This window comes from Streptomyces sp. NPDC034103 (genome assembly GCF_055575395.1).
On record NZ_JBVISS010000013.1, the window covers coordinates 56464 to 113214 of the forward strand.

Sequence of the window (56751 nt, forward strand, 5' to 3'; positions counted from 1 at the left end):
GACCAGGGCTTTTGCGGCAGAGACGTCGGTCACAGCGCATAGGCCCCGGTTTCCCCGGGGCCTGTGCGCTCGGGGTGTGGCTCAGCGCACACCCACCGCCGCGAGCGCCTTGCACTGCCGTGCGGTCGGCCGCGCGGGGAAGTACAGGTAGCAGACGCCGCCGGTGCCGGAGACGACCTTGCCGCTGGCGTTGTACCGCTTGGTGCGCAGCCAGATGTTCTCCCACTCGCGCCGCTTGTAGACCCGTCGCACCGCCTCGTTGCTCGGCGAGGCCGGGTCGTTGGCGATCACGTCGCCGTCGGCGGTGAAGCCGATCACGGTCATCAGGTGCCCGGAGGTGCCGTAACCCGCCCCCGTCAGCTCCTCCTTGAGGAAGGACTGGGACGTTATGGCCGGGATGCCGGCCGCGATCAGCGTCTCCAGGTCGGTCAGCGAGCCGAGCCGGGTGACCACGCCCTGGAGGCCCTCGAACGTGGCCGCGTAGGCCGCGTTGAACGGCCAGTTGCCGCAGCCCGCGTACTGGTGGTCGAAGGTGTACCGGGCCGCGTGGCACACCTGCGGGTCGGCGTAGGTCGGATCGACCCAGGCCAGCTGCGCCGGGGTGAGCCGGCCGCCCCAGTACTCGATGATCATCTGCGAGGAGGTGGGGCTGCACCAGGCCTCGCCGCCGTTGTCGTACTCCGGGTACTGGCCGGCATGGATCTCCTGCGAGTACCGCGGGACGATCAGCTCCTGGGCGAGCCCCGGCGTGGAGGCCGGGACGGTGAAGCGGTCCGGGACGTCCGAGCCCATCGCGCCGAGCCGCCACACGGTCGGGGTCCTCTTGGTGCCGGGCTTGCGGTAGAGGGTCAGGCGCAGCCGGTACGAGGTGAGGCGCAGGCCCGTCGCCGGGTCGTCGATGGCGAAGGTGTCCGTCCAGATGCTGCTCTTGTCGTCCGTCTGGTCGTCGACCGAGGTCCGCCGGATGTCCTGGTCACTGGCCGCCCAGCGGCCCATCACGTACCAGGGGGTGTCCGTGCCGTCGGAGTAGGTGCCCTTCAGCTCGACCTGGAGCCAGGTGCCGTCCGGGGTGTGCGCGTTCCAGGACGCGATCGCCTCGGTGGCCGGGACGGCGAGCCGGTGGACGGGGGAGGTCCAGGTCGCGTACTCCCAGGCGGCCGTCTTCCCGGTGTGCGGGTCGGTGTAGTCGACACGGCCCGCCGCGGCGCCGATCACCACGCCCGGCCGGGCGCCGGCGACGGCCCGGGTGCCGTTCGCGCGGCCGCCGCGCCAGTCGGCGTACGTCGTCCAGAAGCGGTTGTCGACGAGGCCGGACCGGTCGGCCCGGCGGACGGCGGCCCCGGCGCCGGTCACGCCGCCGGCTGCGGCCGCCGGGCCTGCGCTGCCGGCCACCGCGGCGGCGACCGCGGCGGCCAGGACGGTTCTGCGGGACGGCTGTTCGGCTCTGCTCATGGGCGGAATGACCCCCAAGTTGGTCCGGTTCTGGGCAGGTCCACTGCACGGTTGTGCGCCAACTATGACCGCAGCCGCCCGCGCCTGCCAGCACTTCGGGCCATGCCACGCCCACGAATATTGGCCTCGACCACTGGCATGACCTGCGGCGGCCCCCGCCGGGGCCCCGGTTAGAGTGCTGACGCCCCCTGTCGGACTCGCGAAAGCTCCAGGAACCGGCCATGCGCTCCCTCGCCGACCACCTCCACGGCCTCGCCCCGTCGTGCGGCCCGGTCCGTCTGATCGGCGTCGACGGTCACGCCGGTTCCGGAAAGTCCACGTTCGCCGGGGAGTTGGCCGCCGCGCTGGGGGGTGCGCCGGTGCTGCACCTCGACGACATCGCGAGCCACGACGAACTGTTCGCCTGGACCGGTCGGCTGCTGACCCAGGTGATCGAGCCCTTCACCCGTGGCGAGCGCGCGCGCTTCTCCCCCTACGACTGGCGCACCCGCCGCTTCGGCCCGCCCCGCACCCTGCCCGCGGCGCCCGTGGTCCTCCTCGAGGGGGTCGGCGCGGGCCGTCGCGTACTGCGCCCGCATCTGGCGCGGCTGCTGTGGATGGAGCTGCCCCGCGAGGAGTCCTGGGCGCGCGGCCGGTCACGGGACGGGGAGGAGCAGCGGGAGTTCTGGGCCGGGTGGGTCCGGGCCGAGACCGCTCACTTCGCCGAGGACCCTTCTCGCCCGTACGCCGATCTTCTGGTGCGGCAGGGAGAGAAGGGGTACGAGGTGCTTCCGGGGCCTGCTGGGACGGTTGGATCGGACCAGTCCATCACGCTGGGTGACGGACCATCCGCAATGTGCTGAACTTGTGAAGGCCCTTGCGGCTGAACTTCCCGAAGTGCTTCAACTCGGCTTGACCGGGGGGCCGTACAGGACTTACGTTCTCAATGCGCGGCCTTCAGCAGCCGCCCGCAGTCGCGAAGCCCCCGGTTGTTCCCCCGTGATCGGGGGCTTCGTTCTGCCCGCACCTCCTTTTTCGGGCGCTCCGGGCCGTGATTCGCTCACCCTCGGTCACCATCGCGTATGCGCCCCGTCTGCTCCCACCTCGCCAAACGGCCTGTGCGGCACCCTTCGGCGGGCCGTACCCCCGCGGGTACGATGCCCTCGGTGCGACCTTAAGGACGGCAGCTCCGCGCACCGTTGCAACTCCGGTCCGCAGCAAGGCGGTTCGATCAAGGCGGTCGGCGGGCGACGGTTCGGTGACCAACCAACGGGGGCACGGTTTGTGGGGGACGTGATGGACTTCGGCACGCAGGGCTCGCAGGCCCCGGCCGACCTCGCCTGGCTGCGAGGTGTGGACGCCTACACGATGGGCGCCTATCCGCAGGCGGAGGAGGAGTTCCGCGCCGCGGTGCGGATGGATCCGGGGATGGCGGACGGCTGGCTCGGCCTGCACGCGCTGCGCGTCGACACGACGACCGCGCTGCTGCGGATGTTCCGCCACCGGGAACGCTTCGGCGAACAGCGCGCCCGTCACCGCCGCACCCTCAACTCCTGGTACTGGCTGGGCTGGTGGGTGCAGCCCGTGCTGGAGAGCCCCCGCGACCTGCTGCTCGCGCACGCCTCGCACTGGCTGGACGGACGCCATGTCCCGGAGCTGGACCGGGCCCTCGCGGGCCTGCCGCCCGTGGACACCGACCCCCAGGTGCGCTTCCTGCACGCCTGCCGCGCCTATCTGGTCAAGGACTGGGACCAACTCGTCCGGCACACCGACCCTTTGATCGACGATCCCCTGCTGGGCATCGAGGCCGGCCTGTTCGGCGGCATGGCCCGCGTGCGCCTGGAGATGTACGGCCAGGCCGAACCGCTGCTGTCGGCGGCGCTGATGCGCTGCCGCAGCGAACAGCCCCAGCGCAAGGAGCTGCGCTACTGGCTGGCCCGGGCGCACGAGGGCACGGGCCGCTCGGCCGCCGCCCTCCCCCTGTACCGCGCGGTCCACCGGGTCGACCCGGCCTTCATGGACACCGCGGCCCGGCTCGCGGCGATCGCCGAGGGCGACGGGTACGACGAGGCCGCCGACCTCGCCTCGATCGCGCTCTCCGGCGTGCAGGACGTCCTGGAAGGTCCGGACGGCCTCGATCCGCTCTTCGGCGGCGCCGACGGCCGTGACCTGAAGTTCTCCGAGCCGGACCTGCCCGCGCCCGGCCCGCTGCCGTCGGTGTCCGACCCGTCGGTGCGCGAGAAGACCCTCCCGTCGCAGACGCTGCCCGCCGGCCCCACCGACCCGGTGTTACTCGAGGAAGCCCTCGCCGAACTCGAGCGCATGGTGGGTCTGGAGCCGGTGAAACGCCAGGTCAAGGCGCTGTCCGCACAGCTGAACATGGCACGGCTGCGGGCCGGTCAGGGCCTGCCGGTCCAGCCGCCCAAGCGGCACTTCGTCTTCTCCGGCCCCTCGGGCACCGGCAAGACCACGGTCGCCCGCATCCTGGGCCGGGTCTTCTACGCCCTCGGGCTGCTCGGCGGCGACCATCTCGTGGAGGCCCAGCGCGCCGATCTCGTGGGCGAGTACCTCGGGCAGACGGCCGTGAAGGCCAACGAGCTCATCGACTCCGCGATCGGCGGGGTCCTCTTCGTCGACGAGGCGTACTCGCTGTCCAACTCCGGTTACGGCAAGGGTGACGCGTACGGCGACGAGGCCCTCCAGGTGCTGCTGAAGCGGGCCGAGGACAACCGCGACCACCTGGTCGTCATCCTGGCCGGCTACCCCGAGGGCATGGACCGGCTGCTGGCCGCCAACCCCGGACTGTCCTCCCGCTTCACCACCCGGGTGGACTTCCCCTCCTACCGGCCCCTCGAACTCACCTCCATCGGCGAGGTGCTGGCCGCGGAGAACGGTGACGTGTGGGACGAGGAGGCCCTCGACGAGCTGCGGTCGATCGCCGGGCACGTGGTGGACCAGGGATGGATCGACGAGCTGGGCAACGGGCGGTTCCTGCGCACCCTGTACGAGAAGAGCTGCGCGTACCGGGATCTGCGGCTGTCGACGTATCCGGGGATGCTGACGCGGGACGACTTGTCGACACTGCGGCTGCCGGATCTCATGCAGGCGTACGGGGAAGTGCTGTCGGGGCGTGGGCCCCAGGATCCGTCGGCGATGTAGGGGACGCGTACGAACCCGGGAGCTCGTGGTTCGTCGGCGGGTGCGGGTGATTCGTGGTTGCTCGCGCCCACGCGGCGGAGCCGCACATCGACACAGCCCCGCGCCCCTGGGGGCGCGGGGTGCGGCCTGCGTCAGCTCGGTACCGTTTCCTTCTGCTCCGCCATCCTCGGCTCCGGCGGTGTCTCGCGGTGGGCCGGGTCGGTGACCTCGCCCACCAGGAGTTCCAGGACGTCCTCCAGCGCCGCCAGGCCCAGTACCCTGCCCGACGCGTCCGTCACCTGGGCCAGGTGCGTCGCCGCTCGGCGCATGACCGTCAGGGCGTCGTCCAGGGGGAGCTCGGACCGCAGAGTCGTCATCTTGCGCCAGAGGTGCTGGGGCACCGCCCGCTCCGACTCCTCCAGGTCCAGTACGTCCTTCACATGCAGGTAGCCCATGAAGGCGCCGTTGTCGGCCACGACCGGGAAGCGGGAGTAGCCGGTGCGGGCGGTGAGCGCGACGACCTGGCCGGGCGTCACCGAGGGGCCGACCGTCACCAGGGACTCGCGCCTCAGCAGCACGTCCGTGACCGGGCGGGACCCCAGCTCCAGCGCGTCCTCCAGCCGTTCCTGCTCCTCGGGGTCGAGCAGGCCCGCCTGCCCGGCGTCCTCCACGAGCCGGTTGAGCTGCTCGCTGGTGAACACCGCCTCGACCTCGTCCTTGGGCTCGACCCGGAAGAGGCGCAGGATGCCCTGGGCGCAGGCGCCGAGGGCGAGGGTGATCGGCCTGCAGAAGCGGGCGAAGACGACCAGGCCCGGGCTCAGCCACAGGGCGGCCTTCTCCGGGGCGGCCATCGCCAGGTTCTTCGGGACCATCTCACCGATGACGAGGTGGAAGAAGACCACCGCCGCCAGGGCGATCACATAGCCCAGCGGATGGATCACGCCGTGCGGCAGGTGGATCCACTCGAAGACCGGCTCGAGCAGCGCGGCGACGGTGGGCTCGGCGACCGCGCCCAGCGTCAACGAGCAGACGGTGATGCCGAACTGGGCCGCGGCCATCATCTGCGGCAGCCGCTCCAGACCGTAGATCACCTGGCGGGCCCGGGCGGTGCCCAGCGGCTCGATCTGGCTGCGGCGGACGGAGACCAGCGCGAACTCGGCGCCGACGAAGAAGCCGTTGGCGAGCACGAGCAGCGCGGCGAACAGGAGTTGGAGCACGCTCATCGGGCCGCCTCCATCACGGGGGCCGTACGGACCAGGCGTACCCGCTCGGCCCGGTAGTGCCCGACCTGGCGCACCGAGAGCCGCCAGCCGGGGAGCTCGGCCCGGTCCCCTACGGCCGGGATGCGGCCCAGCAGGTCGGCGACGAGACCGGCGACCGTCTCGTACGGTCCCTCGGGCACGTCCAGGCCTATGCGCTGGAGGATGTCGACGCGGCAGCTGCCGTCGGCGTCCCAGGCGGGCCGGCCGTCCTCCGGCGGGACGGCGGCGAGTTCGGGCACGTCGAGACCGTCGTGCTCGTCGCGGACCTCGCCGACGATCTCCTCGACGATGTCCTCCAGGGTGACCACGCCTGCCGTGCCGCCGTACTCGTCGACGACGACCGCGATGGGCTGCTCGCTGCGCAGCCGGGCCAGGAGCGGCTGGACCGGGAGGGTCTCCGGGACCAGCAGGGCGGGTCGGGCGATCCGGCCGGCCGGGGTGCGCAGCCGGTCGTGGGCCGGGACGGCGAGGGCGTCCTTGAGATGGACCATGCCGACGATCTCGTCGATCTTCTCGCGGTAGACCGGGAACCGGGACAGGCCGGTGGCACGGGTCAGGTTGACCACGTCCTCGGCGGTCGCGGACGCCTGGAGCGAGCTGACCTTCACGCGCGGGGTCATCACGTGCTGCGCGGTCAGCTCGGCGAGCGACAGGGTCCGCACGAACAGGTCGGCGGTGTCCTGTTCCAGGGTGCCGGCCCGGGCCGAGTGCCGGGCCAGGGAGACGAGCTCGCCGGGGGTGCGGGCGGACGCCAGCTCGTCGGTGGGCTCGACACCCAGAGCGCGGACGAGGCGGTTGGCGACGGCGTTCAGCGCGGCGATGACCGGGCGGAACAGCCGGGCGAAGGCGTGCTGCGGCCCGGCGACGAAGCGGGCGACCTGGAGCGGCTTGGAGACCGCCCAGTTCTTCGGCACGAGCTCACCGATCACCATCTGCACCGCGGAGGCCAGGAGCATGCCGACGACCACGGTGACGCCGGAGACGGCGCCCTCGGGTATGCCGACCGCGGTGAAGGGGCCGTGCAGCAGCTCCGCGAGGGCCGGTTCGGCGAGCATGCCGACGACCAGGGAGGTGATGGTGATGCCGAGCTGGGTGCCGGAGAGCTGGAAGGAGAGCTCCTTGAGCGACTCCACGACCGTAGCGGCTCGTTTGTCGCCCTCGGCGGCGGCCCTCTCGGCCTCCGGACGCTCGACCGTGACGAGGCCGAACTCGGCGGCCACGAAGAAGCCGTTGGCCAGAATCAGCAGGAACGCGGCTGCCAGGAGCAGCAGGGGGATGGTCATGCCGCCGCCTCGGTGGGTCGGAAGAGGGCGGCGCAGGTACTACAGGACGATCCGTCCATCGCTGGAGGGAATCACTCCTCGGATAGCAGGGGGGCCTCTGAGGACCGGGGGGAACATCAGCGGCGGAGGCGCCATGAGAACGCCTCCGCCACCAGATTAATCAAGACAGGGCCCGCTACGGCAGATCCCCCGGGCCGTGGGCCTCGACGAGCGCCCGCAGCGCGCGGGCGTCGGCGATGGCCTGCTGCTTGGCGATACCGGGCTGGATGCCCAGGGCGGGCAGGCTGGTGCCGTCGCTGAGGTTGAGGAACACCCAGGGGTCGCCGGGGCGGAGGTTCACCTGGACGATCTCGGCCCAGGCCAGCCGCCGCCTGCCGGCGATGTTCACCACGGTGACCCCGGACTCGTCGGCGACGACCTTCACCCGGGCCAGCAGCGCCAGCACACCGGCCAGCAGAGCGGCGGTGAGGACGAAGCTGAGGCGCTCGCCGGGGCCGAGCTTCTCCAGCAGCAGCGCGATCGCCGTGATGACCACGAAGAGCGCGACGGCCGCGGTGAGCAGGACGGCCCGGGTGCGGCCCGGTCGGAAGGTGACGGGAAGGGCGGGGAGTTCGGACATGGCGTACGGCCCTCAGAGACGGCAGGCGTGGATGGCCGTCGTCAGGATGGCCCGGGCGCCGATGTCGTAGAGGTCGTCCATGATCCGCTGGGCCTCCTTGGCGGGGACCATCGCGCGGACGGCGACCCAGCCCTCGTTGTGCAGCGGGGAGACGGTGGGGGACTCCAGGCCCGGGGTGAGGGCGACGGCCTTCTCCAGCTGCTCGACGCGGCAGTCGTAGTCCATCATCACGTAGGTCCGGGCCACCAGGACGCCCTGGAGGCGGCGCAGGAACTGCTGGACCTTGGGCTCGTTCTCCGAGGTGGTGTCGGCGCCTACGCGGCGGATCACGACGGCCTCGGACTTCATGATCGGCTCGCCGAAGACCTCGAGGCCCGCGTTGCGCAGCGAGGTGCCGGTCTCCACGACGTCCGCGATGACCTCGGCGACACCGAGCTCGATGGCGGTCTCGACGGCGCCGTCGAGGTGGACGACGGAGGCGTCGACGCCGCTGTCGGCGAGGTGGCCCTCGACGATGCCCTCGTAGGAGGTGGCGACGGTCTTGCCCTTGAGGTCCTGGACGCCGCTCGCGGTGCCGGGCTTGGCGGCGAAGCGGAAGGTGGAGCGGGCGAAGCCGAGCGGGAGGATCTCCTCGGCCTTGGCGCCGGAGTCGATCAGCAGGTCGCGGCCGGTGATGCCGATGTCGAGGCGGCCGGAGGAGACGTAGATCGCGATGTCGCGGGGGCGGAGGTAGAAGAACTCGACCTCGTTCTCCGGGTCGACGATCCGCAGCTCCTTGGACTCCCGGCGCTGCTGGTAGCCGGCCTCATGCAGCATCTCCGCCGCAGGGCCTGACAGGGAACCCTTGTTGGGGACGGCGATGCGCAGCATGAGGTCGGCTTCCTTCGCGTGAAATGGGGTGAACTGTCTCGAAAAGGTTTTACAGATGGGCGTAGACGTCGTCCAGCGAGATTCCGCGGGCGACCATCATCACCTGGACGTGGTACAGCAGCTGCGAGATCTCCTCGGCGGCCGCTTCCTTGCCCTCGTACTCGGCGGCCATCCACACCTCGGCGGCCTCTTCGACGACCTTCTTGCCGATGGCATGGACGCCCTTGCCGACCAGCTCTGCGGTGCGGGAAGTGGCGGGGTCGCCGGTGGCGGCCTTCTGCTGGAGCTCGGCGAAGAGCTCCTCGAACGTCTTATTGGACATGGTGCTGCCCACCCTAGCCGCTGTGCCGGCCGGCCTAATGCCACGGTTCAGATACTGAGCGGAGGGTGGCCGCCGTCGCCACCGCCGCCGTCACCGCCTCGTGCCCCTTGTCCTCGTTGGAGCCCTCGATCCCCGCCCGGTCCAGGGCCTGCTCCTCGGTGTCGCAGGTCAGCACGCCGAAGCCGATCGGGACGCCGGTGTCGACGGAGACCTGGGTGAGGCCCTGGGTGACGCCCTGGCACACGTACTCGAAGTGGGGGGTGCCGCCGCGGATCACGACGCCGAGCGCGACGATCGCGTCGTAGCCCCGGCCCGCGAGGACCTTGGCGACGACCGGGAGTTCCCAGCTGCCGGGGACCCTCAGCAGGGTCGGCTCGTCGATGCCCAGATCGTGCAGGGCGCGCAGAGCGCCGTCCACCAGACCGTCCATCACCTTCTCGTGCCACTGCGCCGCGATGACGGCGACCCGGAGGTCACCCACATTGCGTACGGACAGTTCGGGTGCGCCCTTGCCGCTCACGTTCTCTCGTCTCCTAGAGGTGCGATTACTGGTTCTTGCAGGTGGACACCGGTGCGGTGTCCAGCCAGGGCAGGTCGTGGCCCATCCGGTCCCGCTTGGTGCGCAGGTAGTGGAGGTTGTGCTCGCCCGCCTGTACCGGCATCGGCTCCCGGCCGGTGACCTTGAGCCCGTGCCGCAGCAGGGCCTCGGACTTGTCCGGGTTGTTGGTCATCAGGCGCACGCTGCGCACGCCGAGGTTCTCGAGGATCTGGGCGCCGGCGCCGTAGTCCCGGGCGTCGGCGGGCAGGCCGAGTTCCAGGTTGGCGTCGAGGGTGTCGCGGCCGCGCTCCTGGAGCTCGTAGGCGCGCAGCTTGGAGACCAGTCCGATGCCGCGCCCCTCGTGGCCGCGCAGATAGACCACCACTCCCCTGCCCGCGGCCTGGATGCGCTCCAGGGAGGCTTCCAGCTGGGGTCCGCAGTCGCAGCGGGCGGAGCCGAAGATGTCGCCGGTCAGGCACTCGGAGTGGACGCGCACCAGGACGTCCTCGCCGTCGCCGATCTCGCCGTGCACCAGGGCGACGTGCTCGACGCCGTCGACGGTGGAGCGATAGCCGTACGCCATGAACTCGCCGTGGGAGGTGGGCAGGTGGACCTCGGCCTCGCGGCGGACGGTGGGCTCGGCGTTGCGGCGGTAGGCGATCAGGTCCTCGATGGAGATGATCGTCAGGCCGTGCTTGCGGGCGAACGGGATCAGCTCGGGCAGCCGCAGCATCCGGCCGTCCTCACCGGCGATCTCGACGATCGCGCCGGCCGGGCGCAGGCCCGCGAGGCGGGCGAGGTCGACGGCGGCCTCGGTGTGACCGTTGCGGGTCAGGACGCCGCCGGGCTTTGCGCGCAGCGGGAAGACGTGGCCGGGGCGGACGAAGTCGGTGGGCTCGGCGTCGCCGCCCGCCAGCAGCCGGAGCGTGGTGGCGCGGTCGGCGGCGGAGATGCCGGTGCTGACGCCGTGGGCGGCGGAGGCGTCCACGGAGACCGTGAACGCGGTCTTCATCGACTCGGTGTTGTCCTCGACCATCTGCGGCAGTTCGAGGCGCTCCAGCTCCTCGCCCTCCATGGGCGCGCAGATCAGACCACGGCACTCGCTCATCATGAAGGCGACGATCTCGGGGGTCGCCTTCTCGGCGGCGATGACGAGGTCGCCCTCGTTCTCCCGGTCCTCGTCGTCGACCACGACGATCGGACGGCCGGCGGCGATGTCGGCGATGGCCTGCTCGATCGGGTCGAGCGAGAGGTCTTCCAGGCCGTCGGTGCTGTACAGGATCGGTGCCGTACTCATGCCGGCGCTCCTTCCAGAGCGGGCCGCGTGCCCTGGCGGGAGCGCAGCCACCAGTCGCGCATGCCCCACAGGACGAGCGCGCCGTAGATGACGTAGACGAAGCCGGAGAAGGCGTAGCCGTTGGCGAAGTTCAGGGGGACGCCCACCAGGTCGACGAGGAGCCAGGCGAACCAGAACTCGACCATGCCGCGCGCCTGGGCGTACATGGCGACGACGGTGCCGACGAATATGTAGGCGTCCGGCCAAGGGTCCCAGGACAGGCTCGGGTACGCCTTGAACAGCAGCGCCACCGCGACGGTGCCGGCGGCGGCCGCGCCGACCATGGCCGCGCGCTCGGTCCAGGTGGCGAACCGCGGGGCGATGTGGCCGTCGCCGGTCTCGCCCTTCTTGCGGTTCCACTGCCACCAGCCGTACAGCGCGACGACCATGACGATGGCCTGCTTGCCCGCGCTGCCGGTCAGGTGGCCGTAGAAGGCGCCGAAGAGGATGAGGCCGGCCAGGAACTGCACGGGCCAGCTCCAGATGGAGCGCCGCCAGCCGAGGGCCAGGGCGACCAGGCCGGTGATGTTGCCGATCATGTCGGACCAGAGGATGTGCTGGTCGAAGGCGGTGAACGCCTCGGTGTTCAGCCAGTTCACTGTGCCGCCCCCTGAGCGCTCGCGAGCAGCCGCTCCACGTACTTGGCGACGACGTCGACCTCGAGGTTGACCGGGTCGCCGGGCTGCTTGTGGCCGAGCGTGGTCAGGTCGAGGGTGGTGGGGATGAGGCTGACGGTGAAGTAGTCGGGGCCGGCGTCGACGACGGTGAGGCTGATGCCGTCGACGGTGATGGAGCCCTTCTCCACGACGTAGCGCGAGAGGTCCGCGGGGAGGGAGATCTTGACGATCTCCCAGTGCTCGGAGGGCTTGCGCTCCAGGACCCGGCCGGTGCCGTCGACATGGCCCTGCACGATGTGGCCGCCGAGACGGGCGCCGACGGCGGTGGGGCGTTCGAGGTTGACGCGCGAGCCGACGGCGAGGTCGCCCAGGCTGGAGCGGTTGAGGGTCTCGGCCATGACGTCGGCGGTGAACTCGTCGCCCTCGTGCTCGACGACGGTGAGGCAGACGCCGTTGACGGCGATGGAGTCACCGTGTTTCGCGCCCTCGGTGACCACGGGGCCGCGCAGACGGAAGCGACACGCATCGCCGAGGTTCTCGACGGCGGTGACCTCGCCCAGCTCTTCGACGATTCCGGTGAACACGTCCCGGGTCCTCCTGCCACATCGGGGCACGGACTCCGGGGCTGTCGATGACGACAGAGTTCACGAGCAGGAGCACTGGGGGCGACGCCGGACGGCCCCGTCCGCAAGGACGGGTGAATACGGCGACGCGCACGAATGCTCGCCCGCCGCGCACTGCCTCCCATCCGGACTTTAACCGTCGGTCCAGGAATTTCACCTGGTCAACCGGCCGCTGGAAGCGGTCGGGTCGCGGACTGTAACCGCCGGTTCGGACTTTCACCGACCCCGGAGTGCGCTGCTGCTGATACAGAGCCAGTGTGCCACGCCCGATCGACGTCCATACGGGTGAGTGATGTGGGGTGGCTCACAGGTGTCGTCGCCGGGCTTCTCAACCCGCCCGACCTCATGGAGTCTTTGGTCTAGTCCTTTTTGGATCTCCCCAGACCGGCCCGGCGGCGGTGACGACGGCCCTTGCCCGCCGCCGGGCCTCTCCACCGCACGGTCATGGCGGCGGGGCGCGTCCGACACGTGCGAGCGGCGACGTGCGGGCGGCACCGAACCCGGACAGACTGGGGTCCGTGCGCGGCCGGCTCGGCTCCCTCCGGGGGACTGTCACATTTCGTGAGGGCTGTTCCGTCTCACCTGGAGAAGGACGCTCCACCGGGGAGTGTCCGGAGTCCGAAGGAGCTGAACAGCATGGCCACGATCCTGGTGACCGGCGGTACCGGAACACTCGGCCGGCTCGTCGCCGAGCGGCTGCGGGCGGACGGGCACGAGGTGCGGGTGCTCAGCCGGCACGCCCAGCCGTACGCCGTCGACCTGCGCGAGGGCGGTGCCGCGCTGGACGCGGCCGTCGAGGGCGTGGACACGGTCGTGCACTGCGCTTCCAGCCAGACCGGCGGGGACGAGAAGGCGGCCGCGCACCTGATCGCGGCGGCGCGGCGGGCCGGGGTGGGACATCTGGTCTACATCTCGATCGTCGGCGTCGACCGGGTGCCGTTCCCCTATTACCGCGCCAAGCTCGCCGTGGAGAAGCAGATCGAGGCGTCCGGGCTGGGGTGGACCGTGCTGCGGGCGACCCAGTTCCACGACCTGCTCGTCATGATGCTCCAGGGGCTGGCCAAGTCGCCGGTGGTGCCGCTGCCCGCCGGGGTCTCCGACCAGCCCATCGAGGTGGCCGAAGTCGCGGACCGGCTGGCCGAGTTGGCGGCCTCGGCGCCCGCGGGGCGCGTGGCGGACCTGGGCGGCCCCGAGGTACGCACCTTCGACTCGCTCGCCCGCGCATACCTCAAGGCCACGGGCCGCCGACGTGGCGTGGTGAACCTGCCGCTGTGGGGCAAGGCGTACCGCGCCTTCCGCGAGGGCGGCCACCTGACCCCGCAACGGGCCGTGGGCAAGGGGACGTTCGAGGAGTATCTGGCCCGCCGGTTCGAGGGGTGAGAGGAGCGGGGGCGGTGGCCGTGGACGCGGGGCGGTGGCCGGGACCCCGGCGGGAGCCGGTTGCGCGGGAAGGGCCGGTAACCGCGGCGGGAGCTGGGCATCGGGGTGACCGCGACGACGCCCGCGCCCGCAACGGCACCCGATAGCCCCGGTAGCCGCAGCGGGCCCCGGAGGCCCGGGGGCCCCCGCCGGGGCCCGTGCCCCCCGAACCGCCTCCGCGATCAGCGCTCGCCCGGCGTGAAGAGTTCGTCCTGGGCGTGGTCGCGGGCCGTCAGGAGGGCGCCGCGGAGGACCGCGTCGCCGCCGAGGGCGCTCGGGCGTACCTCGGTCGGGAGGGGGGACATCCGGCGGACCCGGAGCGCCACCCGGTCGGCGAGGTCCGCGCCGCCCGCCCGGCCGATCTCGCCGCCGAGGACCACGCAGCCGGGGTCCAGGACGGCCACGACGGAGGAGACGCCCACGGCGAGCCGGTCGGCGAGGGCGTCCAGGAAGCCGTAGGCCCCTTCGGCCACCGCGTTCCCCACCAGCGCCGCGGCCACCGGCTCGGCCCCGGACGCGGCGCCCCGCACCCCGTGCTGCCGGGCCAGTTCCGCGATCGCCGCCGAGCCGGCCAGCGAGTGGAAGCCGCCGTCGCAGCCGGTCGCCGAGGGCAGTCCCGAGGTGCCGGGCACCGGCAGGAAGCCGATCTCCCCGGTCCCCCCGGAAGCGCCTCGCCGCAGCACGCCGTCCAGGACGACCGCCGCCCCGGTCCCGTGTCCGAGCCACAACAGCACGAAGGTGTCCCGGTCCCCCGCCGCGCCGTCACGCTGCTCCGCCAGTGCCGCGAGGTTGGTCTCGTTCTCGACGTGGACGCGGGCCTTCGGGAGGCGTTCCTGGAGGGCGGCGACCAGGCGGCGGTGCCAGGCGGGCAGGCCGGTCGAGTCGCGGAGTTCACCGGTGGCCGGGTCGATCAGGCCGGGGGCTCCGATGCCGACCGTGTGGAGGCGGTCCACGCCGGCCTCCTTCGCGGTCCGCTCGACCAGCGCCACGGCCTGCTCCACGGCCGGTCCGGTCCCCGTGTCGTCGCCGATCGGCACGGACGCCTCGGCCAGGGGGCGCCCCAGCAGGTCGGAGACGACGACCCGGACACCCTCGGTGCGGACGTCGAGCGCGGCCAGGTGCGCGAGGTCCGCGACGATGCCGTACAGCTTCGCGTTCGGTCCGCGGCGCTGCTCGCCGGACTCCCCGACCACCTCGATCAGGTCGGCGGCGATGAGGCGTTCGACCAGGTCGGCGACGGTGGGCCGGGACAGTCCGGTCAGCTGCTTCAGTTGTCCCGCCGTCAACGGGCCCTCCTGCTGGAGCAGGCGCAGGGCGAGCCGGTCATTGATGACCCGGGCGGTGCTGGGGGATGCGGGCATGCCGGGATCCTTCCAGATCGGCCGGGCCCGAGGGCGGCCTCGTATCGACTATCTATCAGGCAGGGACCCTGATAGTTTACGTCGCCGATGGGGCCCGGAGACCGCGAAGGGGCGGGAGCATGAGTGCAGTGCAGTACGACCAGGGGCAGGTGAGGCGCGCCCGGTACGCCGTCGCGGCCGTCTTCGCCGTGCACGGCGCCGTCACCGGATCGTTCGCGACCCGCGTCCCGTGGATCCAGGACCATGCCTCGGTCAGCGCGGGACAGCTGGGCCTCGCCCTCGCCTTCCCCGCCCTCGGCGCCTCCGTGGCGATGCCGCTGGCCGGCAGTGTCAGCCACCGCTTCGGCGCACGGAACGCGCTGCGCGGGCTGATCGCCCTGTGGACGCTCTCCCTGGTCCTGCCGGCCCTCGCCCCGAACCTGGCGACCCTGTGCCTGGCCCTGTTCGTCTACGGCGCGACGGCCGGCATGGCCGACGTGGCGATGAACGCGCTCGGCGTCGAGATCGAGAACCGGCTCGGCCGGTCGATCATGTCCGGCCTGCACGGCATGTGGAGCGCGGGCGCCCTGGTCGGCTCGGCGGCCGGCACGCTCGCCGCGCACCTGGGCTCGGACGCCCGGGTGCACCACGCGCTGGCGGCCGGCGTACTGACCCTGCTCGGTCTGCTGGCCTGTCGTTGGGTGCTGGACCTCCAGCCCACCGAGGACGAGGAGCCCCCGCCGCGGTTCGCGCTGCCGCCGAGGTCCGCGCTGCTCATCGGTGCCGTCGGGTTCTGCGCGGTCTTCGCGGAGGGCGCGAGCCTGGACTGGTCGGCGGTGTATCTGCGGGACCAGCTGGAGGCCTCGGCGGGACTCGCGGCGGCGTGCACGACCGGCTTCACCCTCACCATGGCGGTCGCGCGGATCGCCGGCGACCGGATCGTGGACCGCTTCGGCTCGGTGCGCACGGTGCGGGCCGGTGGGGTCCTTGCGGTGCTCGGCGGTGTGCTCATCGTCGTGGCGAAGAACCCGGCGATGGCGATGTCCGGATTCGCGCTCATGGGTCTCGGCATCGCCGTGGTGGTCCCGCTGTGCTTCGCCGCCGCGGGCCGCAGCGGCGCCAATCCCAGCCTGGCCATCGCGGGCGTCGCGACGATCACGTACACCTCGGGGCTCGTCGCCCCGAGCGCGATCGGCACCATCGCCCAGGCGACCAGCCTGCTGGTGTCGTTCGCCCTGGTGACCGTGCTGGCGAGCGGGCTGGTGGCCTTCGCGGGTGTGCTGCGCGCCGGCGACCGCGACCGCCCGAAGGTCAGCCGCCCGGCCGCAGCAGTGCCCGACCGGCGGCCCTGAACCGTTCGCTCCACGGCGTCGGGCGCATCGTCTCGGGGTCCAGCCGGACCAGGACACGGGCGCCCCGCGCGTAGGTCACCGAGCCGTCCCGCGAGCAGAACCGGAAGCCGTACGTCAGGCCGGTGGTGCCGAGCCGCTCCAGCCAGAGGTGGACGGCGTAGGCGCCGGCCCTGGTGACCGGGGCCTCGTAGCTGATCCGGAGTTCCTTGACCGCGTTGCAGGCGTCACCGGCAGCGACCCAGTCGCCGTCGAAGTGGATGCCGTGCTCCTGCCACAGCTCGGTCCAGGCCTGCTCGACCTTGAGCGGGTAGCGAGCGTTGTGCAGCAGTCCGAGGGCGTCCAGGTCGTCGAAGTGGACGGTGACGGGGATCAGCCGGCCGTGGTGCAGGGCGGTGGACGGGGGCGCTTCGACGGTCACGGGTGGTGCTCCAGGGGCGTACGGCAGAGACACCCCCACCTTAGGCGGGCGCTCGGACGGATACCCGACCCGGGGCGGTGACCTGCGCGGATCTCCCTGACAATGGTCCGGACATCCGCACGTACGACGAAAGCGAAACCGCACCATGGATCTTGGCGTCGGCTGGAAACTGCACGGCGACGGACGCGTCCCGGCGCCCGGAGCGGTGGTCCGCCCCGACGAGCGGCTGTCCTGGCCGCGCACGGTCGGCCTCGGCGCGCAGCATGTGGTGGCGATGTTCGGGGCGTCGTTCGTGGCGCCGGTCCTGATGGGCCTGGACCCCAACCTCGCGATCATGATGTCGGGCGTCGCGACCGTGATCTTCCTGCTCGCCACCCGCGGCCGGGTGCCGAGCTACCTCGGCTGCTCGCTGTCGTTCGTGGGCGTGGCCGCCGTCATCCGGGCGCAGGGCGGTACGAGCGCCACGGTGACCGGCGCGGTCTTCGTCGTCGGCGTCGCGCTGTTCCTGGTCGGTGTCGCCGTGCAGAGGTTCGGGGCGCGGATCATCCACGCGGCGATGCCGCCGATCGTCACCGGCGCGGTGGTCATGCTGATCGGCTTCAACCTGGCGCCGGTGACCGCCTCCACGTACTGGCCGCAGGACCAGTGGACGGCCCTGCTGGTGATGGTGTTCACCGGTCTGGCGGTCGTCTGTCTGCGTGGCTTCTGGTCCCGGATCGCGATCTTCCTCGGGCTGGTCCTCGGCTACGGCGTCTCCTGGGCCTTCGACCGGATCTTCGGCCGCATCCACTCCGTCGACGCGAGCGGCAAGGTCACCGACCACTGGCGCCTGGACCTCTCCGCCGTCGGCCGGGCCGACTGGATCGGACTGCCGAGCTTCCACGGCCCGTCCTTCGAGTGGTCGGCGATCCTGGTCGCGCTGCCTGTCGTCATCGCCCTGGTCGCCGAGAACGCCGGGCATGTGAAGGCGGTCGGCGAGATGACCGGCGACTCGCTGGACGACCGGCTCGGCACCGCGATCTCGGCCGACGGCGTCGGCTCGATGCTGTCCACCGCGCTCGGCGGGCCGCCGAACACCACGTACTCCGAGAACATCGGCGTGATGGCCGCGACCCGCGTCTACTCGACGGCCGCCTACTGGGCCGCCGCCGGTTTCGCGCTGCTGTTCGGCCTGTGCCCCAAGTTCGGCGCGGTCGTCGCCGCGATCCCCGGCGGTGTCCTCGGCGGCATCACCGTCATCCTCTACGGCATGATCGGCCTGCTCGGCGCGCAGATCTGGATCAACGCCAAGGTGGACCTGCGCAATCCGCTCAACCTGGTGCCGGCCGCGGCGGGCATCATCATCGGTGTCGGCGACGTGACGATGAAGTTCACCGACACCTTCTCGCTGAGCGGCATCGCGCTGGGCACGCTGGTCGTCATCACCGGCTACCACGCGCTGCGGGCCTTCGCCCCGGCCCACCTCAAGACGCAGCAGCCGCTGCTGGACGAGGGCACCTCGGCCTACGAGGACTACGACGATTACGACGAGGCCAAGTCGTAGGCGTAGGACGGGGTGAACGTGCCCGGCGCGCCCTTGCAGCCGTCCGACTCCCCCGGCAGCTTCACCCACAGGTAGCCGTCGATGCGTGGCTCGCCGGTGTTCAGGGTCGGGGCCCGGCCGAGCTTGCGGCCGGCCGGGTCGCACCACTCGCCGTCGGCGGGGGCGCCGGCGCCGTTGCGGCTGGTGTCGATGACCGCGCCGAGGCCCGCCGGGGCCCGGAGGGCGGCGAGGACCTGTCGGTCGTAGGCGATCTCGTCGGCGGTGCGGTGGAAGTTGGAGACGTTGCTGAAGACGCCGTCGGAGGAGGCCGCGGAGGCGGCGCCCGCCTGTCGTAGCAGTTCCGCCTGTCTGGCCGCGGGGTGCCAGCCGGAGTGGCCGGCGTCGAAGTAGACCCGGGCCCTGGGGTCGGCCTCCTTCAGGACACGCCCCGCACGGGCCAACGAGGCGAAGCGGTCGGCGCGTTGGGCCGGGGAGAGACACTCGGACTGGGCGATCGAGTCGGGTTCCAGGATCACCACGACCTCGCCGGAGCCGAGCCCCGCGGCGAACCGGTCGATCCAGGCGTCGTAGGCGTCGAGGTCCGGCGCCCCGCCCTGGGAGGCCCCGCCGCAGTCGCGGTCCGGGATCGCGTACGCCACGACCACCGGCACCCGGCCCTGCGCCGCGCCCCCGGAGGTGACCGCGCGCACGCGTGCCAGGATGGTCGACGGGGTGTAGTCGGCGAACCAGACGGCCGCCGGCCGGTCGGCGATGCGGGACGCTATGACGTCCTCGCGCGGGTCGCCGGGGTGGGCGCGGACCCAGTCGAGGACCTGGGAGGCGGGGTGGCGGTAGAGCCGGGTGGGGACGGCGGCGGCCTGCTGCTTCTTCTCGGTCCTCGTCGGTGAGGGCGAGGGGCTCGCGGTCCTCTTCTTCGGCGAGGCGGACGCGGAGGCCGACCTGGTGGCCGAGGGGGACGGCGTCGGCGTGGGCGGCTGGAGCTTCAGGGTCGGGGACGCCGTCACCTCCGGGCGTGCCTCGTCGGAGCCTCGCCGGTCGTCGAGCGCCGAGATCATCCCGGTCGCGGTGCCCAGGGCGACCACGACGGAGGCCGCCGCGACCATGCCGTTGCGCCGTGCGGCACGCCTGCGCTCGGCCTTGCGTTCGGCCAGGCGGTGCGCACGTGAGCCCGCCACCAGTGAACCCCTCCCCCTTCAGCGGGCGCGTTCCCCCGTTCTGGGGAAGCGTCGGTCCCGCCGGTGCTCCGGCCACCCTAGGCCTGGGACCCTGCCTGCATGTCGCAGTTGGAACAGTTCGTCACTCCGGTCGACACCGTCGTCTCCCGGATGCGCGCCCTGGACGAGGCGCTTCCGCAACGGGACGGGATCGCGGTGTTCAACCGCGTCTACCTCGCCGTCACCGAGGCGGTCGACCGGGGCATCGACGCCGGCCGGTTCACGGACGCGCGGGCGGCGATCACGCTGGACGTACGGTTCGCCGAGCGGTATCTGCGGGCCGTCGAGGTGGCGGCGGTCGAGCGCCGCCCGCCCGCGTGCTGGCGGCCCCTGTTCCAGTACCGCCGCCATCCCGGCGTACGCCCGCTGCAGTTCGCGCTCGCGGGCATCAACGCGCACATCGGGCACGATCTCGCGCTGGCGGTGGTGGACACCTGCCGTACGCTCGGCTGCGAACCCGTGGACGTGGAGGACGAGTTCGACCGCGTGGGCGATCTCCTCGTGTCGCTGGAGGAGCGCATCCGCGAAGAACTGATGCCGGGCCCCGACCTCCTCCAGATCGCCGACCCGCTCACCCATCTGCTCGGCGCGTGGAGCCTGGAGCGCGCCCGGGAGGCCACCTGGACGGCCGCCCGGGCCCTGTGGGCGCTGCGCGGACTGCCCGACGTGGCCGAGGAGTTCACGCAGCGGCTGGACACCGCGGTCGGCTTCGCGGGACGGATGCTGCTGACACCGCTGCCGGACTGAGCCGGCTCCGTCGCGGAACCGGACCCGGTCGGCGTGGCGCCCGGACCCCCGCGGTTCAGGGCGCCGGCGGGACCCGCAGGCCGCGCAGGAGCAGGGCGACCAGGCGGCGCGGGTCGTAGGGGCGGTCGCCGCCGCGTCCGATGCAGAGGTTGCCGATGCCGCGCATCAGTTCGTAGGCCTCGATGTCGGAGTCGATCTCGCCGGCCTCCGCGGCCGCGTCCAGCAGTTGGGTGCAGACGGGCACCAGGCGGTCCAGGAAGTAGGCGTGCAGGGCGTCGAAGCCGCTGCTGTCCGACTGCAGGGCGTTGGCGAGGCCGTGCTTGGTGACCAGGAAGTCGACGAACAGGTCGGCCCATCGGCCGAGCGCCTCCCAGGGCGAGTCGGACTCGGCGAGCAGCCGCGGCCCGGCCTCGGCGCAGGCCTCGACCTGGTGGCGGTAGACGGCGACGACGAGATCGGCCCGGGTCGGGAAGTGCCGGTAGATCGTCCCGAGCCCGACCCCCGCCCTGGCCGCGATCTCCCGGATCGGCGCGTCGACGCCGGAGGTGACGAAGACGTCGGCCGCGGCGGCGAGCAGCGTCTGCTGGTTGCGCTGCGCGTCGGCCCGCTTGCTCCGGGGCGACACCGCCCCGGGCTGGTCTCCAGTGGGCACCGTGCTGTCCTTCCGACGGCGTTGACGTCCGGCGTGGCCTCGGCCGGGCATGGCCTTCAGCCAGGGACGACCTTAGCCGTTGACCAAACGGAACACTGTTCCGTATATTAAACGGAACAGTGTTCCGCTTTCAGCTCCGGCTGAAGCCGAAGGAGACCAGTCATCGTGAACGCACCCGTCCTCTCCGTCAGCCCGATCGTGCTGCCCGCCCCGGGCCGCGCCGTGGACCTCCAGATACGGGTCTCCGCGCCCGTCACCGGAAGCGACCTGCCCCTCCTCCTCCTGTCGCACGGCCAGGGCCACTCGAACCACCTCTCCTCCCTGAACGGCTACGCGCCCCTCGCCCACCACTGGGCGGCACAGGGTTTCGTGGTGATCCAGCCGACCCACCTGAGCTCGCGGTCGCTGCGCCTGGACCCCGACACCCCGGGGGCGCCCCTGTTCTGGCGGTCCCGCGCCGAGGACATGTCCCGCGTCCTCGACGGACTCGACCTCGTCGAGGAGGCCGTGCCCCAGCTGCGCGGGCGTCTGGACCGCGAGAAGGTCGCGGTGGCCGGGCACTCCATGGGCGGGCACACCGCGAGCATGCTGCTGGGCACCCGGGTCACCGACCCGCTCGACGGCACGGTGGTGGATCTGACCGAGCCCCGGATCACGGCGGGTGTGCTGCTCGCGGCGCCGGGCGGGGGCGGTGACTCCGTCACCGACTTCGTGGCCGAGAACTATGCGTTCATGGCCGGTCCGGACTTCTCCGGCATGCGCACACCGGCCCTCGTGGTCGTCGGCGCCAAGGACGCCGCCACACATCTGACCGTCCGGGGCCCGGAGTGGTTCCGGGACCCCTACGACCTCTCCCCCGGCCCCAAGTCGCTGCTCACCCTCTTCGACGCGGAGCACGGACTGGGCGGGGTCTCCGGGTACGACGTCGCCGAGACCACCGACGAGAGCCCCGACCGGGTCGCCCTGGTCCAGCGGCTCACCACCGCCTACCTCCGCAGCGCGCTCCACACCGGGGACCCCGCGTGGCGGACGGCGTGCGACGCGCTGGCGGCCGCTCCCGACCCGCTCGGCAGGGTCGAGAGCAAGTAGGCCGAACCGAGGCTAGTCCTCCGGGAGTTCGACCGGCGCGATCTCGTCGTAGACGTCACCCGGACCCGGGTTCGTCGCGTCCGTCGCCCCACCGAAGTGGTGCATGACGCCCCACACCGCGTTGAGGGCGGTCTGGATCGCCCCCTCGGCCCAGCCGGCCGTCCAGGAGATGTCGTCGCCGGCGAGGAAGATGCCCCGCTTGTCCTCGGGCAGCCGGTCCTGCATGAAGTGGGTGAACAGCCGCCGCTGGTAGCGGTAGTGGCCCGGCAGGTTGGCCTTGAACGCGCCCATGAAGTAGGGCTCGTTCTCCCAGGAGACGGTGATCGGGTTGCCGATGATGTGGCTGCGGATGTCGACCTTCGGGTAGATCTCCCCCAGCGACTTCAGCATGACCTCCATCCGCTCGTTCGCGGACAGCGGCAGCCACTTCAGGCTGTCGTCGCACCAGGTGTACGACAGGCAGATGACGGCCGGCTTGTCGGGGCCGTCGTCCAGGAGGTAAGTCCCGCGCGTCATACGGTCGGTGAGGGTCATCGACATGACGTCCCGCCCGGTCGGGTTTCCCCTGTCGTCGACGGCCTTGTCCAGCCAGAACGGCCGGTCCACGGGCACGAAGAGCTTGCTGGACTCCATGTAGTGGGTGCGCTCGATCGCCGTCCAGTGGTCGATCGGGAAGAGCGAGTCGTCGCAGGCGATCTTCGACAGCAGCATCCAGGACTGGGCGGTGAAGATCGCCGCCCGGTAGGTGCGGATGTCGCCGTTCGCGTCGGTGACCGTGATCCGGTTGCCGGCCGTGCGGTGCAGCCGGGTCACCGCGGGACGAGGCTCGCGGCCCGCGTGCAGCTCGGCCAGCGAGGTGCCGTAGGGCCAGTGGACGATCTTCTCCGGCGCGCGCTCCCACAGCCGGAGCGGCAGCTGCTGGGAGCCGCCGACGATGCCGCGGTGGTGGTCGTCGGCCTCGGTGTAGACGACCCGCAGGATCTCCAGGATGGAGTTGGGGAAGTCGGTGTCCCAGCCGCCGGTGCCGAAGCCGACCTGGCCGAAGATCTCGCGGTGCCGGAAGGACCGGAAGGCCTCGGAGTCGCAGAGGAAGCCGTAGAAGGTCTGGTTGTCGAGCTTCTCGACGAGCTGTGCCCAGATCTCGCGGATGCGCGGCACGTCCCGCTCGCGCATGGCCTGGTTCATGTCGGAGAAGTCGGCGCCGTCTTCGAGGCACTTGTTCCAGGCGGCGGCGACGTCACGGTAGACCTGCGGCAGGTCCTCGATCGTCTCGGCGTAGTGCGACTCACCCTTGAGGTCGACGACCGTCGAAGGGGTCGCCTCCGCAAGGGGGTTGGGGAAGGGGCGGGTCTCGAGTCCGACCAGGTCGATGTAGTGCTGGAGGGCGGTGGAGGAGGGCGGGAAGCGCATCGCGCCCATCTCGGCGCTCAGGCCGTCGGTGCCCGGTCCGTCGAAGTCCACGGTCCGCAGCCGGCCGCCGATCTGGTCGGCCTCGTAGACGACCGGCCTGAGGCCCATCTTCATCAGCTCGTAGGCGGCCACGATGCCGGACAGCCCGCCGCCGATCACCGCGACCTCGCTGCCGTGCTCGGTCGCCGGTATCTGGCCGAGGCCCGCGGGGTGGGCGAGGAAGTCGTCGTACGCGTACGGGAAGTCCGGGCCGAACATGGTGATCGGCGGCTGCTGCTCGTCGGCGTGCTGGACGGCGTTGGGCACCGTGGACGTCATGGGGTACGGACTCCTTGCGACAACAGGGAAAGGGGGCTTCAGACCAGGGACCCGTAGAGACCGGGGCGGCGGTCCGTCAGATACGGGTTCGCCTCGCGGGAGGCGGCGACGAAGGCGGGGTCGGCGTCGGCGAACACCAGCTCCTCACCGCGTCCGGCGCGGGTGCGGGCCACCCCGTCGGGGCCGGCGAGGGTGGAGAGGCCGACGAACTCGAACTCCCCTTCCGTGCCGACCCGGTTGACGTACGCCACGTACATCTGGTTCTCGAAGGCGCGCACCGGGATCATCGACTCGGCGACGAACTGGAAGGGGTGCATCTGCGCGGTCGGGACGACCAGCAGGTCGGTGCCCGCGAGGGCGTGGGCGCGGACGTTCTCCGGGAACTCGACGTCGTAGCAGATCATGAGGCCGACGCGGACGCCGTCGAGCTCCGTCTGCACGACCGGCTGCTCGCCCGGCGTGAAATGGTCGCGCTCGAAGCAGCCGAAGAGGTGCGTCTTGCGGTAGTTGGCGAGGCGGTCGCCCGTGGCCGAGATCAGCTGGGCGGAGTTGAAGACCGCGTCGCCGGAGCGCTCCGGGTAGCCGTACGCGAGGGCGATGCCGTGCCGCGCGGCGATCTCCGCGACCGCGTCCGCGCTGTCGCCGTCGGCGGGCTCGGCGAGGCGGGCGATGTCGTCGCCGATCGCGTACCCCGTCAGGAACATCTCCGGCGCGGCCAGCAGCCCGGCACCCGCGGCGGCGGCCCGGCCCGCGGCCTCGTCGAGGACCTTGAGGTTCCCGTCGACCGAGCCGGGGCGGCCGGAGCTCTGGAGCAGGGCGGTACGCATGCGTGTCCTCACCGGGGCGAAAGGGTGGATGTGGGGGCCATGTAGACGGTACGGGCGGCTGACCAGGGCGGACAAGAAGGAGCCGTTGCGCGCTGGTGAGCGGTTTGTTGCGTCGCTCGCGGGCCCGGCGGCGATTCGTTGCGCAGCCGGGCGTCCCCCTGCGGGCGTACGCGGCGGGAGCGGGCGCGACCCGGGGCGTAGCCGGAGTGCCGACCGTGGCGCGATGCCCGGGGGACGCGGCCCCAGGACAGTGGCGAGCGCCCCGCGTCCCCACGGAAAGGACGGTCATGGACCGTCGTACGAAGATCACTGCGCTCGGCGCCGCACTGCTCCTCTCCACGGCGGCCGCCGCCTCCGCGACCGCCTCGGGCGGGCGGGCGGAGCGGACCGCCCCGCGCGCCGCGTCCAGACGAAACCCCGGGAGGCCGCCGCCCTCACCGGCACCGCCAAGCCACTACGTCGACGGCCGCGGCGCCTGGGCGAAGTCTGCTCACCGGCGGCAAGGTGGCCGTGGTGTCCGGCGTCGTCACCGACTCCGACCTGCCGGGCGCCAAGGGCACCCGGGTCGGCGTCACGGTGCACGACGCCGGCCACCGCGACCGGCTCGGCCACAGCTGGGCGGCGACCGAAAACCTGGGTCCCAAGGACCTGCCGAAGTGCGTGAGTTCGGCCCCGTTCGAGAAGGTCGGGCAGGGCACGGGTGACTTCACGGTCGTGCCGTGGCAGCCCGACCTCTGGCCGACGCCAGCACCAGCGCCGTCACCAGATAGGGCACCGCGAGCACCACGAACACGGTGCTGTGGGCCGCGACCGTGCCGAGCAGGGCGTACGCGCCGAACGTGGCGACCGTGACCAGCTCGGTGCCCAGGCTCGCGAGGGAGGTGAGGGTGGCGCGGCGGGCGTCGTCGATGCGGTGCTGGAGGCGGACGTCGGCGAGCACCTCGGCCAGCTGGAACCCGCCGAAGGCGAGGCCGACGAGCGCGATCCCGGCCGGTGTCCGGACCGCCGCGCCGACCGCCAGGGCCCCCGCGGAGGCCGCGAGCAGCCAGGCCGTACCGGTCGCGCCCAGGCGTTCGGCCGGTCCGGTCAGCAGGCTCGCGGCCGTGACGAGCGTCCACACGAGCAGGATCAGACCGGGCACCGAGGCCTCCGCCACCCCGGTGTCCCGGACCAGGAGCGGGGTGTACTCGTCCAGCGCGCCCCACACCGCGGCGACGGCCGGGATCAGCAGCAGAGCCCCTCGTACGGAACGGTCTCCGCGCGCCTCGGCGAGTCCGGCCCGCAGGGTCGCCGCCCAGCCGTCGCCCCCGTCCTCCGGCCGCGTCCGGTGTTCCGGAAGGCGGGTCGCCACCACCGTGGCCAGCAGACAGGCCAGCACACTGCCCGCGCCCACGGCCGCGTAGCCGCCGAGCGCGAACACCGGCCCGGCGAGGCCGATCGCCGCCATGGTGGCCGCCAGCCGTGCCGCCCGCACACGTCCCATCACGCGCGCGTACCGGTCGGCGGCCCCGAGCCGGTCCAGTTCGTCGTAGGCCAGCGCCTCCAGCGAGCCGGAGCACAGCGCGCCGCCGACGCCCCACAGGACGAAACCGAGCGCGAAGGCCCCGTACGACGGGAGAAGCACCCACAGGGTGAACCCGGCCGCGTTGAACAGCGGGCCGACCCACAGCAGCAGCCGTCGGGAGACCGCGTCGGCGAGGGCGCCGGAGGGGACCTCCAGCACGACGGCCGTGATCGACCACAGGGCGAACAGGGAGGAGATCTGCCAGAGCGACATGCCGGTGTCCGCGAACAGCAGCGCGTACACCGGGTAGAGCAGGACGAAGTCGTCGAGGAACGTGTAGCCGTACAGCGTGGCCGTCAGCCGGCGGACGCCGGTCGTGGGCACGCGTGCGGGTGAGAGTGTCATGAGGCCTTCCCGGAAGGACGGTTCGGACGTCGTCGGTACGGCGTCCGAGGCGGTCCTCGGGAGGCACGGCTGGTGGATCAATGTCGCCAGGTCATGGCATCGATGGTAGACAGTCCCGGCCCCGCTGCCCAGCGAAAAAACGGCCCGGGCCAGGTCCCCGGGCGGGGACGCCCTCTACGGGATCTACGGATCAGGCGGGCGATCCCGAGGAGAACCTCCGCAGCAGCGGGGACAGCACCAGCACCGACTTGGTGCGCTCCACGAAGGGCTCGCCCGCGATCCGCTCCAGGACCCGCTCGAAGTGCCGCATGTCGGAGGCGAAGACCTGCACGACCGCGTCCGCGTCCCCGGTGACGGTGGACGCGGCCACGACCTCCTGGTACCGCTCCAGCCCCCGCCGGATGGTGTCCGGCGAGGTGTTGTGCCGGCAGTAGATCTCGACGAACCCCTCGGTCTCCCAGCCGAGGGCCGACGGGTCGACCCGGACCGTGAAGCCGGTGATGGCCCCGGTGGCGCGCAGCCGGTCCACGCGCCGCTTCACGGCGGGCGCGGAGAGGCCGACGATCTGCCCGATGTCCGCGTAGGAGCGGCGGGCGTCCTCGGCGAGGGCGTGGACGATGCGTTCGTCGAGATCGTTGAGCACGGTGGGTGGATCAGCTCTCAGGTGTTGCGAGACGGGAGCGTCTCAGTCGGTGCGGGACGGGAGCGCCTCAGGCGTTGCCAGACGGGAACGGCGATGGCCGTACACGAAGTAGAACACGAGCCCGACCGCCATCCAGACCCCGAAGACCACCCAGGTGACGGCGGACAGGCTGCCCATCATCCAGACGCAGAAGCCGAGCCCCAGCGCGGGCAGCACCGGCGACAGCGGCACCCGGAAGGTGCGGGGCATGTCGGGTCGGGTCCGGCGCAGCACCACGACCGCGATGTTGACCAGACCGAAGGCGAAGAGGGTGCCGATGCTGGTGGCGTCCGCGAGCTGCCCCAGCGGGATCGCGGCGGCCAGGACCCCGCAGAACAGGGAGACGATGACCGTGTTGACGCGGGGCGTGCCGGTCTTCTGGTGCACCCGCGAGAACGCCTTGGGCACGAGCCCGTCCCGGGACATCGCGAAGAGGATGCGGGTCTGGCCGTAGAGCACGGTCAGGACGACGCTCGCGATGGCGATGACCGCGCAGAACGCCAGCAGGGTGCCCCAGAAGGCCTGTCCGGTCACGTCGCGCATGATCTGGGCGAGCGCGGCCTCGGAGTCCCCGAACCGCTGCCAGGGCTTGGCGCCGACCGCGACGGCCGCGACGAGGACGTACAGCGCCGTCACGATGACCAGCGACAGCATGATCGCGCGCGGCAGGTCGCGCTGGGCGTTCTTCGCCTCCTCACCGGCGGTGGAGGCGGCGTCGAAGCCGATGTAGGAGAAGAACAGCGTGGCGCCGGCCGCGCTCACACCCGCCATGCCGAGCGGCATGAAGTTGTCGTAGTTGCCGGAGCGGAAGCCCTGGACGCCGATGGCGCAGAACAGCACCAGCGCGGCGATCTTCACGATGACCATGACGGTGTTGGCCCGCGCGGACTCCCGGGCACCGCCCAACAGGAAGGCCATGGCGAGCAGGACGACGATCAGCGCCGGGAGGTTGAAGACACCGCCGTCGCCGGGCGGTGCGGACAGGGCGTCCGGGATGGTGACGCCGAGGGTCCCGTCGAGGAGTTCGTTGAGGTACTCGCCCCAGCCGACGGCGACGGCGGCGACCGAGACGCCGTACTCCAGGATCAGACACCAGCCGCAGACCCAGGCGACCAGCTCACCCATCGTTGCGTACGCATACGAGTACGAGGACCCCGAGACCGGGATCGTGCCGGCCAGCTCGGCGTAGGACAGGGCCGAGAACAGCGCCGTCAGACCCGCGATCACGAAGGACAGGGTGACCGCCGGCCCGGCCTTGGGCACGGCCTCCCCGAGCACCACGAAGATGCCGGTGCCGAGCGTGGCACCGATGCTGATCATGGTCAGCTGCCAGAGTCCGAGGGACCGGCGCAGACTGCCGCCCTCACCCTGGCCACCCTCGGCCACCAGGCGTTCCACGGGCTTGCGCCGCATCAGACGGGCGCCGAACCCGGGGGACGACGATCCGGTCCCGGTGCGCTGTTGCGGGGGTGCGCCTTGGTCGAGCACGCGCTGACTCCTTCGTCACTGCCTGATGGCGGCGGGGGCCGGCGGCGCACCTGCGCGAGGCAGGAACCCACCGAGCGGGGTCCCCGCCACGCTACGTACAGCGCATGACCCTACGAGCCAGGGCATCGCGGTCGTAATGCAGCAACCTTGCGCGTATCCGCAAGTTCGTTGCGTTCGTGGCGAGGGGACGGGTGTTCGTTGCACAAGGGCTTTCGGAGTGTTGCGCCGGGCCTGGTCAGGGCAGGTTCCATGGCCGATCCGGCCGCTCGACGGCCTGGATCGGCTCGGTCCCGGTGCCGCGCGGCGGGCCCTCCGGGCGACGACGGAAACCCGACGACAGGGCCAAGGGCGCGGCAGCGCGCACGGCCCCCGGCTCTTCGACGGGGGCCGCGTCCGACGGAGGCGGTGCCTCAGCTCCAGCTGGCGTGCAGCGCCTTGCCCTCGGCGTAGCCGGCGGCGCTCTGGATGCCGACGACGGCCTTCTCGGCGAACTCCTCCAGAGAGCCCGCACCGGCGTAGGTGCAGGAGGAGCGGACGCCCGCGATGATCGAGTCGATCAGGTCCTCGACGCCCGGCCGGGTCGGGTCGAGGAACATCCGGGAGGTGGAGATGCCCTCCTCGAACAGCGCCTTGCGGGCCCGGTCGTACGCCGACTCCTCCGAGGTGCGGTTGCGCACCGCACGCGCGGACGCCATGCCGAAGGACTCCTTGTACAGGCGTCCGCTCGCGTCCTGCTGGAGGTCGCCCGGCGACTCGTAGGTGCCCGCGAACCAGGAGCCGATCATCACGTTGGACGCGCCCGCGGCCAGCGCCATGGCGACATCGCGCGGGTGCCGGACACCGCCGTCGGCCCACACGTGCTTGCCGTACTTCTTGGCCTCGGCCGCGCACTCCAGGACCGCCGAGAACTGCGGCCGGCCCACACCGGTCATCATGCGGGTGGTGCACATGGCACCGGGGCCCACGCCGACCTTGATGATGTCCGCGCCGGCCTCGATGAGGTCCCGCACACCCTCGGCGGCCACGATGTTGCCGGCCACGATCGGCACCTGCGGGTCGAGCGCGCGGACCACCTTGATCGCGCTGATCATCGACTCCTGGTGGCCGTGCGCCGTGTCGATGACGAGCGTGTCCACGCCCGCGTCGAGCAGCTGCTTGGCCTTGCCGGCCACGTCACCGTTGATGCCGACGGCGGCGGCGATCCGCAGCTTGCCGTGCGCGTCCACGGCGGGCGTGTACAGCGTGGCGCGCAGGGCCCCCTTGCGGGTGAGGATGCCGGCGAGGGTGCCGTCACGGCCGACGGCGGGCGCGTAGCGGCGGTTGGCCGCGTCGAGCCGGTTGAACGCCTCGCGCGGGTCGATGTCGGCGTCCAGGAGCAGCAGGTCGCGCGACATGACGACCTCCAGCTGCGTGAAGCGGTCGACGCCGGTCAGGTCCGCGTCGGTGACGACACCGACGGGCCGGCCGTCCCCGTCGACGACCACACCGGCGTTGTGCGCCCGCTTGGGCAGCAGCGCGAGGGCGTCGGCGACGGTCTGGTGCGGGGCCAGCACGATCGGGGTGTCCAGGACGTGATGGCGGCTCTTGACCCAGGTCACGACCTCGGTGACGACCTCGATCGGGATGTCCTGCGGGATGACCACCAGGCCACCGCGGCGGGCCATCGTCTCGGCCATCCGGCGCCCGGCGATGGCGGTCATGTTGGCGACGACCAGCGGGATCGTGGTGCCCGTGCCGTCCGGGGAGCTGAGGTCCACACCCTGACGCGAACCGACCGCGCTGCGGCGCGGGACCATGAAGACGTCGTCGTACGTCAGGTCGTACGGGGGCTGGATGTCATTGAGGAAACGCACGTGCTGCACATCCCAGTCGTTCAGAGGTGGCCCCCGGACAGGTCAGCCAGGGGGAAGAGCACGTACTTCATTGTCCCATGTCGAGCGGAATGCCATGCCCGGGCAGATCGTCCAGGCAGGTCAGAGGGCCCTTAGGACGATCCTCCAAGGGCGAGCGCGACCGTGAGCGCGGACGCCCCGGCGAACACCTCGCACGCGGTCTCCCACTCGTCCGGCCGCGCCTCGGCGTACGTCCGCCAGTTCCGTACGACGACCAGCGGCTCCCGCTCGGTGGCGCCCCTCGGCCACAGGCCGGGGTCGGACAGGACGTCGGCCAGCGCGTCCCAGTTGCGGCCGAACCAGTCCGGCAGGCCCAGGTCCCGCGCGCAGCGGTCCATCAGCCCCGGCTTGTCCGAGACACCCGCGAGATCCACCTCGACCACGCTCTGTGTCATCTCAGTACCGCCCTGAACGAGTCGTAGTGGTCGTCGGTGTAGTAGATCTCCCCGCCCTCCCCCGTGACGATGCGCCGGGCCCCGCGGTCGTGCGAGCCCGGGGTGGGGACGGTGTACTCGTGGTAGTAACCGCGCTGGTGCGCGGGCAGCAGCCGCTCGAGGTTCCCGAAGACGCTGCCGTCCTTGCGGTACGGGAACGGACCGCCCGCGTCGATGAGTCGGAGCGTCTCGCGGGCCTGGGCGGGCAGCCGGGCCTCCTGGACGGTGGCCAGGTCGCCGGCCCACGCGGGACGGTCGTCGCCGGTGGCCGAGCACCCGGCCAGCAGCAGTACACACAGAAGCACCCGGGAGACGCACCGCGACAGCATGCGTCCCACGCTGTCACGGCCGCCCCCGCATGACCTTCCGTCAGGGTCCGTCCGGGTCGGACCTGTTCAGCGCCGGCCTCGGCGTCGAGCCCGTCGTCATCAGCACGTCCGCGGCCTGGGTGTCCGTGACCAGGCTGGTGACCAGCCCGGACCGCAGCACCGCGTCGATCGCGGACGCCTTGCGCGCCCCGCCCGCGATCGCGACGACCTCGGGGACACGGCGGAGCTGGTCGGCCTTGACGGTGATGCACCGCTCGCCGAGGTCCCGGCCCACCCGGCGCCCCTCGCCGTCGAAGAGGTGCGCGGACATCTCGGCGGCGACACCGAGCGAGGCGTAGTGCGCGCGCTCCTCGTCGCTGAGCATGTCGTGGACCGTGGAGATGCCCGGCTCCCAGGACCCGATGGAGACACAGGCGACCGTGACCTTGTCGAAGTACTCGAAGGCCCGGGCGATCCCGGTCTGGTTGCGCAGCGCGGCCGCGGTGGCCACGTCCGGCAGCAGCATGGGCGCGTAGATCGGGTGGGCGTCGCCGCCCGAGACCTGAGCGGCCCGGCGTACCGCCTCCACCGAGCCGCGCTCGGCGGTCCCGGCGTCGTAGACCCCCGTCAGCTGCACCACCGTGCACGGGGGCAGCCGGTCGAGGGCCGCCGCCATGTGGATGGTGGACCGACCCCAGGCCAGGCCCAGCACATCGCCCTCGTTGACGAGCTCGCCGAGCAGGTCGGCGGCCGTCTCCCCGAGGTTCTCGGGGTCGGGCGAGTCCTCGGCCTCGGCCGGCGACTCCACCACGACGGCGTGCCTGAGGCCGTACCGGGCGCGCAGCGCGTCCGAGCGCTCGGCGTCCAGCTCGGCCGGCACCCGGATCTCGATGCGTACGAGATCCCGCTCGAGGGCCGTCTCCAGAACCCGGGCCACCTTGAAGCGGCTGACGCCGAACTCCTCGGCGATCTGGATCTTGGACTTGCCCTCGAGGTAGAAGCGGCGGGCCATCGCCGCCGCCTGCACCAGCTCAGCGGGTCCCATCCGCATGGCTGACCGGCCCGCCGACATACCCGACACGGCCATCTCCTCACTGCTGTTCACACTCTGGATTCGCCGTTCATCCTTGCAGATCCGGCGAACTTGATCAGGCCCTGCAGAAAGCCGTTCACGTTCCCGTGGCTCAGTGGCCGCATGCCCAGGACGCCTTGGCGGTGGCCGAGTCCGCCTGGGTGCGTAGTGCGCGTACCGCCTCGGCCGGGTCGGACGCGTTGTAGACGGCGGAGCCCGCGACGAAGACATCGGCACCGGCCTCGGCGCACTGCTCGATGGTGGAGGCCGAGACTCCGCCGTCGACCTGGAGCCAGAGGTCGAGGCCGTGCTTGCTGATCAACTCGCGGGTGCGGCGAATCTTGGGGAGCATGATGTCGAGGAACACCTGTCCCCCGAAGCCCGGCTCGACCGTCATGATCAGCAGCATGTCGAGCTCGGGGAGCAGATCCTCGTACGGTTCGATCGGCGTCGCCGGCCTGAGCGCCATGGCCGCGCGGGCGCCCTTGGCCCGGATCTCCCGGGCGAGCCGGACCGGTGCGGCGGCCGCCTCGACATGGAAGGTGACGGAACCGGCCCCCGCCTCGACGTACTGGGGCGCCCACCGATCGGGGGCCTCGATCATCAGATGGCAGTCCAGCGGAGTGTCCGTCGCGCGGGCCAGAGACTCTACGACCGGCACCCCTAGCGTGAGGTTCGGGACGAAATGGTTGTCCATGACGTCGACGTGGAGCCAGTCGGCTCCCTGCACCGCCTTCGCCTCGTCCGCGAGGCGGGCGAAGTCTGCGGACAGAATGCTGGGGTTGATCTGCGCGGCCATGACCCAAGCCTGCCATGCCCTGGGGGGGTTGGCCGCACGGGTACCGGATGGGTACGGTCATTTGTCCGGTGCGGGCCGTATATGGCTGCTCGCACGGTTGTCCGCACCCTGACGGGGCGTGGTTGCGGGGGTCGGTATGAGTGACAAGCGTGGGGTCGGGCACCTCGTGTGCGGCCGGCGGGCCAAGTGGATCGTGTTGGCGCTGTGGCTGGTGGCGCTGTTCCTGACGGCCCCGTTCGCCCAGAAACTCACCGACGCCCAGGACAACGACGCCGCCTCCTGGCTGCCCGGCTCGGCGGAGTCCACCCAAGTCCTGAAGATCTCCGAGGACTTCAGGCCGGAGCAGATCCCGGCGATCGTCGTCTACGCCCGCGCGGACGGGCTGACCGCCCAGGACCGGGCGGCGATCGCCGAGGACGCCCGGCAGCTGAAGGAACTGCGCGAGCACGGCATCCGCGGCGCGGAGACCCGCGGCCCGGTCTTCGACCGTCCGACGGATCCGCGCGCGGCCCAGATCCTCGTGCCGATCACGATGGACGAGAAGGGCTGGGAGGAGATCGCGCCCGCGGTCGACACCATCCGGAAGGACGTCGGTGAGGGCGGCGACGGACTGGCCGTGCACATCACCGGTCCGGGCGGCACTTCCGCGGACTTCTCCGAGGCCTTCGAGGGCATCGACTCGACGCTGCTGCTGGCCGCGATGGGCGTGGTCGTCGTGATGCTGCTGATCACCTACCGCAGTCCGACGCTCCTGGTGGTCCCGCTGCTCTCGGTCATCGCCGCCCTGTTCACCTCGCAGGCCCTCATCTACCTCCTCGCCGAACACGCGGGCCTCACGGTCAACGGCCAGAGCGCGGGCATCCTCACCGTCCTCGTCTTCGGGGCGGGGACGGACTACGCCCTGCTCCTCGTCGCCCGCTACCGCGAGGAGCTGCACCGCCACGAGGACCGGCACGAGGCGATGGCGCTGGCCCTGCACCGGGCGGGCCCGGCCGTGCTCGCCTCCGGCGCGACCGTCGTGCTGAGCATGCTGGTGCTGCTGGCCGCGGAGATGAACTCGACGAGCGGCCTCGGCCCGGTCGCCGCGATCGGTGTCGCGGTCGCCCTGCTGGCGATGATGACGCTCTTCCCCGCCCTGCTGGTGATCTGCGGCCGCTGGATCTTCTGGCCCGCGATCCCGCGCTTCGGCGACCCCGACCGCATCGAGCGGGGCCTGTGGGCCCGCATGGGCCGCCGCATCGCCCGGCGCCCGCGCATGGTCTGGGGCGCCACCGCGCTGATCCTCGCCGTCTGCTCGCTGGGCCTGATCCAGCTGCGCGCCGAGGGCATCAGCAACGCGGACGCGTTCACCGGTGAACCGGACTCGATCGTCGGCCAGGAGGTCTCCGCACGCTACTTCCCGGCGGGCGCCGGCGACCCGCTGATCGTCATCAGCGACCAGGCACAGGCACGGCAGGTCGGGGAGGCGGTGGCCGCCACGGACGGTGTCGTCCCCGCGTCCCTGGGCCTGCCGCCGGGCACGAAACCGTCCTTCGACGGCAAGGTCCTCTTCGAGGCGACCATGACCGACCCGGCCGACAGCGAGGCGGCGAAGCAGACCGTCGAACGGGTCCGGGACGCGGTCCACGCGATACCCGACGCCGACGCCCAGGTCGGCGGCGGCACGGCCTCCCTGCTCGACATGGACAAGGCGACCACGCACGACAACATCCTGATCATCCCACTGGTGCTGACCGTGGTCCTGCTGATCCTCTGCGCCCTGCTGCGCGCCCTGATCGCGCCACTGCTCCTGATCGGCACGGTGATCCTGTCGTTCGCGGCGGCCCTGGGCATCAGCGCGCTCGCGTTCAGGTACCTGTTCGACTACGCGGGAGAGACGACGGACTTCCCGCTCTTTGTCTTCGTCTTCCTGGTGGCCCTGGGCATCGACTACAACATCTTCCTGACCACCCGCATCCGGGAGGAGGCTGCCCGCCAGGGCACGCGCCCCGGCGTGGTGACCGGCCTCGCCGCGACGGGCGCGGTCATCACCTCCGCGGGCCTGGTCCTGGCCGGCACCTTCGCCGCCCTCGGCACGCTCCCCATGGTCGCCTTCGCCGAGATCGGCTTCGCCGTGGCGCTGGGCGTCCTCCTGGACACGTTCATCGTCCGGTCGGTCCTGGTGACGTCCCTGTTCCTGGACGTGGGCCCGAAGGTGTGGTGGCCGCACAAGCTGGCGCGGGAGGACGGTAAGGCTCCCGCGGCGACCGAGTCGGAAAGGGTGAGCCAAACGCCCTGAGGGGCGCGGGGAACTGCGCGACAAGCCCCAACGGACCCGCACAGGCACGACAACCCGCACCCCTACGGCGCGCAGGCGAACCTCATCCCGTCCGACGGATCAACGCCAGATACATCGCGTCGGTGCCGTGCACGTGCGGCCACAACTGCACATCCGGCCCTTCACCGAGCTCCGGCACCCCCGGCAGCAACGGCCGCGCGTCGATCAACTCCGCCTCGGGCCACTGCTTCAGCACGTCCTCGACGACCGCCCGGGTCTCGGCAAGGTGCGGCGAACAGGTCGCGTACCCCACGACCCCGCCCACCCGCACGGACTCCAGCGCGGTCTTCAACAGCCCCCGCTGCAACGGCGCGAACCCCTCGAGGTCCTCCGGCCGCCGCCGCCACCGCGCCTCGGGCCGCCGCCGCAACGCGCCGAGCCCGGTGCACGGCACATCCATCAGCACCCGGTCGAAGCTGCCCGGCCGCCACGGCGGCTGGGTCCCGTCCGCGGCGATGACCTGGTAGGGCCCCGGGTTCCCGGCCAGCGCCCTGGCCACGAGCCCGGCCCGGTGCGGCTGCTTCTCGGAGGCGAGCAGCGTGGCCCCCCGCTCCGCGGCCAGCGCGGCGAGCAGCGCGGCCTTGCCCCCGGGCCCCGCACACCCGTCGAGCCACTTCTCGTCCGGCCCCTGAAGGGGCGCGTCGGCGAGCGCCAGGGCCACCAACTGGCTGCCCTCGTCCTGGACCCCCGCACGCCCCTCCCGTACGGCCTCGATGGCCCCGGGCTCGCCGCCCTCGGCCAGCCGCACCGCGTACGGCGACCAGCGTCCGGGGACGGCGGCCTCCTCCCGCAGCAGTTCGTCGGTGGTGGCCCGGCCGGGGCGGGCGACCAGGGTCACCTCGGGCCGCTCGTTGTCGGCCTCCAGCAGCCGCTCGATCCCGGCCCGTCCGCCGCCGAGCGAGTCCCACAGCGCGGAGACGACCCAACGCGGGTGGGAGTGCACGACGGCGAGGTGGTCCTCGGGGTCGTCCTCGTAGGGCGGCGCGACCTTGGCGATCCACCCCTCCAGGTCGTCCTGGGCGACCTTGCGCAGCACGGCGTTCACGAACTTGGCCCGCCCGTCACCGAGCACCACGCGCGCGAGCTCGACGGAGGCGGACACGGCCGCGTGCGTGGGGATCCGCGTCCCCAGCAGCTGGTGCACCCCGAGGCTCAGCACATCGAGGACCGGCGGGTCGACCTCCCGCAGCGGCCGGTCGACACAGGCCGAGATGACCGCGTCGTACGTCCCCTGCCATCGCAGCGTCCCGTAGACGAGCTCGGTGGCCAGCGCGGCGTCCCGCCCGTCGAACGCGTCGGGCCCCGCCTTCTCCCGCGCCTTGCGCAGCAGCGGCGGCAGGACGAGGTTGGCGTACGCGTCCCGCTCGTCGACGGCCCGCAGGGCCTCGAAGGCGAGGATGCGGACGGGGTCCTTCTTGGGCCGACGGTAGGGCTTGCCGGACGGGCGGGGCCCACGGGACTGCTCGCTCACGAAAAAGGTGCTCCGGATGTGGTGACGGGATACGCCCCAAGGGTACGTCCCACCCGCGCGCGTGCGCCCCGCCGAGGGGTTCGGCAAGCCCCGGCAGGCGTCAGGCGCCCAGGGTCTCGCCCTCGCCGATCCGCACCCCGCGCGCCCAGTCGGCGGCCCGCATCGGCTTCTTGCCCTGGGCCTGCACCCACAGCAGCTCCACGGCGTACGAGCCGGTGCCGACCTGGACGCTGTTCTTGCCCACGGCCAGCTGCCCGGGCGCGAGGTCGGCGCGGTCCGGCACCGGCTGCACCTGGATGAGCTTGAGCCGCTCCCCGCGGAAGACGGTCCAGGCGCCGGGAGCGGGCGTGCATCCGCGGACGACCCTGTCGACCCGCAGTGCGGGTGTGGCCCAGTCGACCAGGGCGTCCTCGACGGTGATCTTCGGCGCGAGGGTGATGCCCTCGGTGGGCTGCGGTACGGCCTTCAGGGTGCCATCCTCGATCCCGTCCATGGTCGCGGCGAGCAGCCCGGCGCCCGCGAAGGCGAGCCGGGTCAGCAGGTCGCCGCTGGTGTCGGTGTGCCGGATCTCCTCGGTGACGGTGCCGTAGACGGGCCCGGAGTCCAGGCCTTCCTCGATGAGGAACGTGGAGGCGCCGGTGATCTCGTCCCCAGCCATGATGGAGTGCTGCACGGGCGCCGCCCCACGCCAGGCGGGCAGCAGCGAGAAGTGCAGGTTGACCCAGCCGTGGGCGGGCACGTCGAGGGCGACCCGGGGCAGCAGCGCGCCGTAGGCGACGACGGGGCAGCAGTCGGGGGCGATCTCCCGCAGCCGCTCCAGGAACTCCGGGTCCCGCGGCTTCACGGGCTTGAGCACCTCGATGCCCGCCTCCACGGCCCGCTCGGCCACCGGGCTCGCCACGAGCCTGCGCCCGCGCCCGGCCGGCGCGTCGGGCCGCGTGACGACGGCGGCCACCTCGTGCCGCCCGGAGGCGATGAGAGCGTCCAGAGCGGGAACGGCGACCTCGGGGGTACCGGCGAAGACGAGCTTCATAGGTGGGTGCGGGCCTCTCGGGCGGGGGTCGATACGGGCAACGCACAAGTCTATGACCCCGGGTGACCTCGGGAGGGAGACGGCCGCCGGTGAGGACGGCACGGTGGGGAGGACGGGGACGGCAGGGACGGCAGGGACGGCGGGGACGGCGGGGACCGCACTGGAGTGACGGTGAGGACTGCACCGGCACGACGGCGGGGACCGCATCAGGGCGGCGGGTACCGGATCGACGCACCGGTGAGGGCCGAACCGGCGCCCCGGCGAGGGTCGCGGCGCGTACCCTCCGCCGGGGCGCACGCATATGCCGCTGCGCCCCCAATGCGTGACCCGCGGAGCGATCCCGCGTTGGTCAAGAAAGAGTTGACCACAACGGGCCGCAGTCGCGGCCCGATCCTTTTCATCGCCGGTTCGAGAGGCTTGTTCATGGCCGACCACGCAACCCACGACGCCCAGGCTCGGGCCAGCCTGCACTTGCTGGTGCGGGACATCGAGCGGGTCCGCCGGCAGGTGGACGCACTACGCACGCTCACCGCCCAGTTGGGGAACGTCTACCGCCCGCGCCGCTCCGGCCCGTCCACGGGCTTCGTCGTCTACGGCCGCGCCCCCGCGCCGACGGTCCGTCTCGCGCAGGAGCTGCGGGACAGCGTCGAGACCCTCGTGACGGCCGCGGTCGACTTCGACCGCTCGCTCGGCTTCTCGTGGGACGCGGTGGGTTCCGCGCTCGGGGTCACCAAGCAGGCGGTGCACCGCCGTTACGGCGCGCGTCGCGCCGTGACCCAGGCCGCCGCCGAGGCCGAGCGCACCACCGAGACGTCGACCACCCGCACGGTCAACGTCAACACCGGCATCCCCTCGGTACCGACCGTCCCCGCCGCCCGCTCCATGCCGACCCAGCCGACGGCGGGCAGCCCGTCCCTGCGCGAAGAGGTACGTCCCACGGCCTTCCCCGGCCCCCGGAACGGCTGACCCACCCCATCCCTCTGCCCTCCTGGGGACGTCCTGGGAGGGCAGCCGCATGCCGGGACGTTCCTACGGGCAGCCGCGCTGCGGGGCGGCGCGTTGGGCCCCGGACCCGGCCGCCGACGGACCCTCACCGCGGCCCCACACCCCTCACCCGATGTCAGGCGGATCGATCCGCACCCGCACCACCGGCTCCACACCCCCCCGGGCCATCCGCGCAGCCTGCGCCGCCTTCAGCGCGGCAGCCAACGCCGCCCCCTTCCCGGGCGGCACCCGGATCAACGCCCGCTCCCACTGCTCCCCCGGCGGCGGAGCCCCCACCCGTCGCGGCCCCCGCACGGCCGTCACAGGCATCGGCACCGGCCCCAAGACCTCGGCCTCCCCCGGCAGTTCCACCGCCGCCAGAAACGCCGTCACCGCCTCCGCATCCCCCGACACCGCCGCCATCCGGGACACCGGCGGGAACCCCAGCTCGGCCCGCTCGGACAGCTCCCGCACCGCATGCCCCACGGGGTCCCACCGCACCAACGCCTGCACAGGCCGAAGCGTCGGCTCGGCGACGACCACCACGGTCCCGCCCGCCCCCTGGGCACGCACCAGCGCCGCCGCGGCGATCCACCGCCGCAGCGCGTCCTCACCGGCCCGCAGATCGGGCCGCCCTAGCATGGCCCAGCCGTCCAGCAGCAGCGCCGCCGCGTAGCCGCCCTCGGCGACCGGCTCGGCTCCCGGCGTACTCACCACCAGCGCGGGCGCCCCCGGCACGGTGTCCAGCACATGCTCCCGCCCGGACGTGCGCACCGGCACGGCGGGAAAGGCCCGTCCCAGCTCCTCCGCGGTCCGGCGCGCCCCCACGACCTGGGCCCGCAACCGGAACCCCCCGCACTCAGGACAGTGCCAGCCGCTCTCCTCACGCCCGCACCACCCGCACCGCAGGGCCCCCGTTCCCTCCTGCCCCTCCAGTGGCCCGGCGCAGTGCCGACACCGCGCGGGCGCCCGGCAGTTGGCACACGCCATGCGCGGCACATAGCCACGCCGGGGCACCTGCACCAGCACCGGCCCCTGCTTCAACCCGTCCCTGACGGCCTGCCAGGCGAGCGTCGGCAGCCGGGCGGCCCGAGCCGCCTCGTCCCGGGCGAGATCCTGGTCGCCGACGGTCCGTACGAGCGGCGCGGCACCCCGGACCTGCTCGCGGGAGGCGACGATCGGTCGCGCCCACCCGCTCTCGACGAGCTGCGCCGCCTCCACGGTGCAGCTCCAGCTCCCCAGCAGGAAGGCGCACTTGTCCAGGGCGGCCCGCAGCAACAACACCTCACGCGCGTGCGGCTGCGGCGCGTGCGGCTCGCTGTGGCTGTCGTCGCCGTCGTCCCAGATGGCGACGAGCCCGAGGTCCCGCACGGGAGCGAACATGGCGGCTCGAGTGCCCACCACGGCCCGCACGGTCCCCCGCCGCACGGCCAGCCACTCCCGGTAGCGCTTCTCGGGCCCGGCGTCGGCGGTGAGCACGGCATGCCGCCCCTCCCCCAGCAGGGAGGTCAGCGCGGCGTCCACGCGGGCGACGGCCCGCCCGTCCGGCACCACGACGAGCGCCCCGCGCCCGGAGGCCAGCGTGGCGGCGACGGCGCGAGCCAGCTCCTCGCTCCACTCGGGCCCGGGCAACGCGTTCCAGACGGCCCGTGGCGCCCCACCGGAGGCGAGGGCCTCCAGGAACCCGGCCCCCTGCTCGTACCGCCCCCAGGAGCCGGCTTCGGGCACTCCCGGCGGCGGCAACGGCTCGGCCGAGGGGCGCTGCTCGGCCCGTGCACTGCGCGGCGGCACGGCGAGCTGCAACACGTCCGCGAGACTCCCGGCGTACCGATCGGCGACGGCGCGGGCGAGCCCCAGCAGCTCCTGATCGAGCACGGGCTCGGGCGAGACGACCTGGGCGAGCGCGGCCAGCGGCCCGGAGTACTCCGACTCGGCGAGCCGCTCCACGAGGAACCCGTCGATCAGCCCGCCGCCCTCACGCCGCCCTTCGCGCACCCGATGCCGCCCGGCACCGAACCGCACCCGCACCCGCACCCCGGGCTGCGCCTCGGCGTCGAGGTCCTCGGGCACGGCGTAGTCGAAGTACCGGTCAAGATGCAGCACACCCTTGTCGACCAGCACCCGGGCGACCGGCAGCTCCTTGGCCAGCGCGGCCCCCCGCCACGTCCGCGGCTTCGCCCGCGGCACCTTCGCGTTCCGCACGCTCTCCCGAATGAACGCGAGCTGCTCGGGCGGCGCCCCCTCGCCCCCCGCACCCACCTGCTCGTCCTCGCCGCTCACCCTTGCATTCTTACCAAACCCGACTGACAACACCCGACTGACAGCCGGCGCCGCCGGAACGCGCCGAGGCCCGGCGTCCCCAACGGACACCGGGCCTCGCGCACATCACCCGCGACCGGCTTCTACAGCCCGGCCGCCTTCCGCAGCGCGTCCACGCGGTCCGTCTTCTCCCAGGTGAAGTCGGGCAGCTCGCGGCCGAAGTGGCCGTACGCGGCGGTCTGGGCGTAGATCGGGCGCAGCAGGTCGAGGTCGCGGATGATCGCGGCCGGGCGGAGGTCGAAGACCTCGTCGATGGCCTTCTCGATCTTCTCGGCGTCGATCTTGGCGGTGCCGAAGGTCTCGACGAACAGACCGACCGGCTCGGCCTTGCCGATCGCGTACGCGACCTGGACCTCGCAGCGGGAGGCGAGGCCCGCGGCGACGACGTTCTTGGCGACCCAGCGCATGGCGTACGCGGCCGAACGGTCCACCTTGGACGGGTCCTTGCCCGAGAAGGCGCCGCCACCGTGGCGGGCCATGCCGCCGTAGGTGTCGATGATGATCTTGCGGCCGGTCAGGCCGGCGTCGCCCATCGGGCCGCCGATCTCGAAGCGGCCGGTGGGGTTGACCAGCAGGCGGTAGCCGTCGGTGTCCAGCTTGATGCCCTCGTCGAGCAGCGCCTTCAGCTCCGGCTCGACGACGAACTCGCGGATGTCGGGGGCCAGCAGGGACTCCAGGTCGATGTCGCTGGCGTGCTGCGAGGAGACCACGACGGTGTCGAGGCGGACGGCCTTGTCGCCGTCGTACTCGATGGTGACCTGCGTCTTGCCGTCGGGGCGCAGGTAGGGGATCGTGCCGTTCTTGCGGACCTCGGACAGACGGCTCGACAGACGGTGCGCCAGGAAGATCGGGAGCGGCATCAGCGTCGGCGTCTCGTCCGTCGCGTAGCCGAACATCAGGCCCTGGTCGCCCGCGCCCTGCTTGTCCAGCTCGTCCTCGTCGCCCTCGACCCGGGACTCGTACGCCGTGTCGACACCCTGCGCGATGTCCGGGGACTGCGAACCGATCGACACGGACACACCGCAGGAGGCGCCGTCGAAGCCCTTCTTGGAGGAGTCGTAGCCGATCGCGAGGATCTTGTCCCGCACGAGCTGGGGGATCGGCGCGTACGCCTTGGTGGTGACCTCACCGGCCACGTGCACCAGGCCGGTCGTGATCAGGGTCTCGACCGCGACCCTGGAGGTCGGGTCCTCGCGCAGGAGCGCGTCGAGAATGGTGTCGCTGATCTGGTCAGCGATCTTGTCGGGGTGACCCTCGGTCACGGACTCCGAGGTGAACAGACGACGGGACACAACGCTCCCTGGGGTTGCAGCGGCTGCTGGCTGATCATGGGCGGACGGGCTCGGGGGCTGCGCCCGACACCGTCCGAGAACAGTTTATCGGTCGCGCTCGGCCATCGGTCTCCCTGTCTCGCCTCTCGGGAGCGCTGTGACCTGCGGCACGGGCATTCTGCCCAATCCCGAGTGGGCTTGGCCAGGCCCGCCACACCTCAATCGGCGAGGTGTGAGAGCGGGGTGGAGCGAATGAGACAGTCAGCGCAGGCGCCGGACCACCAGGTCCCACACGATTTCGGCCAAGGCTTCCTTGGGGCCGTGCGGCACCGGGGTCTCGCTGCCGTCGGCGCCCAGCACCACCGCCTCGTTCTCCTCCGCCCCGAAGGTCTTGCGCTCCCCCACCTCGTTGACGACGAGAAGGTCGCAGCCCTTGCGGGCGAGCTTCGTACGGCCGTTGGCCAGCACGTCGTCGGTCTCGGCGGCGAATCCGACGACGACCTGTCCGGGATGCGGACGGTCGGCCGAGATCTCGGCGAGGATGTCCGGATTCCGCACCAGGACAATGGGGTCCGGATCCTGGCCGTCCTTCTTCTTGATCTTCCCGGCCGCGTAGGTCTGCGGACGGAAGTCCGCGACCGCGGCGGCCATGACCACCGCGTCGGCGTCCCCGGCCGCCTTGAGGACGGCTTCCCGCAGCTGTACGGCCGTACCGACCGGGACGACGTCCACGCCCGCCGGGTCCGGCAGCCCGGTGTTCGCGGCGATCAGTGTCACCCGGGCCCCGCGCGCGGCGGCGGTGCGGGCGAGGGCGTACCCCTGCTTGCCCGAGGAGCGGTTGCCGAGGAAGCGGACCGGGTCGAGGGGCTCACGGGTACCGCCGGCGCTGACGACGACGTGACGGCCGGTGAGGTCGGGCTCGGTGACGCCGCGGGCCAGGACGCGACGGCAGACCTCGAAGATCTCGGCCGGGTCGGGCAGCCGCCCCTTGCCGGTGTCGACGCCGGTGAGGCGTCCGACGGCCGGCTCGATCACGACGGCGCCCCGGCGACGCAGGGTCGCCACGTTCTCCTGGGTGGCCGGGTGCTCCCACATCTCGGTGTGCATCGCGGGGGCGAAGACGACCGGACAGCGGGCGGTCAGGAGGGTGTTGGTGAGCAGGTCGTCGGCGAGGCCGTGGGCCGCCTTCGCGAGCATGTCGGCGGTGGCCGGGGCGACGACGACCAGGTCGGCGTGCTGCCCGATGCGGACGTGCGGCACCTCGTGCACGTCGTCCCACACCTCGGTGGAGACGGGGTTGCCGGAGAGGGCGGACCAGGTGGCGGCGCCGACGAAGTGCAGGGCGGAGGCGGTGGGCACCACGCGTACGTCGTGGCCCGACTCCGTCAGTCTGCGCAGCAGCTCGCAGGCCTTGTACGCGGCGATGCCACCGCTGACCCCCAGCACGACCCTCGGCTTGTCCACCAGGTCTCCCATCCCTCGAAGCTACGACCGAAGCTACGGCTCCCATGACACACCACAGGCCCGACAGCCGCGCTGCCGGGCCTGTGGACAAGCCAGCTCAAAGCCGAAAGTACTACTTACTGCGCCGGGCCCTCGACGGCCTCGGACGTCAGCAGACCCGCGTTGATCTCGCGGAGCGCGATCGAGAGCGGCTTCTCGTGCACGTGGGTGTCCACGAGCGGACCGACGTACTCGAGGAGGCCCTCACCGAGCTGCGAGTAGTACGCGTTGATCTGGCGGGCACGCTTGGCCGCGTAGATCACGAGGCTGTACTTCGAGTCGGTGGCCTCGAGGAGCTCGTCGATCGGAGGGTTGATGATGCCCTCGGGCGCGGTGATGGAAGAGGACACGCTCTGCCTTCCGATGGGTGGAAAAGAATCAGTCTGGATGATCAACGCTGACTGAACAGCATCGATCAGACCACATCCATCAAGGCTAGCAGCTCGCGCGCCACGTCCTCGACGGAGGTGTTGACCAAGGTCACATCGAACTCGGGCTCGGCCGCCAGTTCGACCTTCGCCGCCTGAAGGCGGCGCTCGATCACCTCGGGCGGCTCGGTCCCACGTCCCGTGAGCCTGCGCACGAGCTCCTCCCAGGAGGGCGGGGCCAGGAACACCAGCTGGGCCTCCGGCATGGACTCGCGGACCTGCCGGGCGCCCTGGAGGTCGATCTCCAGCAGGACCGGCTCACCCGCCTCCAGGCGCTCCAGCACCGCGTTGCGCGGGGTGCCGTAGCGGTTTCCCGCGAACTCGGCCCACTCCAGCAGCTCACCGTTGGCGATCAGCTTGTCCATCTCCTCGTCGGTGACGAAGAAGTAGTGGACACCGTGCTTCTCGCCGGGGCGGGGCCTACGGGTCGTCGCCGACACCGAGAGCCAGACCTCGGGGTGTTCCTTGCGCATATGGGCGACGACCGTGCTCTTGCCGACCCCTGAGGGGCCGGAGAGCACGGTCAGCCGCGGACGTTCACTCATGCAGCGATTATTCCAGCAATCCCGGGGTGCCCGGGACTCCCGGTCCGGACCGGGCCGGACTCAGGAACCGGTGCTGCCGAACTCACGCTCCAGGGAGGCGATCTGGTTCGAACCGAGACCACGCACACGGCGGCTCTCGGAGATGCCCAGACGCTCCATGATCTGCTTGGCGCGGACCTTGCCCACGCCCGGCAGGGACTCGAGCAGGGCGGAGACCTTCATCTTGCCGATGACGTCGTTCTCCTGGCCCTGCTTGATGACCTCGTGAAGGGAGGCGCCGGAGTGCTTGAGTCGATTCTTGACCTCGGCCCGCTCCCGGCGAGCCGCGGCGGCCTTTTCGAGCGCGGCTGCGCGCTGTTCAGGGGTAAGGGGCGGAAGAGCCACGCCTACGTCACCTCGGATGTTGAACTGTCGGATACGGACCGGTGAGGAACCTAGTCGCCCCACACCTGGGGAGCCACGAGCAACACGCTCGCCCGTTCTCCCCCATTACTCATGGGTGCGGGAGGTGCCCCCACTCGTCGGAGACTAGCGGCCAAGTCCGCCAGAGTCAGCGAGAACAGCGGAAAAGTCCTGGTCAGCCTCCGTCAGGCCGGACATTTCAGGCATATTGCCCTGGATTTGAGAATGTATTCAGCCTCAAGTCGTCCTGGAGACACTCATCAAAGGACTCCCTCGGCCGCCTTGAGGACCCTCGACGGCCGTCATACGAGCGCCACGGCGGCCCGCGTCTCCTCCGCGAAGCGCTCCGCGGCCGCCCGCAGCGCGCCGACGTCCGGACCGTGCCGCAGGACCCCCCGGCTGACGTTGGGGACGACATTGCGCACGACGGACCCGAACACCTTGGGCAGGTCCGCCGGAGTGGCCCCCTGGGCGCCGATGCCGGGCGCGAGGAGCGGGCCGTTGATGTCCAGGTCGTAGGAGGACAGATCGCCCAGTGTGGCGCCGACGACCGCCCCGAAGGAACCGAGGGGCTCCTCACCCGTGTTCTCGGCCGCCAGGTGCCCCAGCATGGTCGCGCCGACGGTCCGGCCGTCCGCGCGGACGGCGTGCTGGACCTCGCCGCCCTCCGGGTTGGACGTCAGCGCGAGCACGAACAGGCCCGCGCCGCTCTCCCGGGCCAGCGCGACGGCCGGCGACAGAGACCCGTAGCCGAGGTAGGGCGAGACCGTCAGCGCGTCGGAGAACAGCGGGGAGTCCGGGTGCAGGAAGGCCTCGGCGTACGCGGCCATGGTGGAGCCGATGTCGCCGCGCTTGGCGTCCATGACGACCAGCGCGCCGGCCGCCCGCGCCTCCTCGACCGACTTCTCCAGGACGGCGACGCCGCGCGACCCGAAGCGCTCGAAGAACGCGCTCTGCGGCTTGAAGACGGCGACGCGGTCGGACAGCGCCTCGACGACCGTGCGGCTGAACCGCTCCAGACCGGCCACGTCGTCGTTCAGGCCCCACTCGCCGAGCAGGGAGGCGTGCGGGTCGATGCCGACGCACAACGGGCCACGCTCGTCCATGGCACGGCGCAGACGGGCGCCGAAGGGTGCGAGAGAGCTCATGCCGTCTTCCTTGTGTCGGCGCCGACCGCGTCGGCGAGCGTGGCGTACGGGCTGGTGCGCAGGCGCGCGGCAAGCCCCTTGTGCACGGCGCGGGCCCAGAAGGGCCCCTCGTAGATGAACGCGCTGTAGCCCTGGACGAGCGTGGCACCGGCCAGGATGCGTTGCCAGACGTCCTCGGCGTTCTCCACGCCGCCGACGCCCACGAGGGTGACGCGGTCGCCCACGCGCGCGTAGAGGCGCCTGAGCACCTCCAGGGAGCGGGCCTTCAGCGGGGCGCCGGAGAGGCCGCCGGTCTCCTTGACGAGCGAGGGTTCGGACGTCAGACCGAGGCCCTCGCGCGCGATGGTGGTGTTGGTGGCGATGATCCCGTCCAGGCCGAGCTCTACGGCCAGGTCGGCGACCGCGTCGACGTCCTCGTCCGCGAGGTCGGGCGCGATCTTCACCAGCAGCGGTACGCGGCGCGAGGGCACCGTGCGGTCGGCTGCCTCGCGAACGGCGCTCAGCAGCGGGCGCAGCGCCTCGGTGGCCTGGAGGTTGCGCAGCCCCGGTGTGTTCGGCGAGGACACGTTCACGACCAGGTAGTCGGCGTACGGTGCCAGCCGCTCGGTCGACTTCACGTAGTCGGCGGTGGCCTGGTCTTCGGGGACGACCTTGGTCTTGCCGATGTTGACGCCCACGACGGTCCTGAAGACCGGCGTACGGGAGGCCAGCCGCGCGGCGACGGCCAGCGAGCCCTCGTTGTTGAAGCCCATGCGGTTGATCAGCGCGCGGTCCTTCACGAGCCGGAAGAGCCGCTGCTTGGGGTTGCCCGGCTGGGCCTCCCCCGTCACCGTGCCGATCTCGATGTGGTCGAAGCCGAGCATCGACATGCCGTCGACGGCGACCGCGTTCTTGTCGAAGCCGGCGGCGAGCCCGAAGGGGCCGTGCATCCGCAGCCCGAGGGCCTCGGTGCGCAGCTCCCGGTAGCGGGGCGCGAGCAGGGCGGCGAGGAAGGTGCGCAGCACCGGGACGCGGGCGGCGCGGCGGATCCAGCGGAAGGCCAGGTGATGCGCCCGCTCCGGGTCCATCCGGCGGAAGACGAGCTGGAAGAAGATCTTGTACATCGATGTGTCCTCTTGAAGTCGGGTGACCTCATGAAGAGGGGGACACCGTTTCCGGTGTCCCCCTCGTCGGCTGCTAGTCGCGGGCCGCGGTCAGGTGTTCCGCGTGTTCCTGGAGCGAACGGACGCCCACGTCACCGTGGTTGAGGGCGTCGATGCCCTGGACGGCGGCGGCGAGCGCCTGGACCGTCGTCAGGCAGGGGACCGACCGCGCCACGGCCGCCGTACGGATCTCGTAGCCGTCGAGGCGGCCGCCGGTGCCGTACGGGGTGTTGACGATGAGGTCGACCTCGCCGTCGTGGATGAGCTGCACGATGGTCTTCTCGCCGTTCGGGCCGGTGCCCTCGGACTGCTTGCGCACGATCCTGGCGTTGATGCCGTTGCGCTTGAGGACCTCGGCGGTGCCGGAGGTGGCCAGCAGCTCGAAGCCGTGCGCGACCAGCTCGCGCGCCGGGAAGATCATCGAGCGCTTGTCCCGGTTGGCGACCGAGATGAACGCGCGGCCCTTGGTCGGCAGCGGCCCGTAGGCGCCGGCCTGCGACTTGGCGTAGGCGGTGCCGAAGACCGAGTCGATGCCCATGACCTCGCCGGTGGAGCGCATCTCCGGGCCGAGGACCGTGTCGACGCCGCGCCCGTGGATGTCCCGGAACCGGGACCACGGCATGACGGCCTCCTTGACGGAGATCGGCGCGTCGAAGGGCAGCTCGCCGCCGTCGCTGTTCGCCGGCAGCAGGCCCTCGGCGCGCAGTTCGGCGATGGTCGCGCCCAGCGAGATCCGGGCGGCGGCCTTGGCCAGCGGGACCGCGGTCGCCTTGGAGGTGAAGGGGACCGTGCGGGACGCGCGCGGGTTGGCCTCGAGGACGTAGAGGATGTCCCCGGCCATCGCGAACTGGATGTTGATCAGGCCGCGCACCCCGACGCCCTTGGCGATGGCCTCGGTGGAGGCGCGCAGCCGCTTGATGTCGAAGCCGCCCAGGGTGATCGGGGGCAGCGCGCACGCCGAGTCGCCGGAGTGGATGCCGGCCTCCTCGATGTGCTCCATCACACCGCCGAGGTAGAGCTCCTGGCCGTCGTAGAGCGCGTCGACGTCGATCTCGATCGCGTCGTCCAGGAACCGGTCGACCAGGACCGGCCGGGAGGGGCTGATCTCGGTCGACTCGGCGATGTAGGAGGCGAGGCGGGTCTCGTCGTAGACGATCTCCATGCCGCGGCCGCCGAGGACGTACGAGGGCCGCACGAGGACCGGGTAGCCGATCTCGTCGGCGATGGCCTTGGCCTCGGCGAAGGTGGTCGCGGTGCCGTGCTTGGGGGCGGGCAGGCCCGCCTCGGCGAGCACGCGTCCGAAGGCGCCGCGGTCCTCGGCGGCGTGGATGGCCTCCGGCGACGTGCCCACGATCGGCACGCCGTTGTCCTTCAGCGCCTGCGCCAGGCCCAGCGGGGTCTGGCCGCCCAGCTGGACGACGACACCGGCGATGGGGCCCGCCAGGGACTCCGCGTGGACGATCTCCAGCACGTCTTCCAGCGTCAGCGGCTCGAAGTACAGGCGGTCGGAGGTGTCGTAGTCCGTGGAGACGGTCTCCGGGTTGCAGTTGACCATCACGGTCTCGTACCCGGCCTCGCTCAGCGCGAAGGAGGCGTGCACGCAGGAGTAGTCGAACTCGATGCCCTGGCCGATGCGGTTGGGGCCGGAGCCGAGGATGATGACGGCCGGCTTCTCGCGCCGCTCGACCTCGGTCTCCTCGTCGTAGGAGGAGTAGAAGTACGGCGTCTTCGCGGCGAACTCGGCGGCGCAGGTGTCGACCGTCTTGTAGACCGGGCGGATGCCGAGCGCGTGCCGCACCTCGCGGACGACGTCCTCGCGCAGGCCCCGGATCTCGCCGATCTGCTGGTCGGAGAAGCCGTGCCGCTTGGCCTCGGCCAGCAGCTCGGGGTCGAGCTTCGGCGCCGCGGCGAGCTCGTCGGCGATCTCCTTGATCAGGAAGAGCTGGTCGACGAACCAGGGGTCGATCTTCGTGTACGCGAAGACCTCCTCCGGGGTGGCGCCCGCGCGGATGGCCTGCATGACGGTGTTGATCCGGCCGTCGGTGGGCCGGACGGACTCCGCGAGCAGGGCTTCCTTGTCGCCGGGCTCACCGACGAAGGTGAACTGGCTGCCCTTCTTCTCCAGCGAGCGCAGCGCCTTCTGGAACGCCTCGGTGAAGTTGCGGCCGATGGCCATGGCCTCGCCGACCGACTTCATGGTGGTGGTCAGCGTGGAGTCGGCCTGCGGGAACTTCTCGAAGGCGAACCGGGGAGCCTTGACGACCACGTAGTCGAGCGTGGGCTCGAAGGAGGCCGGGGTCTCCTGCGTGATGTCGTTGGGGATCTCGTCGAGGGTGTAGCCGACGGCGAGCTTGGCGGCAATCTTGGCGATCGGGAAGCCGGTCGCCTTGGAGGCGAGGGCCGAGGAACGCGACACGCGCGGGTTCATCTCGATGACGATCACGCGACCGTCCTCGGGGTTCACCGCGAACTGGATGTTGCAGCCACCCGTGTCGACACCGACCTCGCGGATGATCGCGATGCCGACGTCGCGCAGGACCTGGTACTCGCGGTCGGTGAGCGTCATGGCGGGCGCGACGGTGATCGAGTCGCCGGTGTGCACGCCCATGGGGTCGAAGTTCTCGATGGAGCAGACGACCACGACGTTGTCGTTCTTGTCGCGCATCAGCTCCAGCTCGTACTCCTTCCAGCCGAGGATGGACTCCTCCAGGAGCACCTCGGTGGTCGGGGAGAGCGTGAGGCCCTGCCCGGCGATGCGGCGCAGCTCCTCCTCGTCGTGGGCGAAGCCGGAGCCGGCGCCGCCCATGGTGAAGGAGGGGCGGACGACGACCGGGTAGCCGCCGAGGGTGTCGACGCCCTGGAGGACGTCGTCCATGGAGTGGCAGATGACCGAGCGGGCGGACTCGCCGTGCCCGATCTTCTTGCGGACCTCCTCCACCACGCCCTTGAAGAGGTCGCGGTCCTCGCCCTTGTTGATGGCCTCGACGTTGGCGCCGATCAGCTCGACGCCGTACTTCTCCAGCGTGCCCGCGGCGTGCAGCGAGATGGCCGTGTTGAGGGCCGTCTGGCCGCCCAGGGTCGGCAGCAGGGCGTCGGGGCGCTCCTTGGCGATGATCTTCTCGACGAACTCCGGGGTGATCGGCTCGACGTAGGTGGCGTCGGCGATCTCCGGGTCGGTCATGATCGTCGCCGGGTTGGAGTTGACCAGGATGACCCTGAGGCCCTCGGCGCGCAGGATGCGGCACGCCTGGGTGCCGGAGTAGTCGAACTCGGCGGCCTGACCGATGACGATCGGGCCGGAGCCGATGACCAGGACGGACTGGATATCGGTGCGCTTAGGCACGCTGGCCCTCCATCAGGGATACGAAGCGGTCGAACAGGTAGGCGGCGTCGTGCGGGCCCGCTGCCGCTTCGGGGTGGTACTGGACGCTGAACGCCGGGCGGTCGAGGAGCTGGAGGCCTTCGACGACCTGGTCGTTCAGGCAGACGTGGGAGACCTCGGCGCGGCCGTAGGGGGTCTCGGAGACCTTGTCGAGCGGGGCGTCGACGGCGAAGCCGTGGTTGTGGGCGGTGACCTCGACCTTGCCGGTCGTACGGTCCTGCACCGGCTGGTTGATGCCGCGGTGGCCGTACTTCAGCTTGTAGGTGCCGAAGCCGAGGGCGCGGCCGAGGATCTGGTTGCCGAAGCAGATGCCGAACAGCGGGGTGCCGCGCTCCAGGACCGACCGCATGACGGAGACCGGGTGGTCGGCGGTGGCGGGGTCGCCGGGACCGTTGGAGAAGAACACGCCGTCCGGGTTCACCGCGTAGACGTCCTCGGCGGTCGCCGTGGCGGGCAGGACGTGCACCTCGATGCCGCGCTCGGCCATGCGGTGCGGGGTCATGCCCTTGATGCCCAGGTCGACGGCGGCGACGGTGAACTTCTTCTCGCCGACCGCGGGGACGACGTACGCCTCCTTGGTGGCGACCTCCTCGTACAGCGAGGCGCCCTTCATGTGCGGCTGGGCCTGTACGCGCGCGACGAGCTCGGACTCGGCGGCGATCGCCTCGCCGGAGAAGACCCCGGCGCGCATGGAGCCGCGCTCGCGCAGGTGGCGGGTGAGCGCGCGGGTGTCGATGTCGCTGATGCCGACGATGCCCTGCGCGACCAGCTCGTCGTCCAGGGACCGCTTGGCGCGCCAGTTGGACGGCACGCGCGCGGGGTCGCGCACGACATAGCCGGAGACCCAGATGCGCCGCGACTCGTCGTCCTCGTCGTTCCAGCCGGTGTTGCCGATCTGCGGGGCGGTCGCGACGACGATCTGGTGGGCGTACGAGGGGTCGGTCAGGGTCTCCTGGTAGCCGGTCATGCCGGTGGAGAACACGGCCTCGCCGAAGGTCTCCCCCACGGCCCCGTAGGCGCGGCCGCGGAAGATCCGGCCGTCCTCCAGGACGAGTACCGCGGGAGCTTTCGAGGCTCCCCTTGTGGAGGTCGTCATCGTGCGCCTTCCGTTTCCGTCTTGTTGATCATGGAGTTAATGACGTCGACCCACTCGTTGTGCTCGGCCGCCCGGTTGGAGCGGAACCCGGAGTCGATCAGCCGGTCGCCGTGCTCCCAGGTCACGACCAGCAGCCCGCCCTCGGTGAGGACCTTGCCGGCGATGCCCTTGTCGAGCCGGGCCTCGCGCAGCGCCGCGCGGGGGACGAAGAAGTCGGCGGCCCCGGGGCGTACGACATCCAGTCCCGCTTCCGTCAGCGTGAGCTCGACCAGGCTGCGGGTGCCGAGGCCGTGCGCCACGATGCGGTCGAGCCACTGCCCGGCGGTGGTGGAGCCGTGGTAGCGGCCGCTCATCGTCAGTCTGGCCGCACCGGGCTCCGAGGGCGCGCTGGGCAGCTCGGGCAGGTCGCCCTGGAGGGTGCCGCGCCACTTCCAGCCCTCGCGCATCAGCCAGTAGATGAGCGCGACGAACAACGCCAGTCCGACGAGCCAGCCGATACGGGCGGCCCAGTCGGTGACCTCAGCCGATTTCTGCTCGGCGGCCAGCAGGATTTCAGATGTCACGTGAGCTTCCCGTCGACGAGCGTGGCCTTGCCCCGGAGCCACGTGTGCGTGACACGGCCCGGCAGCTCACGCCCCTCGTACGGGGTGTTCCGGCTGCGCGAGGCGAAGCCCGCGGGGTCCACGTCCCCACGGTATTCCGTGTCGACGAGCGTGAGGTTGGCGGGCTCACCTGCCGAGACGGGGCGACCGTGCCCGGTGGCCTGCCCGATCCGCGCGGGCTTGAAGGACATCCGGTCGGCGACCCCGGCCCAGGTGAGGAGCCCGGTGTCCACCATGGTCTCCTGCACCACCGACAACGCGGTCTCCAGGCCCACCATCCCCATCGCGGCCGCGGCCCACTCGCAGTCCTTGTCCTCGTGCGGGTGCGGGGCGTGGTCGGTGGCCACGATGTCGATCGTGCCGTCGGCGAGCGCCTCGCGCAGGGCGAGCACGTCGCGCTCGGTGCGCAGCGGCGGGTTGACCTTGTAGACCGGGTTGTACGTCCGGACCAGCTCGTCGGTGAGGAGCAGGTGGTGCGGGGTGACCTCGGCGGTGACGTCGATGCCGCGGGACTTGGCCCAGCGGACGATCTCGACGGACCCGGCGGTCGACAGGTGGCAGATGTGGACGCGGGAGCCGACGTGCTCGGCGAGCAGGACGTCCCGGGCGATGATCGATTCCTCGGCCACCGCGGGCCAGCCGCCGAGACCCAGCTCGGCGGAGACGATGCCCTCGTTCATCTGGGCGCCCTCGGTGAGCCGCGGCTCCTGCGCGTGCTGGGCGACGACGCCGCCGAAGGCCTTCACGTACTCCAGCGCCCGGCGCATGATCACCGCGTCGTCGACGCACTTGCCGTCGTCGGAGAAGACGGTCACACCGGCCGCCGACTCGTGCATGGCGCCCAGCTCGGCGAGCTTGCGGCCCTCCAGGCCGACCGTGACGGCACCGATGGGCTGCACGTCGCAGTACCCGTGCTCCCGGCCCAGTCGCCAGACCTGCTCGACCACACCGGCGGTGTCGGCGACGGGGAAGGTGTTGGCCATGGCGAACACGGCCGTGTAGCCGCCGGAGGCCGCCGCGCGTGTGCCGGTGAGCACGGTCTCGGAGTCCTCACGGCCGGGCTCGCGCAGATGGGTGTGCAGGTCGACCAGGCCCGGGAGGAGGACCTTGCCGCCGGCCTCGACGACCTCGGCGCCCTCGTCCGGCAGACCGGCGCCCACCTCGGCGATGACACCACCGTCGATCAGGACGTCCTGCGGCTCGCCGCCGAGCACCTTCGCACCACGGATCAGGATCTTGCTCATGTCTCTTACTTCTCCTCGGTACGGGTGTGGCTGACGGCGGGCTCGTTGCCACCCAGCAGCAGGTACAGAACGGCCATCCGGATGGAGACTCCGTTTGCGACCTGCTCCACCACGGTGCAGCGGTCGGAGTCGGCGACCTCGGCGGTGATCTCCATGCCGCGGACCATCGGCCCGGGGTGCATCACGATGGCGTGCTCGGGCATCCGCGCCATGCGGTCGCCGTCGAGCCCGTAGCGCCGCGAGTACTCGCGCTCGGTCGGGAAGAACGCGGCGTTCATCCGCTCGCGCTGCACCCGCAGCATCATCACCGCGTCGGACTTGGCCAGCGTGCTGTCGAGGTCGTACGACACCTCGCAGGGCCAGGTCTCGACGCCGACCGGCACCAGGGTGGGCGGCGCGACCAGGGTGACCTGGGCGCCGAGGGTGTGCAGCAGGTCGACGTTGGAGCGGGCGACCCGGCTGTGCAGGACGTCACCGACGATCGTGATGCGCCGGCCGGACAGGTCCTGGCCGATCCCGGCGTCCCGTCCGACGAGCCGGCGGCGCATGGTGAAGGCGTCCAGCAGGGCCTGGGTGGGGTGCTGGTGGGTGCCGTCGCCGGCGTTGATCACGACCGCGTCGATCCAGCCGGAGTTGGCGAGGCGGTACGGCGCCCCGGAGGCGCCGTGCCGGATGACGACCGCGTCGACGCCCATGGCCTCCAGGGTCTGGGCGGTGTCCTTGAGGGACTCGCCCTTGGACACGCTGGAGCCCTTGGCGGTGAAGTTGATGACGTCCGCGGACAGGCGCTTCTCGGCGGCCTCGAAGGAGATGCGCGTGCGCGTGGAGTCCTCGAAGAAGAGGTTGACGATCGTGCGGCCGCGCAGGGTCGGCAGTTTCTTGATCGGCCGGTCGGCGACCCGGGCCATCTCCTCGGCGGTGTCGAGGATCAGGACGGCGTCGTCGCGGGTGAGGTCGGCGGCCGAGATGAGATGACGCTGCATCTGTCAGGCTCCGTAGGGAAGTTCGGGAGATTACGGGCACGTGCGGGCACGCCGAAGGCAGGCGTCGCTCGCCGTCTCGCTACGGGGTCTGCTTCGCACCGAGCAGCACGGTGTCGCGACCGTCCTCCTCGGCGAGCTGGACCTTGACCGTCTCCCGCAGCGACGTGGGGAGGTTCTTGCCGACGTAGTCGGCGCGGATGGGCAGTTCGCGGTGGCCGCGGTCGACGAGGACCGCGAGCTGCACCGCGCGCGGACGCCCGATGTCGTTCAGGGCGTCGAGGGCGGCGCGGATGGTGCGGCCGGAGAAGAGCACGTCGTCGACGAGGACGACGAGGCGGCCGTCGATGCCGTCACCGGGGATCTCGGTGCGGGCCAGCGCACGCGGCGGGTGCATGCGCAGGTCGTCCCGGTACATGGTGATGTCGAGCGAACCGACCGGAATCTTGCGCTCGGTGATCTGCTCCAGCTTGGCGGCGAGCCGCTGGGCGAGGAAGACGCCACGGGTCGGGATGCCGAGGAGCACCACGTCGTCGGCGCCCTTGGCGCGCTCGACGATCTCGTGGGCGATACGGGTCAACACCCGTGCGATGTCGGGGCCTTCGAGAACGGGCCGCGCATCGGACGCCGCCTCGGCCTGTGAGTCCTGCTGGTTGTGCTTGTCCATATGAAACGGACCTCCTTCTCCGCCTCACGGGACGGACCTTAAAGGACGTCGGAATTGCGCCATCCACGGTAGCAGGCCGGAACGGCGCCCCTGATCACCCCCCTGGCCTAATCGGCCACCACAACCACGGAAAAGGCGGTGCGGCTCATTCGGCTTGACGCAGAAGAGTAACGCTGCGTAACCTCACAGTGAGTTACCAGCCGCGCGGCCTGGATCACACCGGCCGCGTCGACACAGTGTCCGGGGAGCTATATGTCCAGCGAATACGCCAAACAGCTCGGGGCCAAGCTCCGGGCCATCCGCACCCAGCAAGGGCTTTCCCTCCACGGTGTCGAGGAGAAGTCCCAGGGACGCTGGAAGGCGGTCGTGGTCGGTTCGTACGAGCGTGGCGACCGTGCCGTGACCGTGCAGCGCCTCGCCGAGTTGGCGGATTTCTACGGCGTTCCCGTCCAGGAACTGCTGCCGGGCACCACGCCGGGCGGTGCCGCCGAGCCGCCGCCGAAGCTGGTCCTGGACCTGGAGCGGCTGGCCCATGTCCCGGCCGAGAAGGCGGGCCCCCTCCAGCGCTATGCGGCGACGATCCAGTCGCAGCGCGGTGACTACAACGGCAAGGTGCTGTCGATCCGCCAGGACGACCTGCGCACACTCGCCGTCATCTACGACCAGTCGCCCTCGGTCCTCACCGAGCAGCTGATCAACTGGGGCGTCCTGGACGCGGACGCTCGTCGCGCGGTCGCCCACGAGGACAGCTGAGCCGCTTCCCGCCTCAGCAGAAACGTGCCGCCGGGGTGGCCGGGACTTCACCGTTCCGGCCACCCCGGCGGCTTTCTGCGGCTCCCGGGAGCCACAGGGGCACCCGGGGCACCGGACATGCCAGAGGGCCCGCAGCAGTCACGCTGCGGGCCCTCTGGCATGTGTCGTACCTCTGGTGGCCTGGCGGCCCTTACGCCTCGTCCCGGCGCAAGGACGGCTTCAGGTCCTTGAAACGGCCCAGCAGGCCGTTCACGAACGCCGGCGACTCGTCGGTGGAGAACTCCTTCGCCAGCTGCACGATCTCGTCCAGCACGACGGCGTCCGGGGTCGCGTCGACCCAGATCAGCTCGTAGGCGCCGAGACGCAGCAGGTTGCGGTCCACGACCGGCATCCGGTCGAGCGTCCAGCCGACGGAGTACTGCGCGATCAGCTCGTCGATGCGCCGCGCGTGCTCCGCGTAGCCCTCGACCAGCTGCATCGTGTACTCGCTCACCGGCGGCTGCCGGGTGTCT

General features: G+C 71.6%; 51 protein-coding genes and 1 riboswitch (1 of these 52 only partly in view). Of the genes, 10 read left to right on the forward strand and 41 right to left on the reverse strand.

Annotated elements, in window-relative coordinates; translation table 11 throughout:
• Positions 1 to 81 precede the first annotated feature (81 nt).
• Positions 82 to 1452: a peptidase C39 family protein gene (locus tag ACZ56U_RS28270; protein ID WP_469086791.1), complete on the reverse strand. Its 1371-nt coding sequence runs from the start codon at positions 1450 to 1452 to the stop codon at positions 82 to 84.
• A gap of 221 nt (positions 1453 to 1673) precedes the next feature.
• Here ACZ56U_RS28270 and ACZ56U_RS28275 point away from each other — a divergent pair, with 221 nt between their 5' ends.
• Both ACZ56U_RS28275 and ACZ56U_RS28280 read left to right on the forward strand, forming a co-directional pair.
• A complete protein-coding gene (locus tag ACZ56U_RS28275) occupies positions 1674 to 2294 on the forward strand; it encodes a uridine kinase family protein (RefSeq protein ID WP_469086792.1) in 621 nt (206 codons plus the stop codon).
• Positions 2295 to 2727: 433 nt separating this feature from the next.
• Positions 2728 to 4590, forward strand: coding sequence for an AAA family ATPase (locus ACZ56U_RS28280; protein WP_469086793.1), 1863 nt, complete (start codon positions 2728 to 2730; stop codon positions 4588 to 4590).
• Between the two features lie 131 nt (positions 4591 to 4721).
• Here ACZ56U_RS28280 and ACZ56U_RS28285 read toward each other — a convergent pair whose 3' ends face one another.
• The 9 genes from ACZ56U_RS28285 to ACZ56U_RS28325 form a co-directional block, all read right to left on the reverse strand.
• Positions 4722 to 5792: a hemolysin family protein gene (locus ACZ56U_RS28285; protein WP_469086794.1), complete on the reverse strand. Its 1071-nt coding sequence runs from the start codon at positions 5790 to 5792 to the stop codon at positions 4722 to 4724.
• Entirely contained in the window at positions 5789 to 7114 is a 1326-nt protein-coding gene (locus ACZ56U_RS28290) for a hemolysin family protein (RefSeq protein ID WP_469086795.1), read from the reverse strand. Before ACZ56U_RS28290 ends, ACZ56U_RS28285 begins: the two co-directional genes overlap by 4 nt.
• A 175-nt stretch (positions 7115 to 7289) precedes the next feature.
• Positions 7290 to 7733, reverse strand: coding sequence for a PH domain-containing protein (locus tag ACZ56U_RS28295; RefSeq protein WP_469086796.1), 444 nt, complete (start codon positions 7731 to 7733; stop codon positions 7290 to 7292).
• Between the two features lie 12 nt (positions 7734 to 7745).
• Positions 7746 to 8603 carry an ATP phosphoribosyltransferase gene (hisG, locus tag ACZ56U_RS28300; protein ID WP_469086797.1) on the reverse strand — a complete coding sequence of 286 codons (858 nt, stop codon included), beginning with the start codon at positions 8601 to 8603 and terminating at the stop codon, positions 7746 to 7748.
• A gap of 49 nt (positions 8604 to 8652) precedes the next feature.
• Positions 8653 to 8925 (reverse strand): phosphoribosyl-ATP diphosphatase, encoded by a 273-nt coding sequence (locus ACZ56U_RS28305; RefSeq protein ID WP_171144228.1) that lies wholly within the window; start codon positions 8923 to 8925, stop codon positions 8653 to 8655.
• 34 nt (positions 8926 to 8959) lie between these two features.
• Positions 8960 to 9445 carry a 6,7-dimethyl-8-ribityllumazine synthase gene (gene ribH / locus ACZ56U_RS28310; RefSeq protein ID WP_391240965.1) on the reverse strand — a complete coding sequence of 162 codons (486 nt, stop codon included), beginning with the start codon at positions 9443 to 9445 and terminating at the stop codon, positions 8960 to 8962.
• Positions 9446 to 9470: 25 nt separating this feature from the next.
• Complete coding sequence (locus ACZ56U_RS28315) at positions 9471 to 10760, reverse strand: bifunctional 3,4-dihydroxy-2-butanone-4-phosphate synthase/GTP cyclohydrolase II (RefSeq protein ID WP_469086798.1); 1290 nt, start codon at positions 10758 to 10760, stop codon at positions 9471 to 9473.
• Positions 10757 to 11398 (reverse strand): nicotinamide mononucleotide transporter family protein, encoded by a 642-nt coding sequence (locus ACZ56U_RS28320; RefSeq protein ID WP_469086799.1) that lies wholly within the window; start codon positions 11396 to 11398, stop codon positions 10757 to 10759. The genes ACZ56U_RS28315 and ACZ56U_RS28320 overlap by 4 nt, the downstream gene beginning before the upstream one ends.
• Complete coding sequence (locus tag ACZ56U_RS28325; RefSeq protein WP_469086800.1) at positions 11395 to 12000, reverse strand: riboflavin synthase; 606 nt, start codon at positions 11998 to 12000, stop codon at positions 11395 to 11397. Before ACZ56U_RS28325 ends, ACZ56U_RS28320 begins: the two co-directional genes overlap by 4 nt.
• 146 nt (positions 12001 to 12146) lie before the next feature.
• Positions 12147 to 12277: riboswitch (FMN riboswitch) on the reverse strand.
• Positions 12278 to 12675: 398 nt separating this feature from the next.
• Between ACZ56U_RS28325 and ACZ56U_RS28330 the strand changes: the two genes are divergently transcribed.
• Entirely contained in the window at positions 12676 to 13419 is a 744-nt protein-coding gene (locus ACZ56U_RS28330; RefSeq protein ID WP_469086801.1) for an SDR family oxidoreductase, read from the forward strand.
• Positions 13420 to 13640: 221 nt separating this feature from the next.
• Here ACZ56U_RS28330 and ACZ56U_RS28335 read toward each other — a convergent pair whose 3' ends face one another.
• On the reverse strand, positions 13641 to 14819 hold the full coding sequence (locus ACZ56U_RS28335; RefSeq protein WP_469086802.1) for an ROK family transcriptional regulator: 1179 nt from the start codon (positions 14817 to 14819) through the stop codon (positions 13641 to 13643).
• 119 nt (positions 14820 to 14938) lie between these two features.
• On the opposite strand from ACZ56U_RS28335, the gene ACZ56U_RS28340 reads away from it, so the two are divergent.
• Positions 14939 to 16150, forward strand: coding sequence for an MFS transporter (locus ACZ56U_RS28340; protein ID WP_469086803.1), 1212 nt, complete (start codon positions 14939 to 14941; stop codon positions 16148 to 16150).
• Here the strand turns inward: ACZ56U_RS28340 and ACZ56U_RS28345 are convergent.
• The gene (locus ACZ56U_RS28345) at positions 16110 to 16568 is read right to left on the reverse strand and encodes an acyl-CoA thioesterase (RefSeq protein ID WP_469086804.1); all 459 of its coding nucleotides are present in this window, start codon (positions 16566 to 16568) and stop codon (positions 16110 to 16112) included. The genes ACZ56U_RS28340 and ACZ56U_RS28345 overlap by 41 nt on opposite strands.
• 145 nt (positions 16569 to 16713) lie before the next feature.
• On the opposite strand from ACZ56U_RS28345, the gene ACZ56U_RS28350 reads away from it, so the two are divergent.
• The gene (locus ACZ56U_RS28350; RefSeq protein ID WP_469086805.1) at positions 16714 to 18111 is read left to right on the forward strand and encodes a uracil-xanthine permease family protein; all 1398 of its coding nucleotides are present in this window, start codon (positions 16714 to 16716) and stop codon (positions 18109 to 18111) included.
• Here ACZ56U_RS28350 and ACZ56U_RS28355 read toward each other — a convergent pair.
• The gene (locus tag ACZ56U_RS28355; protein WP_469086984.1) at positions 18090 to 19214 is read right to left on the reverse strand and encodes a glycoside hydrolase family 6 protein; all 1125 of its coding nucleotides are present in this window, start codon (positions 19212 to 19214) and stop codon (positions 18090 to 18092) included. The two genes, ACZ56U_RS28350 and ACZ56U_RS28355, sit on opposite strands and share 22 nt — an antisense overlap.
• A gap of 171 nt (positions 19215 to 19385) precedes the next feature.
• On the opposite strand from ACZ56U_RS28355, the gene ACZ56U_RS28360 reads away from it, so the two are divergent.
• Complete coding sequence (locus ACZ56U_RS28360) at positions 19386 to 20072, forward strand: DUF5995 family protein (protein ID WP_469086806.1); 687 nt, start codon at positions 19386 to 19388, stop codon at positions 20070 to 20072.
• Positions 20073 to 20127: 55 nt separating this feature from the next.
• Here the strand turns inward: ACZ56U_RS28360 and ACZ56U_RS28365 are convergent, their stop codons facing one another.
• A complete protein-coding gene (locus ACZ56U_RS28365; RefSeq protein ID WP_469086807.1) occupies positions 20128 to 20724 on the reverse strand; it encodes a TetR/AcrR family transcriptional regulator in 597 nt (198 codons plus the stop codon).
• A 162-nt stretch (positions 20725 to 20886) separates the two neighbouring features.
• On the opposite strand from ACZ56U_RS28365, the gene ACZ56U_RS28370 reads away from it, so the two are divergent.
• Positions 20887 to 21813: an alpha/beta hydrolase family protein gene (locus ACZ56U_RS28370; RefSeq protein WP_469086985.1), complete on the forward strand. Its 927-nt coding sequence runs from the start codon at positions 20887 to 20889 to the stop codon at positions 21811 to 21813.
• Between the two features lie 12 nt (positions 21814 to 21825).
• Here the strand turns inward: ACZ56U_RS28370 and ACZ56U_RS28375 are convergent, their stop codons facing one another.
• The 10 genes from ACZ56U_RS28375 to rpe form a co-directional block, all read right to left on the reverse strand.
• Positions 21826 to 23541: a flavin monoamine oxidase family protein gene (locus ACZ56U_RS28375; protein ID WP_469086808.1), complete on the reverse strand. Its 1716-nt coding sequence runs from the start codon at positions 23539 to 23541 to the stop codon at positions 21826 to 21828.
• A 38-nt stretch (positions 23542 to 23579) separates the two neighbouring features.
• The gene (locus ACZ56U_RS28380) at positions 23580 to 24368 is read right to left on the reverse strand and encodes a carbon-nitrogen hydrolase family protein (protein WP_469086809.1); all 789 of its coding nucleotides are present in this window, start codon (positions 24366 to 24368) and stop codon (positions 23580 to 23582) included.
• 706 nt (positions 24369 to 25074) lie between these two features.
• On the reverse strand, positions 25075 to 26277 hold the full coding sequence (locus ACZ56U_RS28385; RefSeq protein WP_469086810.1) for an MFS transporter: 1203 nt from the start codon (positions 26275 to 26277) through the stop codon (positions 25075 to 25077).
• A 190-nt stretch (positions 26278 to 26467) separates the two neighbouring features.
• Positions 26468 to 26920, reverse strand: a complete 453-nt coding sequence (locus ACZ56U_RS28390; protein WP_469086811.1) for an Lrp/AsnC family transcriptional regulator — start codon at positions 26918 to 26920, stop codon at positions 26468 to 26470.
• Positions 26921 to 26962: 42 nt separating this feature from the next.
• Complete coding sequence (locus ACZ56U_RS28395; RefSeq protein ID WP_469086812.1) at positions 26963 to 28447, reverse strand: amino acid permease; 1485 nt, start codon at positions 28445 to 28447, stop codon at positions 26963 to 26965.
• A 410-nt stretch (positions 28448 to 28857) separates the two neighbouring features.
• Positions 28858 to 30300 carry a GuaB1 family IMP dehydrogenase-related protein gene (locus ACZ56U_RS28400; protein WP_469086813.1) on the reverse strand — a complete coding sequence of 481 codons (1443 nt, stop codon included), beginning with the start codon at positions 30298 to 30300 and terminating at the stop codon, positions 28858 to 28860.
• A gap of 131 nt (positions 30301 to 30431) precedes the next feature.
• On the reverse strand, positions 30432 to 30734 hold the full coding sequence (locus tag ACZ56U_RS28405) for a barstar family protein (RefSeq protein WP_469086814.1): 303 nt from the start codon (positions 30732 to 30734) through the stop codon (positions 30432 to 30434).
• Positions 30731 to 31102 carry a guanyl-specific ribonuclease gene (locus ACZ56U_RS28410; RefSeq protein WP_469086815.1) on the reverse strand — a complete coding sequence of 124 codons (372 nt, stop codon included), beginning with the start codon at positions 31100 to 31102 and terminating at the stop codon, positions 30731 to 30733. Before ACZ56U_RS28410 ends, ACZ56U_RS28405 begins: the two co-directional genes overlap by 4 nt.
• A gap of 40 nt (positions 31103 to 31142) precedes the next feature.
• The gene (locus ACZ56U_RS28415; protein WP_469086816.1) at positions 31143 to 32186 is read right to left on the reverse strand and encodes a sugar-binding transcriptional regulator; all 1044 of its coding nucleotides are present in this window, start codon (positions 32184 to 32186) and stop codon (positions 31143 to 31145) included.
• Positions 32187 to 32265: 79 nt separating this feature from the next.
• Positions 32266 to 32952 carry a ribulose-phosphate 3-epimerase gene (gene rpe, locus ACZ56U_RS28420; protein WP_469086817.1) on the reverse strand — a complete coding sequence of 229 codons (687 nt, stop codon included), beginning with the start codon at positions 32950 to 32952 and terminating at the stop codon, positions 32266 to 32268.
• A gap of 136 nt (positions 32953 to 33088) precedes the next feature.
• Here rpe and ACZ56U_RS28425 point away from each other — a divergent pair, with 136 nt between their 5' ends.
• Positions 33089 to 35230 carry an MMPL family transporter gene (locus ACZ56U_RS28425; protein WP_469086818.1) on the forward strand — a complete coding sequence of 714 codons (2142 nt, stop codon included), beginning with the start codon at positions 33089 to 33091 and terminating at the stop codon, positions 35228 to 35230.
• Between the two features lie 82 nt (positions 35231 to 35312).
• Here the strand turns inward: ACZ56U_RS28425 and ACZ56U_RS28430 are convergent, their stop codons facing one another.
• Both ACZ56U_RS28430 and fmt read right to left on the reverse strand, forming a co-directional pair.
• On the reverse strand, positions 35313 to 36740 hold the full coding sequence (locus tag ACZ56U_RS28430; protein ID WP_469086819.1) for an RsmB/NOP family class I SAM-dependent RNA methyltransferase: 1428 nt from the start codon (positions 36738 to 36740) through the stop codon (positions 35313 to 35315).
• 100 nt (positions 36741 to 36840) lie between these two features.
• A complete protein-coding gene (fmt, locus tag ACZ56U_RS28435) occupies positions 36841 to 37773 on the reverse strand; it encodes a methionyl-tRNA formyltransferase (protein ID WP_469086820.1) in 933 nt (310 codons plus the stop codon).
• Positions 37774 to 38196: 423 nt separating this feature from the next.
• On the opposite strand from fmt, the gene ACZ56U_RS28440 reads away from it, so the two are divergent.
• Positions 38197 to 38739, forward strand: a complete 543-nt coding sequence (locus tag ACZ56U_RS28440; protein WP_469086821.1) for a hypothetical protein — start codon at positions 38197 to 38199, stop codon at positions 38737 to 38739.
• A gap of 144 nt (positions 38740 to 38883) precedes the next feature.
• Here ACZ56U_RS28440 and ACZ56U_RS28445 read toward each other — a convergent pair whose 3' ends face one another.
• From ACZ56U_RS28445 to pyrR, 14 genes are all read right to left on the reverse strand, one after another.
• Positions 38884 to 41037, reverse strand: a complete 2154-nt coding sequence (locus ACZ56U_RS28445; RefSeq protein ID WP_469086822.1) for a primosomal protein N' — start codon at positions 41035 to 41037, stop codon at positions 38884 to 38886.
• A 122-nt stretch (positions 41038 to 41159) separates the two neighbouring features.
• Positions 41160 to 42368, reverse strand: a complete 1209-nt coding sequence (metK, locus tag ACZ56U_RS28450; RefSeq protein ID WP_469086823.1) for a methionine adenosyltransferase — start codon at positions 42366 to 42368, stop codon at positions 41160 to 41162.
• A 240-nt stretch (positions 42369 to 42608) separates the two neighbouring features.
• Positions 42609 to 43811, reverse strand: coding sequence for a bifunctional phosphopantothenoylcysteine decarboxylase/phosphopantothenate--cysteine ligase CoaBC (gene coaBC / locus ACZ56U_RS28455; protein ID WP_469086986.1), 1203 nt, complete (start codon positions 43809 to 43811; stop codon positions 42609 to 42611).
• A gap of 116 nt (positions 43812 to 43927) precedes the next feature.
• On the reverse strand, positions 43928 to 44200 hold the full coding sequence (rpoZ, locus tag ACZ56U_RS28460) for a DNA-directed RNA polymerase subunit omega (RefSeq protein ID WP_003982715.1): 273 nt from the start codon (positions 44198 to 44200) through the stop codon (positions 43928 to 43930).
• Positions 44201 to 44265: 65 nt separating this feature from the next.
• Positions 44266 to 44823: a guanylate kinase gene (gene gmk / locus ACZ56U_RS28465; RefSeq protein ID WP_469086824.1), complete on the reverse strand. Its 558-nt coding sequence runs from the start codon at positions 44821 to 44823 to the stop codon at positions 44266 to 44268.
• A gap of 60 nt (positions 44824 to 44883) precedes the next feature.
• Positions 44884 to 45207: an integration host factor gene (locus ACZ56U_RS28470; protein WP_003977346.1), complete on the reverse strand. Its 324-nt coding sequence runs from the start codon at positions 45205 to 45207 to the stop codon at positions 44884 to 44886.
• A 320-nt stretch (positions 45208 to 45527) separates the two neighbouring features.
• Positions 45528 to 46373 (reverse strand): orotidine-5'-phosphate decarboxylase, encoded by an 846-nt coding sequence (pyrF, locus tag ACZ56U_RS28475; RefSeq protein WP_469086825.1) that lies wholly within the window; start codon positions 46371 to 46373, stop codon positions 45528 to 45530.
• Positions 46370 to 47476 carry a quinone-dependent dihydroorotate dehydrogenase gene (locus ACZ56U_RS28480; protein WP_469086826.1) on the reverse strand — a complete coding sequence of 369 codons (1107 nt, stop codon included), beginning with the start codon at positions 47474 to 47476 and terminating at the stop codon, positions 46370 to 46372. The genes pyrF and ACZ56U_RS28480 overlap by 4 nt, the downstream gene beginning before the upstream one ends.
• A 73-nt stretch (positions 47477 to 47549) precedes the next feature.
• Positions 47550 to 50858 (reverse strand): carbamoyl-phosphate synthase large subunit, encoded by a 3309-nt coding sequence (carB, locus tag ACZ56U_RS28485; RefSeq protein WP_469086827.1) that lies wholly within the window; start codon positions 50856 to 50858, stop codon positions 47550 to 47552.
• Positions 50851 to 51993: a glutamine-hydrolyzing carbamoyl-phosphate synthase small subunit gene (gene carA, locus ACZ56U_RS28490; protein ID WP_469086828.1), complete on the reverse strand. Its 1143-nt coding sequence runs from the start codon at positions 51991 to 51993 to the stop codon at positions 50851 to 50853. The genes carB and carA overlap by 8 nt, the downstream gene beginning before the upstream one ends.
• Positions 51990 to 52556 (reverse strand): PH-like domain-containing protein, encoded by a 567-nt coding sequence (locus ACZ56U_RS28495; RefSeq protein WP_469086829.1) that lies wholly within the window; start codon positions 52554 to 52556, stop codon positions 51990 to 51992. Before ACZ56U_RS28495 ends, carA begins: the two co-directional genes overlap by 4 nt.
• Positions 52553 to 53839: a dihydroorotase gene (locus tag ACZ56U_RS28500; protein ID WP_469086830.1), complete on the reverse strand. Its 1287-nt coding sequence runs from the start codon at positions 53837 to 53839 to the stop codon at positions 52553 to 52555. The genes ACZ56U_RS28495 and ACZ56U_RS28500 overlap by 4 nt, the downstream gene beginning before the upstream one ends.
• 5 nt (positions 53840 to 53844) lie before the next feature.
• Complete coding sequence (locus tag ACZ56U_RS28505; protein ID WP_469086831.1) at positions 53845 to 54822, reverse strand: aspartate carbamoyltransferase catalytic subunit; 978 nt, start codon at positions 54820 to 54822, stop codon at positions 53845 to 53847.
• 79 nt (positions 54823 to 54901) lie between these two features.
• Entirely contained in the window at positions 54902 to 55486 is a 585-nt protein-coding gene (gene pyrR / locus ACZ56U_RS28510) for a bifunctional pyr operon transcriptional regulator/uracil phosphoribosyltransferase PyrR (RefSeq protein WP_469086832.1), read from the reverse strand.
• 252 nt (positions 55487 to 55738) lie between these two features.
• Between pyrR and bldD the strand changes: the two genes are divergently transcribed.
• Positions 55739 to 56239: a transcriptional regulator BldD gene (gene bldD, locus ACZ56U_RS28515; RefSeq protein ID WP_469086833.1), complete on the forward strand. Its 501-nt coding sequence runs from the start codon at positions 55739 to 55741 to the stop codon at positions 56237 to 56239.
• Between the two features lie 190 nt (positions 56240 to 56429).
• On the opposite strand, the gene nusB is transcribed toward bldD, so the two are convergent.
• A protein-coding gene (gene nusB / locus ACZ56U_RS28520) for a transcription antitermination factor NusB (RefSeq protein WP_391240858.1) crosses the window boundary here: on the reverse strand, positions 56430 to 56751 show its 3' portion. Its footprint extends 113 nt past the window's final position; the window shows 322 of its 435 coding nt (coding positions 114-435); its start codon lies off the right edge, out of view; the stop codon is at positions 56430 to 56432.

Excerpts from the sequence above, each read along its gene's own strand:
- ACZ56U_RS28305 (WP_171144228.1), bottom strand. The coding sequence starts at position 8,925 with ATGTCCAATAAGACGTTCGAGGAGCTCTTCGCCGAGCTCCAGCAGAAG.
- ACZ56U_RS28425 (WP_469086818.1), top strand. The coding sequence starts at position 33,089 with ATGAGTGACAAGCGTGGGGTCGGGCACCTCGTGTGCGGCCGGCGGGCC.
- ACZ56U_RS28440 (WP_469086821.1), top strand. The coding sequence starts at position 38,197 with ATGGCCGACCACGCAACCCACGACGCCCAGGCTCGGGCCAGCCTGCAC.
- ACZ56U_RS28505 (WP_469086831.1), bottom strand. The coding sequence starts at position 54,822 with ATGCAGCGTCATCTCATCTCGGCCGCCGACCTCACCCGCGACGACGCC.
- carA (WP_469086828.1), bottom strand. The coding sequence starts at position 51,993 with ATGACGACCTCCACAAGGGGAGCCTCGAAAGCTCCCGCGGTACTCGTC.
- ACZ56U_RS28280 (WP_469086793.1), top strand. The coding sequence starts at position 2,728 with ATGGACTTCGGCACGCAGGGCTCGCAGGCCCCGGCCGACCTCGCCTGG.
- hisG (WP_469086797.1), bottom strand. The coding sequence starts at position 8,603 with ATGCTGCGCATCGCCGTCCCCAACAAGGGTTCCCTGTCAGGCCCTGCG.
- bldD (WP_469086833.1), top strand. The coding sequence starts at position 55,739 with ATGTCCAGCGAATACGCCAAACAGCTCGGGGCCAAGCTCCGGGCCATC.
- ACZ56U_RS28500 (WP_469086830.1), bottom strand. The coding sequence starts at position 53,839 with ATGAGCAAGATCCTGATCCGTGGTGCGAAGGTGCTCGGCGGCGAGCCG.
- ACZ56U_RS28330 (WP_469086801.1), top strand. The coding sequence starts at position 12,676 with ATGGCCACGATCCTGGTGACCGGCGGTACCGGAACACTCGGCCGGCTC.
- ACZ56U_RS28405 (WP_469086814.1), bottom strand. The coding sequence starts at position 30,734 with ATGACACAGAGCGTGGTCGAGGTGGATCTCGCGGGTGTCTCGGACAAG.
- pyrF (WP_469086825.1), bottom strand. The coding sequence starts at position 46,373 with ATGAGCTCTCTCGCACCCTTCGGCGCCCGTCTGCGCCGTGCCATGGAC.
- ACZ56U_RS28385 (WP_469086810.1), bottom strand. The coding sequence starts at position 26,277 with ATGACACTCTCACCCGCACGCGTGCCCACGACCGGCGTCCGCCGGCTG.
- ACZ56U_RS28410 (WP_469086815.1), bottom strand. The coding sequence starts at position 31,102 with ATGCTGTCGCGGTGCGTCTCCCGGGTGCTTCTGTGTGTACTGCTGCTG.
- gmk (WP_469086824.1), bottom strand. The coding sequence starts at position 44,823 with ATGAGTGAACGTCCGCGGCTGACCGTGCTCTCCGGCCCCTCAGGGGTC.
- pyrR (WP_469086832.1), bottom strand. The coding sequence starts at position 55,486 with ATGGACAAGCACAACCAGCAGGACTCACAGGCCGAGGCGGCGTCCGAT.
- ACZ56U_RS28380 (WP_469086809.1), bottom strand. The coding sequence starts at position 24,368 with ATGCGTACCGCCCTGCTCCAGAGCTCCGGCCGCCCCGGCTCGGTCGAC.
- ACZ56U_RS28350 (WP_469086805.1), top strand. The coding sequence starts at position 16,714 with ATGGATCTTGGCGTCGGCTGGAAACTGCACGGCGACGGACGCGTCCCG.
- ACZ56U_RS28340 (WP_469086803.1), top strand. The coding sequence starts at position 14,939 with ATGAGTGCAGTGCAGTACGACCAGGGGCAGGTGAGGCGCGCCCGGTAC.
- ACZ56U_RS28295 (WP_469086796.1), bottom strand. The coding sequence starts at position 7,733 with ATGTCCGAACTCCCCGCCCTTCCCGTCACCTTCCGACCGGGCCGCACC.
- ACZ56U_RS28355 (WP_469086984.1), bottom strand. The coding sequence starts at position 19,214 with ATGGTCGCGGCGGCCTCCGTCGTGGTCGCCCTGGGCACCGCGACCGGG.
- ACZ56U_RS28375 (WP_469086808.1), bottom strand. The coding sequence starts at position 23,541 with ATGACGTCCACGGTGCCCAACGCCGTCCAGCACGCCGACGAGCAGCAG.
- ACZ56U_RS28275 (WP_469086792.1), top strand. The coding sequence starts at position 1,674 with ATGCGCTCCCTCGCCGACCACCTCCACGGCCTCGCCCCGTCGTGCGGC.
- ACZ56U_RS28290 (WP_469086795.1), bottom strand. The coding sequence starts at position 7,114 with ATGACCATCCCCCTGCTGCTCCTGGCAGCCGCGTTCCTGCTGATTCTG.
- fmt (WP_469086820.1), bottom strand. The coding sequence starts at position 37,773 with ATGAAGCTCGTCTTCGCCGGTACCCCCGAGGTCGCCGTTCCCGCTCTG.
- ACZ56U_RS28360 (WP_469086806.1), top strand. The coding sequence starts at position 19,386 with ATGTCGCAGTTGGAACAGTTCGTCACTCCGGTCGACACCGTCGTCTCC.
- ACZ56U_RS28270 (WP_469086791.1), bottom strand. The coding sequence starts at position 1,452 with ATGAGCAGAGCCGAACAGCCGTCCCGCAGAACCGTCCTGGCCGCCGCG.
- ACZ56U_RS28335 (WP_469086802.1), bottom strand. The coding sequence starts at position 14,819 with ATGCCCGCATCCCCCAGCACCGCCCGGGTCATCAATGACCGGCTCGCC.
- ACZ56U_RS28315 (WP_469086798.1), bottom strand. The coding sequence starts at position 10,760 with ATGAGTACGGCACCGATCCTGTACAGCACCGACGGCCTGGAAGACCTC.
- ACZ56U_RS28480 (WP_469086826.1), bottom strand. The coding sequence starts at position 47,476 with ATGTACAAGATCTTCTTCCAGCTCGTCTTCCGCCGGATGGACCCGGAG.
- rpe (WP_469086817.1), bottom strand. The coding sequence starts at position 32,952 with ATGGCCGCGCAGATCAACCCCAGCATTCTGTCCGCAGACTTCGCCCGC.
- ACZ56U_RS28285 (WP_469086794.1), bottom strand. The coding sequence starts at position 5,792 with ATGAGCGTGCTCCAACTCCTGTTCGCCGCGCTGCTCGTGCTCGCCAAC.